This is a genomic window from Paenibacillus sp. 4624 (assembly GCF_050435065.1).
Lineage (GTDB): Bacteria > Bacillota > Bacilli > Paenibacillales > Paenibacillaceae > Paenibacillus > Paenibacillus amylolyticus_D.
The window spans coordinates 1-57,671 of the sequence record NZ_JBNDJR010000005.1 but is presented as its reverse complement, the minus strand read 5'-3'; the positions used below and the strand labels follow the sequence as shown (position 1 = coordinate 57,671).

Genomic DNA, 57,671 nt, shown 5'->3' with positions numbered 1-57,671 from the left:
AACGGTTTCAATCTGAAAATCTGAAGTCGTCACAAAACGTTCGCGCAAACGTTTGATATGTACATCAACCGTCCGATCATCCCCAGTGTAATCCAGCCCCCAGATCTGATCGATCAATTGCTCCCGCGTATAGACTTGTCCCGGCGTTCCGGCCAGCTTGTACAACAATTCAAATTCCTTGAGTGGCAAAGTTAACGACTCTGTTCCCAGAATAACTTTGTAACTCTGACGGTCCAGTGTGACGTCCCCAAACTGTATCATGTGCGTGGAGCCGATCTTGTAACGTTTCAGCAGAGCTTTCACACGTACAGTTAACTCCAACGGATCAAATGGTTTCGTTAAATAATCATCCGTTCCCAGTTCGAAACCTTTCACCTTTTCCCATGTCTCACCTCTAGCTGTCAACATAAGTAAGGGGAGATCTGCGTTCATTTGTCTCAATTCTCTGCACAAGGTCCAGCCGTCCATAATCGGCATCATGATATCCAGTACCACCAGATCAATGGAGCGTTCCTTGTATAGCGTGAGCGCCTGATGGCCGTCCACAGCCTCTACGGTATCAAATCCGTCATTTCGTAAAAACAAACAGACAAGCTCACGAATATTCGCGTCATCGTCTGCAACTAATATGGTAGCCATATGCTTCTCCTTCGGCAACATTATACTACTTGTTATCCATCTTATATCGCCAGTTCGTTAATTTAGTGAGTTCGCAATTTCATTCGATGCTTTTTGCTTATTCCACATCCGTCAGGGATATCGTGAACATCGTGTGTTTTTTCAACACTCCCTGAATAGGTACATCGTGTGTGCCATTTTCCCGGAAGCCAGCTTTCAAAAGCACACGAATGGAGCCTGCATTGTCAGGAACAGCCCCCGCCTCAACTTGCGTAATGTTCATCTCATGTTTGGCATATTGAAGCACACGTTTCAATGCTTCGCTCATATACCCTTTACCGTGGTGTTGCCGATCTGTTGCATAACCAATTACCCATTTTGCTGCACCATTCAGTTCGATTCGAAATAATGAGATTTCTCCCACCAGTTCATCTGTATCTTTAAGAAAAATGCCAAAAGAATGCCGTTTTCCTTCTTTTCTAAGCTCAAGCCATTTCTCAATCAGACGGATCTGTCCATCCAGAGTATAAAATGCTTCATCTCGACGACCAGCCGAAGTCCTCTCTATTTCCTCTCTATTGCCCAACTGAAACTCCTGAAGCAGTGTAGCATCTTCTAACGTCCAAGCTCTGATATAAATTCGTTGCGCCTCATATTTCATCTCAAGTTACTCCTTAGAAGTTCAGTTCAAGTCATCTGAAAACAACCTAATCCACTAGTTCATCCAATGTGTTCTCCAGCTCTTCAAGCCGAGTTGACAGCATATTCACATGCATTTGCACGTCAGCAATCTTTTTCTGTAAAACCTTTGTCTGTTCGTTCTCTGCGTCTGCTTCTGTCTCCCGGGTTTCAAAATTAATCTGAGTTTGAGTCCATTCTTGTTCATACCGCTTCAGTTTTTCAACAGCTGCAACCTGTTCTTCTTTTATTTGATCGATCTGCTGTTCCAGATACAATACTTCGGACAGGCTTGCTCCGCCTGATAAACGTTGTGAATACGTCATATACGCACCTCTTCATGCAGCTTTTTATTCAACCTTCATCTCCATCGCTTTACTCACATCGTACGCTTCTATGTTGATATCGGTTTCTGCATCCAATGCCAATTTGGCAAGCTGACTACCAATGTAAGGCCCCATGGTTAGACCGGAAGCCCCCAATCCATTGGCTGTAATCAGACCTGACCATCCCGGGACATGTCCCATAACGGGCAAAAATCCTGGGGTGAACGGGCGAAAACCTACACGAACCTCATCAAGTGTACTGTCTGCAAGCTCAGGTGCCAGCTCTAAGCCCTTGTTCAACACTTCTTGCATGCCTCCGGCAGTAGTTCGTGTATCGTAACCGTCGACATCATTTTCATGTGTGGCGCCAATGACTATTTTCTGTGCTGCAAACGCAAGTAAATACTGATCTGTAGGCGGCATGATGACAGGCCACTCTTCTGTATTTTGCTGATTAGAAGTACGCAAATGCACAATCTGACCCTTCTGATAATGGACGTTAAAATGAATCCCCAGTGGCTTCATCAACTCATTCGCCCACGCACCAGCACACACAACCACCCGATCCGCAATGTAACGCTCTGATTGCACCTGTGCGCCAGTTACTTTCTCGCCCTCATAGAGAAGTAGGGCCTCTCCCTCAATCAGACGAGCGCCATGCCGCTGTGCAGAGCGGATCAACGCATCACGCAGCGCCCGTCCATCCACACGCGCAGCACCGCTGATGTGCACGGATGAATAACCTTCTCCAAGTAAAGGAAAACGTGCAAGCGTGTCTTTTTCATCGAGACATGTGATTGTGCCAATTTCAGGTGCATCTTCCCTACGCAACTTGGCCCTCTCCGCCATTTTGTTAATCTTATTCTGATCGGTATGTATGCTGAGTGCACCTGTCTGCGCATACCCAGTATCGGTTTCCCCAGCACGTTTTAATTCGGTTATAAGCTCAGGGTAATAACGTGCACCTGCCTTGGCTAGCTGATACCAATCCTGATTCCGACGCTGAGACAACCAAGGACAGATAATACCCGCAGCCGCATCAGTGGCCTGCCCTGCATCTTTCCGATCGATAAGCAGAACTTCTGCTCCTGATTTTGCTAGATGATAAGCTGTTGATGCTCCTAATATTCCCGCTCCGACTACGATGATTTTTTTCATGCGAGTATTCCTTTCCTTCTTCCATTCATCTATATAGCGTACCCTTTTTGATATTCTGTTGGCAAGCTGAGTCACCCGGATACCGTTATCAAAAAAATATAATGTAAAATGTTAACACATTTAAAATAATTCCATTTATGTAATATAATTCTTTTTAGGTTTCTTTCATGCTCTAATCATGCTACCTGTGCACAAGACCTTTTAACGAAAAGAGGAATTATTCAACGATGCCGAAACCTAACATGGGAAACCTGCTGGTGCCCGATATGCCTCTCATGATTACTGGGCAAAACCGGTTGACCGTTAATGAATTAATGGATTGGAGCGACCATTCACGGGATTACACCATTGTACAGTGCATCGGCGGAACAGGGAGAATCGCAGCCAAAGATCTTGAGTTTTCTGTTCGGAAAGGAACAGCGCTTATCTTGTTTCCTGAAGTACCCTACCGTTATAACAATTCAAGTAACACATTACAGTTTGATTGTTTGTCGTTTAATGGCTACATTTTGCCGCGTTTCCTGCACTCCTTGCAGATCGGGGAACTGCGCACCTTCAAACCGGATGGCATACTTGGCCTCCTGTTACGTGAGATCACACTGGCGCTACAGTCCCGTCACAAGGATTATATCTGGCACGGTTCTACACTGCTCTATACTCTTTTGGTTCGTTTAACCATTGAGAGTGAACGCTACAGCAAGGTTGAGCGCTCTGAGGCTCGCCTGCGTCTGACAGAGCTTGTTGCTTTTATTAAAGAAAACTATCGACAGGATCTCTCCCTCTCCCTACTCGCGGAACAGATGAATGTGACCGAGCAACATCTGAACCGCATTTTTAAAAAAGAGTTCCATATGACTCCACTCGATTACTTGGTTCGCTATCGCTTGCTTAAGGCCAAGGAGATGCTTGTACAGCAAGAGGATATCACCGCACATGAGATCGCAAAAGCCGTCGGTTTTAACAGTGCCAGTTATTTCGGTTCCGTGTTCAAAAAATATGAAGGCATCTCACCCATCGAGCTCCGCAAGAAGTTTCACAGATAAAAGAGGTATGCGGTATGAGATACGAGATTAGAGATGCAGGAATTATATCTTCATCTCGGCCAGCGAGGATAACCGCCGTTCATGCATGGTGAATTCCAAACCGCGTGTTACCTCGTTTGGCACGATATAACAACGGATACCTGCGGCATTTGCTGCCTTTAGTCCATTGGGTGAATCTTCAAAAACAATCGCTTCATCTGCCTCCGCGCCAAGTTTCTGATCAGAAGCGTGCAGTCAAATCCGGCTGGGTCATGCTTACGGATAAAAAGTGGCAAGTGCAACCCGTGCCAGTCGGTGACTGAGCAACAACTCCAGCTCGAAGCTCTCCATCCATCGGCATGCCAAAGTATCGAATTAACTTCCATTCTTCCCCATCGGGAGAATAAAAGAAGGACAGACATCCCTCCACTTTTCGTATACGCAGGTAAGGATCTGACACAGGGACCTCTGTCGAGTTGCAATCATCGGATGATCCATCACGCGTAACGACAGATACGATCGTTGCGGCTTTACCATCATATTCAAAACACAGTTTGCACCAGTTACGTTCGTCGACCATCACCATCAAACAACCGGAATCATATTGATGCTTCATCTCTACCGTCAGCTGTGCAGTCATTTCGAAATCACCAGCCACGGGCATCGACAAGAACGGTGCGGTCGCTCGAATATGCTTGCCTGCCGGGTCTTGGAAAAAATCCGAGTCGGCTTGCGCCTCTATGATGAGTCCGCCTTGATCCGTATATGACCAGCTGTTCGGCTCATTGATCCAGCTCAGTTTCTCCCTTGCTTCCGTTGTCATTACATTCATCATTCAAACCTCCCAAGGATTGTGCTGTTAACTGTATTTTACCGTTTTATATATTCGGCAACATACAGAAAAGCCCTTCTTCTACATATTTTCGTAAGATTCAATCACTTGGGGGCGTTGCTGTGGATCATGTAAAAACAACATGATAATCATTAACAAAATATACAGTGCAAGAATAACGCCGAATAGAAGAACCGGATGATAATGATACAGCAACCCGGTCAGATACCCGGAAGGTATTGCTGTTAAGGTCATAACCGTCTGTACAGCCGAGAACATATCCGCCTTCTCATGTGTGCCCAGTCGGTTCATCAGTAATGAATCACGGTACGTTTGCAGAATGAAGTTCCCTGCAGCAAGTACAATAAGAGTAAGAAACAGCATCGCTATATTACCAGCTGGGATCAGAAGAAATAACACAGCACCCGCGGTACTGAGCACAATGGAGAAGCTAACATACTTCTCTTCCGATCTCTGCTTCAAGCGCGGAAGAATAACCAGATATAACAGCATGACGGTTACCGCTGTCACAACCGGGATAAATGAGATCACTCGATCGCCAAAGCTTAGCTGTTCCTTAAAATAGATGACCTGAAAGAAGTTCAACTGTAGAACCAGATTGGACAATACCGTAATTAAAATGATCGGAAATAACCTGCGCTTGTAGAACGACCGTCCAAACAGACGAAGACTGTTGACAAGGCTGCGAAATACATGCGTTTTGCTGTGTATGCCCATCAGTTCCTTGCCAACTTCAGTCTCTTCCGTGTAACGATTACGAATAAAAAACATCGCTGTCATCAGCAGCCCGCCCACAAAATAAATGCTTGCTAGCGTAGGCACGATACCAAAGTCCGCAATCACAGCTCCTGCAATCGGTGTAAGCACTCCCGCACCGGTAATAATCATGTTCAACATGGCGAATACCTTGGAGCGTTTGTGTTCTTCCACGTCTTCTATAATCAGACAATTGAAAGACACCGTGACAAACTTTGATGTCGCATTGAGCAGATAAGCCACGAGGAACAGCCAGAAATTTTGTGAAAATGCCCAGATCAACATCGGTACACTCCAGGCGAGTAAATCAAAGATTAGTGTCGTTCGTTTACGCCCCAGCTTGTTGGTCACTGACCCTGCGAATAGTTGAAAAATGAAGGCAAAATACAGATTCACCGAATTAATCATGCCAATCTCAATGTCAGACAAACCGGCCTCTTTCATATACAAAGGAGCATAAAACAAAACAATCGTTCCCGGAATGGCCCACACCGGCTCGAGTAAAATGGAATACCGCGGATTTCTCGGCAAATCCCGAAGCAGCTTCACTCCATATCCCTTCTTTCTCTCTGCTCTACATCATTATAGAATCAATGCGGTTTTCACCGAATTCATCGGCAGCTTCTCCCCGCTTCGGAGGTCATAACCGATGGTGCCATTGAAAGCCTGTTCATAATCCGTCAAATATTTTTTGGCGGTTACCATCTGCTCCAGCTCAGGAAGGCTTTGTGCGAATTTCAACGCCGTGCTGATCATGGAGTGTACAGCTACCGCACCAATAATACTGAGTCCATCGTTAATGACATGGGTTGATTTAAAAGTCACTTCGTAACTGTCGTCATACCCCATCGGAATAATCCGGCCGCCTTTAGCAATCATCTCTAATCCGACATGAAGCTGATTCCCTACAGCATCGACAACAATATCAAACTTTTTGTTATTGTTGATCTCGTATACTTTGTCCCGTGTTAGATCCTGTGGATAGTAGACATAATCAGCGATCCCTTCTGCGAATTGTTTGCGATAAGGATCAATCTCAGTACCCACCGTAAGTCTTGCCAGTCGTTTGCTCACCAGCTGGCACAGTGAACCAATGGCGCCTGACCCCAGCACGAGTACAGAGTCACTTGGCTTCACGCCTGCTTTCATGAATGTTTGCAACACACAACCCAAAGGTTCAATCATCATTGCCGTTTCCCAGCTCATAGAATCGGGGATCGAATAGATATATTTTTCATCTCCGACATAGTATTCGGCAAACGTTCCGTGTGTGGTCATGCCCACCTGGTAATCATCGAAATTTTCGCAGTAGACGAACAAGCCTTCACGACAATACGAGCAGTGACCGCAAGATTGAGTCGGGTCCACAAGAACCCGATCTCCTACGCGAATGCCTCTTACTTCATCCCCCACCTCGACCACAGTCCCTACTCCCTCGTGACCGATAACGGTTCCTTTGTTTGCCGGGACTTTACCTTTAACAATGTTCAGATCTGTTCCACAGATCCCCGATCCATAGATTTTCACTTTGACCTGATTCGGTCTTTCAATACTAGGCTCTTCAATCTCTTGCAGCTCCACCTGTTTCAAATCTTGATATACGAGTGCTTTCATGCGAACTCCTCCTGGTCATATAATGAATTTTTCGTGTTATTTTCCTTACAGATTGGCATATTTCAGATGTTCAAGCTTCTGCATTTCTTTCCAGTCCGACAAGATCTGAAGCAGTGCATCCTCCACCCAAATCAATTCCTCCCGCGTATGCGTATCCGAGAAAATAAAGTAACCTTTAGTGAAAATGCCGTAATGAGCCATTTTCTTCACCATAAATTCCCGGAACGGGTCCGTCTGAAAATTCTGCTCATCCAGGGATTGAATATAAAAGCTAGCATAGGTTCCCTTTAAGGCTAATTGTTCCGTGAGACCAAGCAGCACCAGTTCGGATTCCAGTCGTTTCATGATCCGCGTAGCGGGTTCACGCCAAGTGGGCCAGACTTTGGCATTTTTAATTAGCCTTTCGCAAGCAATAGCCGCCGCAAGTGCTGTCGTCTCGCTGGAATGCGCATTGCTAAATCGCACCTGTCCTGCAAGGGACATGAGGTGCTCTGGCCCCAATACCGCCGCAAGCGGAAGTCCATTGGCCATGCCCTTGGAGATGCAGAGCAAGTCCGGCCAAATATTATACTCTCCTGCAGTCGCCTGTTTGCCCATTCGTATTCCCGAAGTAACCTCGTCGAAGATAATAATGATGTCCAAGGAGCGGCATAAATCCACTACCTTCTTTAGTTCTTCCTTATTCCACTCGTTGGGGCACAAGACTATACAGGCAATGTCCTCCATAGATGAAGTCTGTTCCCGAATGTTAGTATAGGAAGGCTTGTCCACCCAAATCGTGGAACGCTCTATATCTACCGGAATCCCTCGTTCTTTGGTCTGACTGCCGTAATAACCGTATGCAGACCAGTCATGCCACCCGTGGTAAGCTGTTGCAATGACCTTGCTTTTACCACTTCCGGCACGGGCCAGCCGCACCGCTCCACTTACCGCATCTGCACCGCTCTTGGTGAAGCGCAGAGACGGATAACGTGCCTCAAATCGCTCCAGTATTAACTCTGCACACTCCAGTTCAATATCCGCTGGGAGTGAAAATCCTGTCCCTTTTTTCAACTGATGGATGACTGTAAGCTGAATTTCTCGTCTTGCGTGCCCCCAAGGAACCGTGCCCATGGCCATCTCACAATCCAGCCATTCATTACCGTCAATATCCGTGAATCGGGAATGATATGCTTCCGCACAGCAGACCGGAGTATGTCCCGGAAATAAGCGCTCTGGAGCTTTGGCCAGTGTACTGCACCCACTCGGAATCACCTTTTTGACCTTCTCTAGCCATTCCAGATTTTGTGTAAATCTTGTGGCACGATCCAGCGTGCTTTTTTCATCGCTCACTTTGAAGTACCTCCCTATGGCTTAATAGTGTGTATGACAACCTGAATCCTTAAGTTATCGCACTTTCGTGCCCGGCCAACATCCATCATAGATACGATCCATCGTGATCACGTTACCGTAGAGGTCGATAATTAGATCCTTGGCTCTGTGGGCATGTCTCATTTCGATCCAATAGCGGTTCTCCAACAATCGGGTGAAGTTGTCCACCAGAAACAGCAACCGATTTTCGCTATGAATTAACTCCTTGCCTAATACTTGGGGTAGCCAAATGGCTCCATTCGAGTTAAAGCGGTTGGAGTAGTCTCGCACGTCGGCAAGGGGAGCGATACCTGCCTCGTCAAGCTTGCTCCAGAACGTATCCGCGTCACTGCGTACCTCGGCAAGATCGATACCAACCATTGGCAGATGCTCGTATTCGCGTTGATGATGCAATTGCTCCTTTAGATGACTGAATACGAAGGGCCATACATCGGCTTCGATCTGATTTCCCCACTTTTTCCAAAATCGTGCCAGATTGTTCTTGCGGTTAAAATTGCGGTGAATGCCGCTGCTGCGTTCCCAGTGATAGGCTTGAATGTTAGGATTAATAACCGTGTCATAACCCGCTTCTCTGGCTCGCATCTGATAATCAAAATCTTCGTATCCGTTGAAAAACTTTTCATCCAGGCCGCCAATCGTCTCATATACTTCCCGTTTCATACCAAACATCGCAAACACAACAAGCTGCACGGAGAACGTCTCCTTCGGGATATCATCTGGGGATGCGTTCAGAAAAAGATGTCGTCCATACGAGTCCGCAAAGGCGATACCACAATGCTGCACACCGCCAGTCTGCGGATACAACAGTACGCCTCCGATCATACCGATCGTAATATCCGTGTCGAGTGTCTCCTTCATCATCGTTTGCCAATGAGGCTGTAATATCGTGTCGGAGTCCAGGAAAAAGATGTATTCTCCCTTAGCAATATTCAGGGCGCTGTTAATGGATACGGCGCAGCCAAGTGGAAAGTCATGCTGAAGAATGTCAATGGTCACACCTTCTCTGACTTCTTGTTTGAGTTTGTCCAAGTGCTGAAAGACAGCCGATCCCGAACCGTCGTTGATAAAAATAATTTGCGTTGAGGCAACAACCGTTCGAAGCAGCGAGTCTGTAAACAGATTCAAAATGTTATAGTCCTGATTGACCGGTACAATAATGGTGTAAAGCATATAATTCCTCCTCATGAAGTTAATATTGATGGAACCCGTTGGCCAAGATTATGAACATGTGCCTGATATAACTACTTGTTCTCTGTCGTCCTCCTCCACCCAAACTTTGTCTTAATTCGGTAATTATTTGGATCTAGTAGAAATTTATATCATTTTTTGAAAGTTTTAAATCTTAAATTCTGAACACTATTAATATTTGAATCTCTTTAAAAATCAAAAAAAACTCTCGATGGGCCCTCGCATCCAATGCGACAAACCGATCAAGAGTTTTTAGAAGTTGCTCTTCATTTATGAGATAAGCCTCTACTTGCTTAACTTTATGCCTTTGCAGGCAACCAATCGGATTCTTTGGCACCCAGATTCGTAATGAATTGCTGCAGTGCATGTGATATCCATTTGCGGGCATGAATTACTAACTGAATTTCCAATGTAAAATCAGTATGAACCAGAGGTAGTACCGTAAGCTTCTGTCTTTGGATCTCATCCATGGCAATCATACGAGGTAAAAGCGAGATGCCCGGACCAGCCATAATACTTCGTTTAATGGCCTCAGGACTTCCCAGCTCCAGTCCCACTTTGTAGGGAATAGCGTTGGTTCTAAGTACTTTCTCCAGCAGCTGCCTGTAATTGCACGAATCCTCCGGCATGATCCATTCTTCGTCCGCCAGATCACTCAATGTAACCTCGGATTTAGCTGTAAGTGGATGGTCTGAATTCACGATGAGCACCAGCGGTTCCTCGCGGATCGTAATCCATTGCAATCCTGATTCCGGTGAAGCATTAGCCAGAATAAGACCGACGTCTGCCTCCCCTTCTCTGACTTTTTGTAGAATCAGATCTTCCCGATCGGTCTGCAGCCGAATGCCGAGCTCGGGATATTGTTTACGTGTCGTTTGAATGGGCACCGGAAGATAATAAGATGCAAGCGAGTCCATCGTAGCAATGGTAAGTGATCCGCCGCCCTGTTTGGTCAGCTTCTCCTGAGAATGTTCAAATATCTCCAGAAGCTGTCCAGACAACTTAAATAGCTCTTCTCCAGCCGAAGTAAGCCGGATTTTATTGTTATTAAATCGCTCGAATAGTTTGACCTGATAAATTTTCTCCAGCTTTTGAATCTGGGTTGTCACACTTGACTGGGCGTAGCCAAGCTCTTCGGCCGCTTTGGTAAAGCTTTGCCTCAATGCCACCTCACGAAAGGTTTGAAAATAATTCAAATCCATCATTTATTCCCTCACATCATCGAAATTATTGATAACACCTATCATCTATTATAGCTAACTATGATACGTTTTCCCATGGTAAAGTGAATGAAACGGAATTCCAACATACATTTGGGGGTTATACGATGTTAACCGAACAACAGATTCAAGGTATTTATATACCTGTAATCACACCTTTCACCAAAGAACGCGAACTTGATCTTCCTTCGTTTCAAAACTACATCAAAGTTATGGTAAACAGTGGCATTCATGGCTTGGTGATTAATGGTACGACTGGAGAGTCACCTACCGTGACATGGGATGAAGTGGAACAGCTTGTGAAGGCCGCGAAGGAAACACTGAGCAGCATCAACTCCTCCGTACCCATTATGGTTGGAACCGGAACGAATGATACCGCTTCAACGGTGGCGAGAACCAAGAAAGCTGCCGCACTCGGAGCCGATGCTGTTCTTGTCGTTACGCCATACTATAACAGACCAACGGAAGAGGGCATTTACGAGCACTTCCGCATGGCTGCCAGCGTGGGCATCCCCGTGATGGTGTACGAAATCCCAGCCCGTACAGGGGTTAGAGTTTCTATAGATATGATGAAAAAAATTATGAATATCGATGGAGTTATCGGTCTTAAGGATAGCACAAATAACCTCGACCTCATGACCGAGCTGGTACGTTGCGGCTCGAAGCCCATTTTGTGTGGAGATGATACCTTCTTCTTTGATATGTTAACGAGAGGTGCAGCCGGCGGCATGATGGCATCGGCCAGTATTAATCCAGAGCGGTTTCTGGAAGTGTATAACCGTTTTGTGGCTGGTGAAAAAGAAGATGCCTACCGTCTCTATACGCAGTTGCTTCCGTTCATTAAAAATCTCTTCGAAGAGCCTGCGCCTGCCATGCTGAAACATCTGCTTGCACAGCAAGGCATTATCGCTTCTGCACAGCTGCGTCTGCCTCTCATGCCAGCATCTGAGCAGTTAAAAGCAAAGATTGCACTGTAAATTAAACACGTAGAACATAGTTAAGCGCAATGGATCGGTGCATTCCACCGGTGTTAAAAATAAATGTTGCTACTTATTAAGTAGGTGTGTCTGCATTTGTGCTGCTCTATGTGGAAATAAAACAAGCCGCAGAATAATCTGCGGCTTGTTTTGTGCCTTTTATTTACTCAAACTACGCAACAACGTATTCCAGGTTTTGTCGAAGTTCATTCCGATTGATCCGCTCATTTCGCAACAAACCCGTGATAGAACGTGTCCACGACGAGCGCAGGTGCAGCATTTCTGGCGATATTGCCACGGATCACTTGCTGCCACGTCAAGAAGAGGATCGAATACAGAACCTCTACAATCCACGTTTTGTCCACATCCGAACGAAAAAACCCTTTCTCTTGAAGGACACCAATGGCATGAAGCACCGGTTGTCTCAGTTTCTGATCGGCCCCTTCGATCTCGGCATTATAGTTGACGGTTGCATCGTGAGCCAGAAAATAAATTTTATCCCCGAGTGGAATTAGCGCCTCAATCAGCTCTGGGAAATACTTTTCAGCCTGCTCCTCGTCCAGCTTGACGTGCTGTAACGTCTCGTTAACAACATCAATTGCACGCATCGCCAAGTGAATCATCAGTTGCTCACGGCTCTCCACATATCGATGTAATGTGGCAATTCCGATGTTTGCAGCTTCAGCAATGTCATTCATCGACGCATTGGGCTTCTCTATAAGTAATTTTGTGGCTTCATCCAGAATGGCAAGCATTCGATTTTGCTTAAATGTTAACTTCTCATTTTTCATCACAAACGGCACCTCGGAACGAATAGACTATTACTTTTTATTTTGGTCATAGGTACATGACTTTGGTTCTTTTTCTGAATTAATCAAAAGTGATGATGGAAATTTGCAATTAGAGGTCAAGCTAATCCACTTTCGCACCATAGGAACGCGCAATGAGAACGGCCTGTTCGCGGTCCATGCGCACCCCTTTCAGATCTAGAGATTTCAGATCAATGCCATCCAAAATGGCCCCCCGCAAATCCGCACCCTGTAGCTTCACCTTACTCATGGATACTCTCGTGAGGTCACAATCACGCAAATCCGCTTTGCTTAAATCGGATTCAGCTAGATCCGCTTCAAAAAAACGAATACCCCGCAAATCCTGTTTTCCAAGTCGCGTATGTCTCAGATTGGTATAAGACCAATCTCCTTTGACAAGTGTAATGCCGTCCATCTGGGCACCGGAAAAATCCGATCCCGTCATCTTGCAAGCTGTAAATTTGGAAGCAAACAGGTTGGCACCCCCAAACAGGCAATTCTCAAACGCAGACTCCGTATGTATGGAACCATTCATGGATGCCCCTTTGAAATCACACTCAATGAAACGGCAATGACTTGTTTCAACTTCTTCCATGGAGGCATTCATGAACGTGCAATGTTTGAACACACAGCTAACTAGCTCGCCGTAACGCAAATCTCGTCCCTCAAAGTGAACGCCCTCATATTCCTGATCCTTATATTGATACATGGATTACACCTCATTTGGTATCGTGTTAACGTCGTAGTCATATTAAATAACAACTCATTCTACTATACCATATGAGATCACTTCATTCAGATAAGTGCTTTTGACATTCGATACATGGATACAGCAGGTTTGTTGATGACGCCCACTATGTTGTACCCCAGACGTTCATAAAGCTTGATCGCGCCTGCATTCTCCTGTTTGACGGTTAAGGATGACTTTGCGAAACCTTGCAAAACTCCCTGTTTCTCCGCATGCCGGATCAGTTCTGTTCCGATCCCAAGCCCTCTGCTTTCGGGTAAAGCGGCTATAGTGCCGATGTGAAATTCATCCTTCTCTCCTTCTTTTAGCGTGACCATCGTATAAAACTCTTTCCAGTTACGCAGATTGTATCCGATCAGCTTCCATTTGTGTATATCAAACAGCTGTGAGAACGTCGGCCATGCCAGCTTATTCATCAGTGTCGTTGGATAACAGATCAACATGCCTAGTGTTTTCCCCTCCCGAACCGCTTCATAAGCGTACTCGTGACTAAACCGATTATTTCGAGCCTTCCACAACTTTTGGAAGGTATTATCTATAACTGCTGGCTCTCGGGAACCCGCCAGCGAATACTTCATGTAATCAAGCGCCATTTCCGTTAGTTTTCCTCCGACGGCGGTTTGCGGGTTTGCTTTTTGAATAGATATTTGGCTCATGGTGATCACTCCTCATGTGTTGTTATGGTCGCTTGTTCGAATCTTTAGTTTTATACGTTATGCTTTGGCGTAATTCGGTTCGGATGTAATGCCGTCTACAAAAACGTTCACCGCTTGAATGGATACCCCAGTAAGATGTTCAACCTGGTCAATGACCTTTTGCTGCAACTCTCTGCAAACCTCGTGTACTTTATTGCCGTAATGAACAATAATTTTCACGTTAATCTCCACGCTATTGTCTACTCTGCGAATGACAATGCCGTTCTGCTGGCTACGGCCACTCCATATTTTGCTGATACTTTCAACCAATCCAGCCGACATGGAAGAAATTTCACGGGTAGCCCCTGTTATTTTACCGACCATTTTGGAGATGACTTCATCGGATATTTGAATCTGACCTAACGTTTGTTGAATCATCATATGAATCGCCTCCGTTTTTTTTGATAGATAATACTATCATTTAATTAAAATATATATCATACAAGAGTCGAATTCAACTATTTCTGTATAAAACACAAAAAAACCGCATCCATTGCGGTTTTTTTGGCATGTCTATATTAGACTTTCATTCTATACAAAAGGTTTTCATGAAAGGCTAACCCTAAACCCCTAAGTTCATTCGCCATCTGATGAGTTACAAGTACTCGTTAAACCACGCATTGACCTGTTCGAAACTATCGACTCGAAGAGAAGGTCTGCCACTTTTGAGCAGTGAATGGTTGGAACCCGGGTAGCGGATCAGCTTGGTTGTTTTTCCATATCGCTTCAACGTCGTATACAATTCCTCCGCCTGAGCTATCGGCGTTCGGTAATCCTGTTCCCCGTGCATGATAAGCAACGGAGTCTCGATGTTGTGCGCATGAGCAAGCGGCGATCGAGACCAAAGATATGCAGCATTCTCCGCGGGATTCCCCCCAATCACACCCTCCACGTAAGAAATCCCGATATCACTTGTGCCATACATGGATAACCAGTTGGAGATACAGCGTTGTGTCACAGCTGCTTTGAATCGGTTCGAGTGAGCGACAATCCAGTTGGTCATGACCCCGCCATAACTACCGCCGGCAACACCTAATCGAGATACATCCAGTATTGTATTCGTCGCCAGTGCATGATCGACAGCTTCCATCAAATCCCGATAATCTCCGCCAGCGAAGTCTCCACGACAAGCTCTGGCAAACTCCTGTCCATAACCTATGCTGCCTCGAGGATTAACCCATAATACAGCATACCCTTCTGCGAGAAGTGTCTGCATCTCATGACTGAATGTTCCGGTATACATCGCGTGAGGTCCACCATGAATCTGTAAAATCAAAGGCAACTTACGATCAGATTGCAGTTCATCTTCAATCTGAATTCCGGACGATGGCGCCTTTGCCCCCCTAATTTCAGCTGAATTCGCATCTTTCGTTAAAGCAGGTATGGCTAGCCAGCCTTGAATCCGCAAACCGTCCGATGAGGTGAATTCCACTCTTGCCGGTACGTTAACCATCCGTTGCGCCATAAATTCATCATTACGATGAGTGAGTCTAGCCATTTTACCGCTTCTCATGCCCACGGTGTACAGCTCTCCTGGATGCTTATCCGTGAGTGCAGCTACAACCAAAGTCTCTTCATCCGCAGAGATCGTATACTGATAAACGTCTATTTCTCCTGCATTTGTGATCATTTCGCAGTTTCCATCGGACTGAATTCGGTATACATCAACATTTCCGTGATGTGTACCTAGTACATATACTCCCGGTTGAGAAGATGAACGACTAATGAGTGGTGAAGGCGAAGCACTTGCTGACTTCATGTCTCCCAATGCAGCATTGCCGATGTGCATATCTAGCTCAGGTGCGAATAGCCTGGGTATCCCCCGTTTCACGGGAAGTGTAAACAGTTGATGATGACTTCCACTTCCATATTTACGATCACTTGCAATCAGAATCAGTTGTTTTCCATCGGCTGTAAAAGAAAATTGGGCGATCTGGAGACTGGAGTCCGTAACCTTGAAAGGTTCTTCAACTTCTCCTGAGCCCGCTTCAACGCTTACCATATACACGTCCGTATAATGAAGCAGATCCGGATCTGATCCCGCTTCTTGTACCTGTTTGGAAATAAAGGCAAGATTCAGGCTGTCCGGTGACCAGACGGGGCTAGTGATGCTCCATAACCCGGACGTCATCTGTTTGATAAGTCCACTCTTGATCTCGTAAAGAAACAAATGGCTGTACTGACCATCCCACCAACCCGATCCTTCGGCTTTCGGCGTAGTGCGCTCGTAAACTTTTCCGCGCAATACTCCTTCTGGTTGCCGCGCTGATTCATCTTTAGCCCCTTCCGCCGATTTATCGGTCGGTGATTGAGCTGAACTCATCTGAACTTTACTTGTAAACGCAATATACTTCCCGTCGGGAGACCAGACGTAATTCATGATTTTACGTTCAGGAGATATGAGCATGGACGGTTCTGTACCTTCCGTATGAACAGACCAAAGTCCTTTTCCAGCCTGAGTAGATCGAATAAACGTCAACTTACTGCCGTCTGGTGACCATGCTGGAGAGGAATCTTTCGTTCCATCCGTCAACGCCACATCTTCTGTCCCATCCAGCGAAATTCCCCGAATTTGTGTATTATATTCGTTCTTCGCCCGATCTATCGTCTGTTCAACGTAGGCTACTTGTCCATTTGCACTGATCACCGGCTGACTGATCCAGCGGTAGTGACAGAGATCCTCCGGCGTAATCTGGCTTTTTTTCATATCCATAACTCCCTTCCGTTATGATTTCTGAGCTGACTCTGTGCGAGGATCAAGCACATCCCGCAACCAATCGCCGAGGAAAATAACACCCAGCACAGTAAACGTAATGGCTAGTCCCGGGAACGTCGCAACCCACCAGCTCGTGGCTACATACTGTCGTCCGTCACTTAACATGCCGCCCCACGATACATCCGGTGGTTTTATTCCAAGTCCAAGGAAACTCAGCGACGCTTCCATGATGATCGTTGTGCCTACATTCATACCGCAGATGACAATAAACGATGACAATATGTTAGGCAAAATATGTTTGATAATCAGCCGTCCATTTTTGGCACCAATCGATCTGGCAGCAAATACAAAATCCCGCTCTTTCATACTAAGCACTTCACTACGAACTACACGGGTGAAAGGCACCCAATTGGTTACACCGATAACAAAGATCAATGTGGTCATACCTGGACCCACAATTGCCATCACCACTAGCATGAACAGGATCGTTGGTATCGCCATGAAAGCATCGCCCACACGCATAATAATGGCATCCAGCCACTTTCCATAGAATCCGGATATCAGACCCAGAACAGCTCCGATCAAACCGGAAACAATGACTGCACCCATACCTACAATTAAAGACACCCGTGCACCATAGACAATACGGCTCCACATATCTCTGCCCAGATTGTCGGTTCCCAGCCAGTATTCGGCCGTTCCCCCTTCAAGCCATGCAGGTGGTTTAAGACGATTCAACGGATTGACCGCTGACGGGTCATGACTCGTTAGCAGAGGTGCGGCTATTGCAATCAGGACAACAACCAATACAAGCACTGCACCGATGAATCCGGTCTTGCTGATGATTAGCTGTTGCCAGATGGATTGAATTCCGGCAATCGTACGCGAACTGTTATTGTCCGGTTCGGGAACCAGAACGTTTTTTTCATCGTTGTCTCTCATAGATCGCACCTCCTTCTAGTCATATTTGATACGTGGATCCAGCAGTCTGTAAGACACGTCCGTGAGAATATTAACAACCACTACAATGAATGCAATTACAAACACGGCTGCTTGCACAATCGCCATATCATGTGTATTTACGGCCACAACTAGCAGTTGACCCAAGCCTGGCCAGGAAAATACGGTTTCTGTAATCAAAGTACCTCCAATCAGACTGGTAAACTGTAGACTCATAATAGTCACAACCGGAATTAAACCGTTACGGAACGCGTGCTTCGCGATCACTGTCATTCGTCCCAGTCCTTTACTGCGTGCCGTGCGAATGTAATCTTGATTCAGAATCTCCAGCATGCTGGATCGGATTAGCCGTGTCATCTGTGCAGCAAGTCCCACGCCCAAAGTAAAAGCGGGTAGAATCAGATGGGATACACCTCCGCGACCCGAAACCGGCAAAACGCCCAGCACAACGGAGAATAGCAGAATCAGCATAATGCCCATCCAGAAGTTTGGCATCGCCTTGCCAATCACCGAAATACCTGAAATGAGAAGATCGGTAAATGTATTTCTTTTCACTGCCGAGATCACTCCCAGCGGGACAGCCATCAATACTGCAAATAACATGGCAGCCGCGGCAAGTTCAAAGCTTGCAGGCAATCGCTCTAACACAAGCTCAAGTGCAGGCTGCCCGTAACGGAAGGATTGACCGAAATCTCCCTGAATGGCATTGCCGAGAAACTTCATATACTGCGTGTATAAAGGCTGATCGAGGCCCAGTGCCTGCGTCAACACAGCCCTGTCCTCAGCTGTAGCGGTCTCAGGTAACATCAGAGCCACAGGATCACCTGTGACCCGAACCAGAATAAAAACAATTAATGAGACAATAAACAGCACCGGAATGACCTGCAGTAAAGATTTGAATACGTATTTTCCCACTCCCGGCTCACCTCCTCTTTCCAAAAAAGAACGGCAGGAACTTGTTCATCCAGTCCCTGCCGTTCACGACTTACTGATGCAATGACAGGTGGTATGAGCCTGATTTTACTTTGCAGCAGGTGTAATCTCGTCCGCATAGAACATCTCATCACTGCGCGGTGCAAAGTTCACTTTGTCATTGGTTCCATACACGCCTTCCATCTGATACAAATATACGGCCGGGCGCTCTTCTGCAAAAATCTGTTGCACTTGCTGATATTCTTTCTCACGAGACTCAGGATTCATGTTTACAAGTGCAGATTGCAGCAACTTCTCCACTTCCGGATTGTTGTAGTCCGATTCCCCTTTGGCTTCTTCCAGCATATAACGGTTATAGTTGTTGGAAGCGTCAAACAGGGAGTTCCCGATACCGATCATGAAAATTTCTTTAAACGATTTGGAGCTATAGCGCTCGCTGAATGCACTCGGCTCAAGTACGTCCAGATTGATTTTGAATCCGGCCTGATCCAGCATGGCTGCAACAACTTCAGCTTGTTCCTTGTACTGAGAAGAAACGGAGATGGTCATCTCAGCTGTGCCTTCAGCGTAGCCTGCCTCTTTCAGCAGCTGCTTTGCTTTTTCCAAATCATACAATGATGTTTTATACAGTGACGGGTCAGCCCCAAAGTTTCCAGGTGTTACGGATGTACGTGTAACGATTCCTGCTCCCCCGGCAATGCTGTCTACAATCCCTTGTTTGTCAATCGCCAGATCAATGGCTTCACGCACTTTTGGATCAGCTGTAATGCTGCCTTCCGTTTGACGGAAGATCAGTTGGAGAACACGCTGAATAGGTGCTTTCACAATTTTTTTGTCTGCTTCGCCTTCAATACGCGCAATATCTGTTGATGGGATGGATGACGCAACGTCAACTCCGCCGGCTAGCAATTCGGAGACACGCGTGGAAGCTTCTGGGATCACTCGGAACACCACTTCATTCCACTTCGGCTCACCGCCGAAATAGTTTTCATTTTTCACAAGCTCAATCCGGTCGTCTTTGGTCCATTTGCTGAACTTGTATGCGCCAGTACCCACCGGCTCTTTCAGGAACGTGTCCATGCCCTTGTCAGCGATATATTTGGAAGGCAGGATGCCAGCGCCCATTTTGGACAAACGATTGAGCAGCAACGGATCCGGTCCGTCCGTAATGATATCTACCGTATGCTCATCTACTGCTTTGACTTCAACAATGTTTTTGAAATAGCTATTTTGCTTCAGCGTATTATCTTTCGCGACTCTCTCCAGGGTGTACTTCACATCAGCGGACGTGAACGGGTCGCCATTGTGGAACGTTACTCCTTCACGCAGCTTGAATCTCCACGTTGTATCGTTCACTTGCTCCCATGAAGTTGCGAGCGCAGGAACTTTTTTCTGCTCACTGTCGTTTTTAATCAAATAATCAAATACGTTTACAAGTACAGCCTCACTCGCGGTATTGTTATTGTTGTGTGGATCAAAGCTTTCAATATCCGTTGCCGCCGCAATCGTTAACGTGCTACTGGCAGCTGCACTTTCGCTACCGTTTCCTTCAGAGGTTGCATTGTTCGTCGTACCTTTACTGCCTCCGCCACAAGCACTTAACACCATCACGATTGCCAGCAAAGTCATCCACAAACCTGTCCATTGTCTCTTTTTCATTGTGTTTCTTCCCCCTTGGAAGTTGTATTCCTTGCCAAAAATTCAAGTGCAATTGCTGACAACAGGCCGACGCCATAAGGCATGACCGTTTCGTCAAGATCAAATCTCGGATGATGAAGCGGATATCGTGTACGCTCCTCTTCATTTCCCGATCCTAACCGGAAAAACACACCAGGCACATGTTCGCAATAAAAAGCAAAGTCTTCCCCGCCTGTCGACGGTTTGATGTAACTCCATCCCTTCTGCGCATTCACCTCTTCACAGACATCTGTGAGCAGATCAACCATGCCAAGGTCATTTACAACGACCGGATAACCGTCACCGTAGGTGACTTCACATTCCGCTCCGAATGAACCGCAGACACCGTTAACGACTTGCTTGATCAGAGATGGCATCCGTTCACGCACTGCAGGAGATAATGTGCGGACCGTGCCAATCATCTCGACTTCGGGTGCTATAGCGGTACCCATATAACCTCCGGTGATTTTACCAATCGTGACCACTACAGGTTCAAGCGGGTCAACCATACGGCTGGCGATATTCTGTAGCGCAGTAATCACCTGAGCGGATACGGCAATCGCATCAATGCCTTCATGCGGACGAGCCGCGTGACCTCCCTGACCAACAATCTTGATGACAAGCGGATCAGCCGAAGCAAAAGCAACTCCCTGGCTCACACCCACTGTCCCCGTATCTTGACCGGGCGTCATATGCAAGCCAGCAATGGCATCTACCTTTGGATTCTCCAGCACTCCGTCCTGAATCATGGACCTTGCACCAGCAAGTCCTTCTTCCGCGGGTTGAAAGATGAACTTAATGTTGCCGGACTTGGGTCTGCCAAGCCCTGTGAGCAGTTCAGCAGCCCCCATCAGAATGGATGTATGTGCATCATGACCACAGAGATGCGCCTTGCCTTTCACCGTCGAGCGATACTCCACTGATTTTTGATCCTCAATCGGCAAAGCGTCCATATCCGCTCGAAGTGCAAAGGTAGGACCATCTGTTTCTCCGCGTAGCAGGCCGGTTACACCGGTCTTCCCAACATGACGAGTAACCTCTAGTCCAAGGCTCTCCAGATGCTCGGCTACAATGGCAGAGGTGCGATGCTCCTCATAACCAATCTCCGGATGGCGATGTAAGTCTCTGCGCCAGGCACTCATCTTCTCTTGCAGCGGCTGAGCCAGCTGTATTAGTTCAGATTGTTTCATTGGATCTCATTCCTTTCATGTTCCTCGGATTCCGACACCAAGCGGGCATAGATGGCATCAGCCGAGAATTCGATGTGCCTTTTCATCGTATCTCGTGACCTCACGCTGTCTCTTGACTTCAGTGCTTCAAGAATCTCCATATGTACTCCGTAGTTTACGGAACGAATTCGGTCATCGTAAGGCATCAGATCGAGCGCCGGGTTAATCTTCGTTCGAATTTGTCTGACGGCTGTTTCACAGTATGGATTTCGTGATGCTTTGGCTATGGTCAGATGGAATTTCACATCCAGTGCCCTGAACCATTCCCGTGTACAATCCGGCTCGATACTTTGCTCCATATAGTTATAAAGCTGTTCCAGTTCGCCTGCGGTGATCCGCTCAGCAGCCAGAAAAGCCGCCTCGGGCTCAATAATTGTCCGGTATTCAAACACCTTGAGCATCTGAGCCCAGCCTCGTTTGATCTCTTCTCTCGTCCGTTTATGCGAATTGGTCGTAAGAGGCAGGACAAAAGTTCCACCTTTGGCTCCAACTCTTTTTTCAATCAGTCCTTTATCTTCCAGTGCGGAGAGCGCTTCACGAACCGTAATGCGGCTTACATCGAACATCTCGGCTAAATCCCGTTCAGCGGGAAGCTGCTCCTCACTCATCAACTCTTTTAAAATAATGGCTTCTTCCAGCTGTTCCCGAATAAATTCACTAACCTTTTTAGTCGATACTTTTTCGAAATGAAAGGAGAATGGATTAGACATCTGAGCACTCCGATCTGTATATGGTCTAGACCTTATACCATTAATATAATTCCGACTAAACTGATATGCAATACTTTTTTGATAAAATCCAACAATTATTTTAATCCTCGGCACAGGTCACTTCTTTCCTCATCGAATTAAACTCGACCTGTAAAGAAAAAAAGACGCTCTGCATCGGTCAGAACCTCTCTGGATCAAGTGCATGTTATATTTTTTTTTTGAATGACGACCCAACTCTCCGCTTTAAAATGCGGTGTCTCCCTTTTCTATAACTCTTGGTTTGCAAAAGGTTTGAATTTCCTGGTTACAGCCAGACGTTCGCTTCCTTCAAGGTAGAACTGATCCTCTGCTCTCCACGTATGACTTGCCTTGTTCTGCCTGCGCAGATACACATAGTTGTAAGGTGATGTTGCATACGTTTTGTACCCTCTCTTCCTGCATTGCCTTAGAAACGTAACATCTTCCCCAACCGAACGATCCGTGAATCGAACCCTCTTTAACACTTTTTTTCTGAATAACAGGGTGCCACCCTGGATGAATTCCACAGGTTTATTACTCTCGCCCGGTGACCTCATCAGCAATGTTCGGGAAGCTTCCAGATAAACCAGACAGGAGTGTTTACCCACAATATCACTGCCGGTTTGCCTGAGCGCACGTACCTGTTCTTCCAGATAATAAGGAGAGTAGTAGTCGTCATCATCCATTTTCGCAACGAGTGAAAAACGGGTTCTAGTGATGCCTGCATTTAGACACTGTCCTAGTGAGATGCGTTCGGGTACCTGGTGTACGTGGACATTCGCGTATTTTTGTACCTTTTTGCGAACCTCACGCATGTTCATGCTGTCGAGATTCAGAATGATTATCAACTCCTTGACCTTGTAACGCTGGCGAAAATAATTATGCAGGATGTTATCCAAAAATTGTGGACGATTAGTGCAAACAACGATGGAAACTCCCAGAGGTGTACGATATCTAGACACAACATCCCCCTCTTTCAGCTTATTTCCTGTCATCCTATGTGTTTGATTCATACCCGGTATGGACGGCTCCCTCTATTGTGTAAAAATAACAAAAAAACCTCTGCCCGGATAAACGGGCAAAGGTTTAAGAAATCTGATTATTTTAGCATTACTCATTATCATTACTTATTGGCTAAAAAGAAAACATTGCATCACAAAAACAGAACAATCTATTCAAGCTTCTCCGTTAATTATCGAAGTAAACTGCTTTGCCCGTATGTGCCGACTCGTAAATAGCTTCCAAAATCTGCGATACCACCAGCGCCTGTTTCGGTGTTACCACCGGCTCCAAATCTTTGTCGATCGCTTCAATCCATTTGCGCATCTCCACATCTGGTGCATTTTCAGACTGTCCTTCATAGAAGTCTACACCGCCAGAGCTGAGTTCAATTTCATTGGTATACAGACGGCTGAACTTCTCGCCATTGATACGCAGTCCGTTTTTCATGTCAGCGCCTGCCTCGGTGCCACTCAGACTGCATTTAGCTTCGTCCACATCAAGCGAGTTCAGCGCCCAGCTGGATTCCAGCATGATCGTTGCCCCGTTTTGCATGACAATCATACCAAAGGCTGAATCCTCCACCGAGAACTTCTGTGGGTCCCACGGCCCCCAGGCATTCGCTGCATTTTCTCTTTGGGAGAGCTCATGATGCGTGGTGCCAAGTACCACTTTGGGCTGATAATTGTCCATCATCCATAAGGTTAGATCCAGTGCGTGTGTTCCAATGTCAATCAGCGGTCCGCCGCCTTGTTTCTCTTCATCCAGAAACACACCCCAAGTCGGTACGGCTCTTCTTCGAATCGCATGGGCTTTGGCAAAATAAATCGAGCCTAGCTCGCCCGCTTCGCACAGTTGCTTTAAATACATGCTATCCTGACGGAATCGGTTGTTGTAACCGATCGTCAATTTTTTACCTGTGCGTTCCGCTGCTTCCAACATAAGCTGAGCTTCAGCTGCAGTCTTGGCCATCGGTTTTTCACACATGACATGTTTGCCAGCCTCCAGCGCCGCAATTGAAATCTCCGCGTGGGAAATGTTAGGGGTAAGGACATGTACAATATCGAGTGACTCATCCTTCAGCAGTTCCTGATAATCCGTGTATATCTCAGCATCGCCAGAACCATATTGTTTCTTCGCCTCTGCGGCACGTTCCTCCTCAATGTCACAGAAAGCAACCAGTTCAACGTTTTCCAGCTTACTCAGACTTGGCAGATGTTTGCCATTTGCGATCCCGCCACAGCCAATAATTCCAATACGATACACTTTACTCATCATAAGTCACCCTCACTTTAGTATTGGTTGTTTCATTTTGCGAAAAGCTGATGGGGTCATCCCGAGGCGTTTTCGAAACACAGCATGTAAATAGTTGGCGTTGTTAAAGCCAGAGCCAACCGCAATCTGCTCAATGGACACGTTGCTTTCCTGTAAATTGCGACACACCGCACGCAGGCGAATATCCTCCAGCACACGGCTGAACGGCATATCAGGCTGTACCTGATAAAAAATGCGCTGCAACTGGCGGCTGCTGATGTGAAGCTTCTCGGCGACATGCTCCAGCGTCACGACAGAAGCATGATTAGCTTCCAAGTACTGTACGGCATATTCATATCGATACACTGTCATATCCCTTACAGGGGCTTCAGCTCGAATTCCGCCAGTATCGTAAGCGCGAACCGTTTTTAATAAAATGCTAATTACCAGCTGCTTAATCGAGGTATAATATCCGACCATCTTGTGGTCACATGCTTCATATGCTTCGAGAAAACAGAGCATCGCACGGTGATAATCCTGAACCGGGGTATGCGGAAGTGTTTTTAGTTTTTCAATGGTCTCTTCCGATTCCGCCACTTCCCATGGATCGACATGCTCTCGTGGTTTATGCACGATATCCACATGAAGACACAGCTCATCCATGTCCTGCTCGGCATCGGCTTCCTGATAATGAACAACCCCAGGTCCGGTCAGATACAACAGCCCTTCCGATAGTGCATGGGACTGATCATCAATAACAACCTTGCCTTTGCCTCTAGGGATCAGATGAAACTCATACTCCGCATGGTTATGAAAATCAACAATCCGCCCCGCTGGAAACGTCGTTAGATGAAATCGCAGCACACGAATCTCGTAATGCCCCCATACCACGGTAATATCAAGCCGCTCCAGGAGATCCTGCCGATCAAGCATTTTCTCATACGGATACAGACTCAAGATGCCTTCCTCCTTAACGCCTTACAGGAAGAATTTATATAAGTTGAACTAACAAATTTTACACAGTCCACTCCGATGACAGGATAACCTTCCAATCGCTGTTATCCCCAGATTTTTTTGATTCCCTTTTATAAAGGGAAAAATCCGGTGATAAAGGCGAAGCGTATGCTTCCGATGCTAGCTTTCTTTCAGAAAGCTTTTTGCTTCGCTTTTTCAGGTTTTTCCTGTCCTCTCCGTTAACGTGTAAATAAACAGTTCAACTTATATAATCCAATCTATCCTGTATGGCCGGATATCTAATTTTGCAACTCGGTCAGCGCAATTCGTCTACCTTCCTTCGCTGAGCGGTTAGCCGCTTCCATCAACCGGGTCAATTCCAGCGCCATGTTGATGTTTTCGCTGTCCTCGGTATCATTTTGAATGTGACCTACCCATTGATTGAATGCGCTTTCTACATTTTCTGCAACAGGAAGTTCGGTCCAATCCGTATACTGTCCTTCTGCTGCTTTCGTACGGATCAACAGTGTGGACTCAGGTGTTCCATACAACAACGTGCCCTCTGTACCATGGACTTCAATGGTAAACGGCGAGTGACTGTTCACAAATCCCGCTTCCACTACCCCGATAGCTCCTGACGATGTAGAGAGTGTTGCCACTGCATTATCCTCAACTTCTTTACCTGTAATATAACCAAAGTTTGCGCTCACATCGGTAATTTCCTGATTGAGAAACAATCGCGTTAAATACATCGGGTGACAGCCCAGATCAATCAGTGCTCCGCCCTGGCAGTCATGCAGATTATAGAAATGTTGCGGCAGCCAGTCTGTGATGGCTCCATCATGCGATAATCGTGCCCTCACGTATGTAACTTGACCGATTAATCCACGCTCAAGCACGTCTTGAATGGTGAGCGTATATCCAGCATATAAGCGCGGAAGAGAAACGGTCATTTTAACTCCGTTGGCCTGAACCTCTCTCAGAATAACATTAGACTCCGCTTGTGTAGCGGCAATGACTTTTTCGGTAAAAATATGTTTACCCGCTTTGGCAGCAGCCGTAACCACCTCTTCATGGAGACGTGTAGGCGCATCCACAATTACCGCATCAATGTCGTCTTGTGCCAGCATATCCGCAAGCGATTCATAAAAGGGCACGTTCAAGCGGTCAGCGGCTTCCTGCCCACGCTTCGGGTCTTCGTCCCACACAGCGGCGATCACTGTATCCTCATGTTCCTGCGCTTGCTTGATGTAGTCCCATGCATGTACATGCCACAAACTGATTTTTCCAATTCGAATGGTCACGGATGTCTTCCCCCCATAGTATATAATATTCTGACAATGTATCTATAAGGTATCACATGATTTATTTATTTTTAATCGAAACTCACGACAATTATTATATAAAATTACGACATATAATACTGCTGAAATATCGAAGTTGCACTTACCCCTCATTCTCCCAAAACATGAAAAAGCCGCTTACAGGCGGCTTCTCCTCTAACGTTTAATACTTTAAACTCCAAACTCGAAACTTCAGCTGACTCTATTCATTAATTCTGTATCACACAAGCTCGTAACCTTGTGTAACAATTTTATATCCCGCTACCGTCCGATGATTATTTTCAAGCGCACCCTTCACCCGCTCTAGCACATCACTCTCATAAGTGAAAGCACACTCGAAGCCAGTCTGTACATGCAACTCAGCCGGATCAGCACTCAAGTTGAACCAACGTGCAATCACATCTCCTGTTTCTTCTGCAATCTTTAATGTGGAAAACGCCAACGTTGAATTCTCGGCTTGCCAGTCCAGCCACTGTTTGCTCAGTGGTAATTTCAGTTGGCCATCATTCATTCCATTTACAGGCTGCGCTTCTTTTTCATACGTATAAGCCAGTGCCCCGAGCTGCACCGTCGTCCACGGGATAGGATACGTGTATGCACTTGCACAAGCACCTGATTTTGCTGCATCGCCTGCAAATGGAATAATAGCATACTCCACCGACTGAGGTCCCAAACATTGAGCCTCCGGTGTCTCGAATACGCCCCAATCTCCCAGTTCGGATGAAGCTCGGAGCAGCGTAACCGCAATTGCACTTCCTGCAGTTTCCTGCAAAATCTCATATTCATTGAGCCCTTTGTTCGCGATCATCAGCCCAGCGCTCCCATCCGTCACATGAACAAATGTTTGCTGATGCTGTGCATTACTCGGATTCACCCACTCCTTCGCCGGAATGTTTGGTCGTTTGGCGACTTCAAAGATGGAATCGGCATAATGATTGTCCGTGACCAGACCGGATGGGAAAAGCGCACGCAGACGATGATCCTTCGCCTGATTGTTAAATTCGGTCTTTACCTTAATCATGTCACTGCCTGCTTCCAGTGTATATGTTGTTGTGATCGTGAGAGGAACGGTATCCTGAACACGTTGAGCCTTACGCTCCGTGAAAGGAACCATGTAACGCTTCTCCCGTTCAAACAACTCATCTGCCCCGGCCGGAATGTTCCAACGCAGCACGCTTTCCATTACGGCACGATAAGGGGAATGCTCCACAAGACGTAGCTCCGCCTTGAGTTGTTTAGTGGATAACGCTTGCTCACCTTCAGGCTGACGGTACACATATTCGTTGCCGATATCCCCGGTATTTTCGTAGACGTTCAGTCCGTGATATTCTGTTCCCGAGCGTTTATCGAGCAGTGTGATCGTGCCATTCTGCCCCACACTCACTCGCAAATATTCATTTTCCATCATGTTCGCTTCGATCTCAACGTTAACTTCAACGCCAGCCGCCAATCTTTCTTCCTTTTCCCCGACTGGAACCAGACCATACGTCTGATAACCCAGTGCAGGAACATTCTTCGCCTGGAAAATCACCTTAACCTTACGTGCCATATATGGCTGACGGAAGCGATCTTTCGGAAGCTCGTAACCGAAATGAACACCCAGATCAAGGATTTCGGCTACGTATATATTGCCTTCTGCATCGATCACTTGATATGTCGGCAGCACGACTTCCTCCAATTTGCGCGCAAGAGCCTCGGGATTCGGACCTTCCGGGAAAAAGGATTTATCTACGATCAATTCTTTCTCTATGATACCGCTTCGCATCCACCCAGCCGTATTAAACACGGTGAACAACACCGCATCCTCGGCCCAAGCTTCGGCATTCTGTACCTCAATGCAATCCGCAATGGCTTGCGACGTCTGGGATACCAGCTTCTCGGCGAGTTGCCTGCTCTTGGCAAACCGGGTTACCATCTCCCGATGCACCTCATCTACACTACAGCCACAGATGCTGTCATGAGGATGATTCTGCATAAGCATCTTCCAGGCATGGGTAAGCAGATGATGCGGGTAATCTTTAACCCCGACTACATGGGCCATGGCCGCCAGGGGCTCTGCAACTTTTTCCAATAACGTCTGACCTTGCTGGTTTAACTGTTTCAGATACACGCGTGCAGAGGCCGTATTCACCAGTGTTCCCCATCCGTCCGTATGCTGACTGCGAAGTTCCCCTTCAATTGTTGCCAGATGATCGGGCACCTGCAGCGATACCGCCTCGACGTAGTCATCAAAGTTGGAGTGTACAAATTTCACTTCAGGGTACAGCTTCGAAGCGGTACGAAGTGCCTCAGGCAGATCCGTCTGAATAGGCTGATGATCGCATCCATTCATGAAAAGCAAATGGGGTGTTGATGCGAATTTCTCAGCATCCTGCAGATTTTTGTCCCAGTATACTCGTGCTTTCTCTGGGTCTACAGGTACTTCCATCCCGTTACAATACCAATTGGCAAACAGAATACCGAGCACTTCCGAACCGTCCGGGGAACGCCAGATCATCTCTGAGTAAGGAGATTCATAAGCTTCTGCATCTACAACAGCGTTGTTGAATCCGGTAGGTTTCACCCCGCGCCCAAAGATCGCATTCTGGATATCGGCCTGCTCTAAAATCTGCGGAGCTTGTCCCATATTGCCGAACGAATCCGGGAAATACCCGGTTTTGGAGATGATTCCAAAAGGTTTGGCGTCCCGATGCCCAATGAGCAGATTGCGCAGGTTAGCCTCACTACTCGTCAGAAACTCATCCTGGAGCACATACCATGGGCCAAATTGAATACGCCCCTCCCGAATGTAACGATCCAGCCGCTCTTGCTGGTCTGGCCGAACTTGTAAATAATCTTCCCGAATGATGGTCTGTCCGTCGAGATGAAAGTACCGATATTCCGGGTCCCGGTCGAGTGTATCCAGCAGCTTGTCCATCAGTTCAACCAGTAACACATGATGATGCTCGTATGGCATATACCATTCCCGATCCCAATGCGTGTGTGAGATCAGATGCGCTGTTTTTTGATTCGTCGTATTCGTCATATGTGTATCCTCCTATCCTTTTGTCGCTCCACCCATACTAAATCCTTTGGACATATAACGTTGGGAGAAAATATAGAGTACTACCGAAGGCATCGTGTATAACATCGAAAATGCGGCCAATCTGCCGTATTCCACCATGCCATGACTGCCGAAGAATTGGTAAATCGTGACCGATGCCGGGAGTTTCTCCGGGGTTTGAAGCAAAATGTAAGGTACAAAAAAGTTGCCCCAGCTGCCTGAAAAAGTAAAGATCGCGATGGTTGCGATGCCTGGCAGCATCAGCGGAGCAACAATGCTTCGCAAGCCTCTCCAGACCGATGCACCATCAATCCAAGCCGATTCTTCCAGATCGATCGGAACAGAATCCATGAAGTTTTTCATCATCCAGATGCCGTATGGAAGAGATGAAGCCGTCAGGAACAGCATCGTAGCAATGATGGAGTTCTGCATTTTGAAGAACAGAAACATCTGGAATACCGGCACCATCACAGCCGTAATCGGCAAAGCCGTCATAAACAGAATGGATAATAAAAAGCTTTTCTTAAACCGCATCTCGTAGCGTGACAACGGATAGGCCGCCAGCACAGACACAGCGACAACAAGTGCCGCCTGCCCTCCTGACAGAATCAGACCTACCCCGAACGAGCGCAGATTACTTTCATCCCCAAGTACATCCTTGAAATTTTGCAGTGTCCACGTTGCAGGCATCTTGATGCCTTGCTGTGCGTTCGGATCAAAGGATGCCAGAATAATCCAAAGCAACGGCAATAAAAAACATAGACCGAGGAAAACCAGAATACCGTACTGGATTTTGCGTTGAATACCGTGTTTGACCATCATAAGAACATGACACCTCCTTCATCGTTACACTTTTACTTTCATTGAACGGATGTAGAACAGGCTGGCGATAATGCCAATGAACAGTAACACAAGAGAAATGGCTGTACCGTATCCGAACTGGTAATTCACAAAAGCCTGGTTATACATAAATATAGGCAAAGTCTGCGTAGAGGTGCCCGGGCCACCGCCCGTCATCGTATAAATCAGGGTAAATACACCCAGTGTCTGCAAAGTAACCAGCATCATATTGGTAACGATGGAGCCTTTCACCATCGGAATGGTAATATGGCGAATGATCTGGAATCCGGTGGAACCGTCAATAATGGCTGCCTCTTCTACTTCCTTCGGAATATCATCCAGTGCAGACTGATAAACCATCATGGAAAAAGCCGTTCCGTGCCAGATATTGGCGATAATGACACTCACCATGGGAAAACTGAACAGCCATGAGATCGGACTTACGCCGAACCAGCCCAGAATTTGGTTTAATGAACCATTGTCACTGAAAAAGGCTACCATACAAAATGCCACGACAATCTCGGGCGTGACCCAGCCAGCAATTACGATTATGCCGATGATCCGGCGGAAAGTTACATTTTTTTCTTTCATCAGTAAGGCAAGAATAAATCCGAGCACGACCTGACCGATCACTGCCGAGAAGATCAGAAATACCAGCGTACGCCATACACTGATCCGAAAGTCAGGGTCCTGAAACATGTTAATAAAGTTTTGGAATCCTACGAATTCCAGGCTTTTGGCTGCAGCACCAGTCAATGCCATATTGGTGAAGGCAAAGCAGATTGTGAGCACAATCGGCACAATAAAAAACACCAATAACAGCGTTACGGAAGGCATCAGAAACAGAAATGAGCCCGGGGCTTTTCTTTTCATACGTCACTCTCCATTCGAACCGGAAAAAGGGGAGTTTTTCGCCCCCCCCTCCGAATCTATCGATGTTATTTTTCTTCGATATGCTCCGCTCCCACCGATCGGGAGACATTATCCTTGAACTGTTTGATGCCGTCTTCCGGTGTGAGTTTGCCGGAGGCAATGCTCTCCACAATGCTTTGCAATTGAGCGGATACTGCTGCATACTGATCATTGGCCGGACGGAAGTGAGCCACATTCAACAGCTCTTGTGCTTCCTTCGTGTAAGGGCGATTCGTGTATCCTTCCACTTCTGTTGAATCGTTGCGTGGACTGAGACTGCCCTCGGCAACGACACGCGCTGTTGCATTTTCTTTGTTCATCAGAAACTCAATAAACGTCCAGGCTGCTTCTTTATTCTTCGCCTGAGCAGGAACGGACCACGCCCAGCCTCCAGACATCGTTGTTGCACCTGGCTCCTGCCCATTCTGTGTCGGGAACGGAGCAAAACCGATTTTTTCTTCTACATTTGGAATCGGCGCAGCTCCATTTGCTGCCCACGTAGAACCTGCCCAGCTTCCATCGACTGCCATTGCCAGCTTGCCTTGAGGAAATTGCTGCTGGAACGCAATGCTTCCTGCTTGTCCGTTAAGTGCTACTTGCATAGATGGTCCTGTTTTGTCCTTGTTGAACACCTGATCAATAAACTTGAAGGAATCCAGCAATCCCGGACTGTTCACAACCCATTTCTTCGTTGCATCGTCGTAGAGCGTATCCGTTGTACCATATAACAGCATTTCCAGCGTCTGCATCGTTACGCCTTCACCGTTCGCTTTACCCACAATTAGATTCAGCGGCGTTACGCCAGGCAGCTTCTGCTTGATCGTCCGGGCAGCTTCAAGCACTTCATCCCAGCTTGCCGGTTTAAACGGAACAGTCAGTCCAGCCTGCTGGAACAGCTCTTTGTTATACCAAATGCCGCGTGTATCCGAAGTGGCTGGTATACCATATATTTTGCCGTCCTCGCCAGTTACACCGGCTTTCAGGTTATCGATAATTTTGCCGTTCCAATCCGCCCAGCCCTTCACCTGCTCGTCCAGAGACTCCAGATAACCTGCTGCCGCGTCCGATTTAATGATGGAGGTATCCTCGGCAATGACGTCAGGTGCAGTATCCGGCGATTTCATCTGTAGCACCATTTTGGAAGTGTAATCACCTTCACTAGCAAGCACAGGTGCTATGTTGATCTTGATATCGGGATGATCCTTCTCAAACTGCTCCACCAGTCCGGATTTGAAAAACTTCGTAAGGGTGTCCTCCGAACCAGAGGAACGGAACGATACGGTTACTTCTTTTTTTCCATCACTAGTCGTGCCTGTGGAAGAGCTACCACTTGAGCAGGCAGTGGTCAGAATAAGCAAAGAAGTCATAACAGCTGCCACTGGCAGTTTCATCGAAAATTTTCTCATGTCGGGGTCTCCTTTTTTTCCTATTTCTGTATGCGGAATCCGCAATAATCCATAACTAACTCGCTATATAACATGTTGGACCAGGAAAACCATGGACGGGTATACTCATGTGGATCATTTGCCGAGAAACCCTCATGTGTCAGACCTGTATCTGCATCCGTCCGCTGGATAAGCTGAAGCATGTTCATTTTTTCATTCAGATCCGCAGAAGTCAGTCCCTGCATCGATAAGGCGATATGCCATATATATCCTTCGGGTGTATGCGGACTACCAATTCCGGAAGCCGAAGAACCTTCATAAAAATAAGGGTTCTGTGCCGACAATATGAACTGGCGTGTGTTCTGGTAAATCTCGTCATCTTCCGTAACATATCCGAGATAGGGTAAAGATAAGAGACTTGGTACGTTGGCATCATCCATCAGATTGTGGTTGCCTTTCCCGTCCGTTTCATACGCATAGATTGTCCCGTATTCAGGATGCTCCACAATTCCATATTTCCGAATTCCTTCGTCAATCTGTTCCGCCAGCTTTCGAGCTGTCTCAGCCAGCACAGGTTCATCCAGTAACGCAAGTGCGATCTCCTCTACATATCGGAGAGCTACCACCGCGAACATGTTGGATGGAATCAGATATCCGTATTCACATCTGTCATCACTTGGGCGGAAACCCGACCAGGTCATGCCCGTATAGGCTGTCTCTGTGCCTTTTCCTTCTCTTCCGAGTGTATCCGTCTCGGGGGCGTCCAGACGCTGAAATGTATATGGAGAACGGGTCTCATGATGTTGCTCCACTTGCCATAGAGAGATGATCTCGTTGACGGCGTTACGGAATGTCGCATTAAACTGATCGGTTCGGCCTGTATTTTTCCACAGAAGATAACTGAGCTGAATTGGATACGCCAGTGAATCAATCTCGTACTTCCGCTCCCAGATCCAAGCATTCATATCTGTGAGATCCGATTGATGTCCATTGCCACTCTCTGTTTCGTTAAAAGCGTTTGCATAAGGGTCTAACAGAATGTATCTCAGTTGCCTTTCAACCAGCCCGGCAATCATATCCGACAGTTCCTGATCTTCGGTAGCAAGAATCAGATACGGTCTGACCTGAGCCGCAGAATCCCTGAGCCACATTGCGGGAATATCCCCGGTGATAACAAATGTCGTTCCATCGTCCTTACGCTGAATCGTCGTTGTTAATGTATTGGTAAAGCAGTTTTCAAACATCTCCACAAGCTTGGGATGGTCTGGCAAACCCGCCTTCACTTTGCCGATCATCTGCTGAATGGAAGGAGAAATGTTCTGATCTTTTCTCGTTGTGTGCATGAGTCCTCCTTAAACATCAAAAGTTTAACCGCTTTCATCATCCTAAAACGAATTAAATGTTATGTCAATATATTTAATTATATAACATCATGCTATTTAAGCTAAAAAATTTAATTAGTATGTTAACTTTTGTCATTAAAGTCAATAAGAATATATACCAAAAATGCCGTGCTCAGCCCATCACAGTTTCAAATTTCAGTCGGGATTCTTTCAGGCTTGTGTTTGTACAACAAAAAGAGACTCCGTCAACGAAGCCTCCGTTATATCTATCTATTCTTATTCTTAACCCTATTGCATCGAATTTCACAAATCTAATGCTCTTATTTCGGTTGGAAAACAGCATGCTCTCTTACCTGACTTGTCGATGTTCCCTTCACCATGGATGCAGGCAGAACAACTCGCTTAACCCCACTTTGTTCTTGAGCCTGCATATGTTGCAAAACCATTTCAAACGCCTTTTCCCCCATATCAAACTGGTTCTGCTTGAGGTGTGTAATTCGAGAATGCCTTTCGGTATGCGGACTGTCAAAACACAGGATGGACAATTCTTCGGGTACGCGCATACCCAACTGTTCTGCGGCCTCTAAAGCAAGTAGTGCAATGTCATATTCAGCTGCAAAAACCGCTGTAATCTGCGGGTATTTTTTAAAATGGGCAACGAGCTTCTCCACGTCACGATGCTTGGCTTCAGGATCGAATTCATTCGGCAAGGAAGACAGGATGGACTCCACCCACATTTCTCGATTCACAAGAATACCCTGATCGTTGTGTGCCTCTATGAAACCTTCAATTCGTTCCTCAATGGTCGTTGTATTCACTGGAGGTTGCGTAAGAAAAGCAATATGCTGATGTCCCAGATCGAACAGATACTTTGTCCCTTCTCTTGCGGCTCTGACATTGTCCGTGCTAACCGAAGAAGCAGGAATCCCTTTAAGATACCGGTCAATCATTACAAATGGGAACTTGCCAACCACCAGTTTTAAAATTTCGTCACTAAAATATTCCCCCTGTGCAGGGAAAATAATCAAACCGTCTACCCCAAGCTCCAGCAACTCACGGATACACTGTTCTTCCTGCTCGGGAATACCGAAAGAGCGTCTAAGCACAAGAAAGCTGTCATGTTTTCGTGAAGCTTCCTCCATACCGTATAATAGCTCCGTTCCATACATATCGCTGAAATTGGTAATGACCAGACCGATGAGCAGTTTACGTTCCTGCTCTTGGCCTTTGGTTGCTACAGACGCACCTTCACGTCCTAACTCATCCAAGGCGGTATCGGCCACAAATGAACCACGTCCCGGCTGTCGAACAATTAGCTGCTCATTTGCCAGCATTTCCAGTGCTTTCTTCGTTGTAATCCGGCTCACGCCGAATTCGTCACATAGTTCTTTTTCCGACGGAACGCGATCACCAATTTTATATTGTTGCTGCTGTATTCGTTCTCTCAACGACTCAAAGATCTGTTCATACATCGGCTTGGAAGCCGAGTCTTTCGCCAATACAAGCACCTCCATAAACACTTCACTTCATAAGTCTCATACCCTAATATATCATGTTATATCATTAAAGTGAAGGAAAATGAAAATTATTGTATGTGTGCATAGTTAAACCGCAAAAAACGGCAAGCCCTAATTACAGGCTTACCGTTTTTTATAATACGATGATATTATCTTAAAACCATCTTTCATTCCGATTCACTCAAAGCATTGGCAGGTTATGCTCTCTGACGGATCAGACTATGGTTCAAGACTTTCAGCGGGATTAGAGCCTGTATCGGTTGGGTCCGATTTCAGGTCACTCCCTGCCTCAGCTCCCTTCTCTGGAGCAGGTTGCCCTTCTGTTTTGTTTTCTCCTTGTTCTGCATGGACAAACAATTTTCCAGCAGCTTGAGCTTCAGCCTTGTTGCCTGCGGCATCCTGTGCCCGGATCACAATGACTCCACCTTCAAGCACAAGATTAGCAGGTGTTGTGTACGAACCTGTGTATACACCCGGTTCTGTTTCCACCAGAGCCACCTCTCCGGTACCCTCAGCGTTCAGATTCAGAGGCAATTGAATTCTGAATGAGGCTTGCAACCCCGGTTTGCTTTTGAATGAAACGTTGACACTCTCCCCTGATGTAATTCGTACATCTTCGGATGGTGTGATATCGGTAAGTTCAGGCACTTCTGTCTCAACGTATACCTTACGTGTTTCTGTCGTTTTATTTCCAGCAAGATCGGTTGCCACAATTGTGATGATGTTTTCACCCTTGTTCACCAGTACACGATGACTGAACTTTCTGTCTCTGTCGACCTGCACGGTCTGACCATTCACGGTGACTTTGTCGAGGAATTGTTCGACCACACTGCCTGTCACATGAACGACCTCGGTATTAATCCGGCTTCCTTCCGCTGGATTGACAACGTTCACTTGAGGTTTGGTCTGGTCAAGAATGATAATCACGGGAAGTGAACGTTCTGTCGTTTTACCATTAATGACGGCTTCTGCCGTAATTACATTAACACCCGCGCGCAACTTTACACCATGTGAGAATTTTCCGTTATTTACGGTTGTTGTTCCTGCAGCATCCTTGCCGTTGTAAAACTTGATCTGTGCTCCAGAAGCAGGCGATGTTCCGGATATTGTAAAGGTTGACTGATTGGTATACGTATTCGCTGGTGATGTAAGCACCGGTGCGTTTACCGGATACTTAACGACCGCACGAATCATGTAATTTCCTTCTTCAGCAGGAGATGCGCTCCATGCCCCACTCACGCGTTGCCAGCTACGCGCTGCGTAATCTCCGTCCTCGTCGGTAGCCAGACCAGGAGCAGCTGTACCCGCTAAACTCTGGATATAGACGATGTAGAAATCACCTGTCACAATAATTGGCTCAGGGAATTCCACAGAAGTCCACTGATCGTTCCGCAGTGCCGTACCATTGAACGGTCCTGCAAGCTTTTTGCCTGGTGCTCCACCAGCGCCTGATGCATCATAAACTGCGTATTGGAAAGCCGTGCCTCCAGGTACAGGCCACTCCGTATTCCAGAATCGGAACGAAGCTCCCGTGACTTGAGCTGTTTCGAGCTCCGGAGTCATTCGAACGGCCCATGCATTATCAGCTGCATTAAATGCTCTTGCATTCTCTGCTGTACCGTCGTCATAAGCAATTTCACCAGGGAAACCGATAAATGGTTTCAAAGCGATATTACTATCTACTGTACCGTTGCCCGGTACAGTCACCGTAACTTTATTGCTGTAATAGTCCGCTGCACGAACCGACAACGTGTAACTTCCCTCTAACACTTGAAGCGTAAAACTTCCGTCTGCTCCTGTACGAACCTCTGCTACTTTAGCATCCTCCACAACGAGCACAGAAGCATCCGCTATCGGTTGACCTGAGCGTTCATCCTTAACTACCCCTTTGATCTCTCCATAAGGGATCGTTTCCAGATTGAAATTGGCTTTGGCTCCGCCGCCGTCCGTGATGGTCACGGTTTTCGTTTGCGGATAATAACCGTACGCCTCCGCTTTTAACGTATACTCTCCTGCAACATGTGTGAAGCTGTACTTGCCTGTAGAAGAGTCTGTTTTCACAGAGCGTCCGGTTTCAAGCACGGTAACCGTTGCACTCGCCGGAAGACTTTGCGGCTGAACTGAACCTGTTCCCGGTTCTAGGACAGCAGGCTCCTGTTGTTTCGTCTTATTGAATTCTGCTTTGTCTGTTCGCGTGACTTTGTACCATGGATTATCATAGTCCGGTTTAGGTTTGTCACTTGAAAGCACAACGGCTTCATCCTTTGTTACCGTTGGTGCAGCAACACCCAGTACACGGAAATCATCGATAAACCAGCCCGTTCTCACCACACTGTTATCCGAGGTTAACCGGAAGCGGAATTGAACTTCGTTCCCCGTCAGTGCATTCAGTTCATAGAAGACAGGTGTCCACTGTTTTCCGTTAGTATTATGCGAGAATTTGCCGAGTTCCGTCCAGGTTGTTCCTCCATCTTTGGTTGCTTCGACATAACCGAAATCATATCCACCCTCAATCTCATACCAGTGATTAAAGGTAAGTGTCGCATCAGTAACATCCGTCAAATCAATCACCGGGGATACCAGCGAATAGTTAGAACCATTTTCATACGTGTTGTCGAGGTCGGTTGCCCACACATTAGGCGGGGATACCGCACTTAAAGGACCCGTCAACGGGATACCCCGCTCCCATTCATCCTTGGTTCCGGCATGTGTCCATCCATTATCATCGTTTCCGTCAAACGAATCGATATAAATATCTTCCGGCACCTCTACCGTGATGGAAACCTCATTCGATTTCTCACTTTCATTGCCACTGTAATCAAGTGCCGCTACGGTGTAATAATACGTAGCGTTCGACTCCGTAGCCGTATCTGTATAAGAAGTTTTCTTCACCGTGCCGACAGCCTCATAACCGGAACCAGCCGTTTCGGAACGGTAGACCACATAAGATTCAAGATCCTCGTCATCCGAACCCGTCCAGTTCAGGGTTACGTTACCTAAAATATCCGAAGTTGCGGACAATGCTGAAGGCGTTTGTGGAGCAATATCGTCCAGTTCCTGCACTGCAAAGTCATCGATATACCAGCCAGCTTTCTGAACTGTAGCATCACTGGTCAGATTAAACTGGATGAACACCTGCTGTCCGGCATAATCACGCAGATCAATGTACTGTGTTTTCCATCCACCGCTCGTTCCTGTATAACTAAGCAGTTCCTCAAATACATAGTCGTTATCTTCAGAAGCAATGTATACTTTGCCAAAATCGAGATTATTCTCGAGATCATACCAATGCTTGAATGTTAACAGTGCCCCTTCAGGACTCTCGGTCAGGTCGATCGGCGGAGCAAGCAAGTACGCGTTGCTGTTAGGCAGATACGTGCCTTGCAGATTCGTAGCGATAACTTTGTCACCTGAATAAGCAGCCTTCGGTCCGCTCACAGGTGCCCCCCATACCCAGGTGCTTCCTGTACCGCCTGTAGTAAAACCAAGCTGATCTGCTTCAAAGTCCTGCAAGTATCCGGGTTTCACACCATTAGACACAGCAATGTTATATACCTTGCTCTCGAATCCATTGTTGCCATAATCATTCACTCGAATATAATACTCCACGCCTTCTGGTTCAATCAGGAAAGCCGGAATCGTCGCAGTATACGTACCCGCTTTACTGTCTCCTTCAATCCGATTCATTGGCAGATAGACGTACTGCTTCGTGCCTTTGGTTCTGGCAAAAGCTTCGACGGAAACCACCGCTACATTATCTGTCACATGTGCCGTTAAAGGAATGTCCAGACCCGTAAACGCCGTATTTACTGGCGTGTGCTCCAGCACCGGCTCTTCCAGGTCATCTCCAGCCGTAACAACTCTTCCAGAGACAGTGCCGATGCCTTCAAGAACCGAACCAACCGCATCCAGTGCGTTAATGATTCCGTGACCATAACCGTTGTTCGGGGTAACCGGAAAATTGCTATCGGTTCGCGGTGTCGCCGTATCCATGATGATCTGTTCCAGCTGATCCACGTTAAGGGAGTGGTTCGCTTGAAGCAACAATGCAGCGAGCGCAGTCGTATGCGGACCTGCCATGGATGTGCCGTTCCATCCACCTTCATATGTACCTCCAGGCACGGCTGAACGAATGTTCACGCCAGGGGCGGATACTTCTGGTTTGATCTCATTATACGGGGATGGTCCCAGCAATGAGAATGAACCTAAATTGCCGTTAATATCGGTTGCTCCTGTAGCAAAACTCTCAGGATAGTTGGCCGGGTTCGCAACGGAACCGGGACCGCCCGGATTGCCCAAACGTACATTCCCTGCGGAGAATTCAGGAAAAATCTGAGCATCACGCCAAGCCTGAACCATCGGTCTAAACCATTCGTCGAGCCCTGCTCCTCCGCCCCATGAATTGTTTACAACGTCCGGTGCGAGTTCAGGATGCAGATTGCCCTCGGCATCCACTGGAGCAATAAGCCATTGTCCGCCATCCAGAATAATGGCATCCGTTGTTTCCGGATTAAAAATACGCACTCCGATCCACTTTGCACCAGGTGCAACGCCGATCTGATTCGTGCCGTTTGCTTCGGAACCCACCATCGTTCCCATGGTGTGAGTACCGTGTCCGTCTGCATCGGCAGGAAGAGTGGCTCCGCTATGCGGATCGTACCAGCTTAGTTCCGGATCGACGACGTTGCCCGAAGCGTCCAGACCACGCCATTTACTGCGAAGCGCAGGATGCGTGTAATCCACGCCACTGTCCAGGTTCGCAACCACGATGCCTGTGCCATCAATGCCTCGCTCCCAGACTGCAGGCGCATTGATGTAGTCTATATTCCATTCCACATTTTCAGTCTGTTTCTTCACCTTGGAATCCGCTTCTTTGGTTGCAGTTCCTTGTGAAGCTGACTCTTTCGTTGTTGGTTTCTCCTTGACCGCCGGCTCTTTAGCCGGTGATTGGACGGATTCCTTCGCTGGCGAGACACTCGCTGGCTGCTTGCTTACTTCCGCCTTATCCAGATATCGCGTTTCGTTCGGTAGAATTTTCTCTACCTCTGGCAGCAACGCAATCTGTTCCATGACTTCTTTGGTACTGGTGACCGCGAGTGAATTCACGATAAAATAACTTTTATATTCTTTGACCTTCCCCAGGTCAATTTCCTTTTCCAGATAATTTTCGATCGAATATTGTGTCCGCGAAGCCGTTTCACGAAGTGAACTCACCACAGAATTCCGTACAGACAGCTTGGTTGCCGAAGGTGTTTCTTTGGCAATCGTTGCCTTTTCCATCGCTTGTTTGGAGACAGCCTTGGTATCCACCTGTTCCTTCATTTTGACAAGATAGGTGACATATTCGCTGCCTTCAAAGGCTTTAGTCAGTTTGGCATTCACTTTAGACGTTGAAACCTCAGCCAAGCCGGACTTCATATCGATTTTAGATGAGGATGAGTTCTGTGCAGAAACCGGAAGTGCCATTGATAATGCAAGGAGAAGCGAGAGCCCCATCGAAACGGGCTTGCGTAACGGTTTTAATTTAATCAAACTTTTCCACTCCTTTTACCCGGCTTTATTATTTGGTCTAGTACAAGTACCCTTCTCTGTGAATGGATGCAATTGTTGATTTTGTAGCGGTGTAGTGAGCATCATCAGACATTCTTTACTTCACCTTACTTACTTTCTTTTCATTTCACATACGGCCTCACCTCCTTTACAGGTTTGGTTAGGGGAACATAGGGAACTGAAACATATAAAAATTGTCCATAGGTTAAATAAATGTGAAAAAATAGTTCTACATAAGTCTTTGTACTGACTGAGATCATCAATAATTAGTGTGGGTGTCATAAGAGAGTAACTGGAATGTCGATAAGCATTCGTGTGGAGGATATTCGGAAGTGTTCGTAGAACGCCTGTCATGAAGTGGTAAGTGAATCTGGGTGATTCGTACGGGTTGAATAACAGATTACATCTTCAATTACATATAAAAGTTAAATTTAGGCTTTAATTGGATTTTATTGGTATAGTATAGTTTCAAAGTGGGAACTGCACAAGTCCTTATTTGAAAAAAATAGAAAATAAGTCTATATCATGCTTTTGAGTATCTATTGTCTACACCTTCGACCTATACCTCTTTCGCATTTGCGCATAATCCACAAAAAAAAGAACCAGCTCTTACGCCGGTTCTTTTCACACTTAATCCAGATCAATTTTAAATACAACAGGTACATGGCTCTGCACACTTGTAGTGGTAATCGTTAATGAATCTTCATTCCGCTCCCAATTCGGCTGTTCCTCATATCCCAGAATCTGAACCTGCTCAATCATTCCATGAAAATGCGGAGAGCCTTCTTTCAACGATTGGATGTGCACGATTCCGTTATCCGGGTACACCATTACCGTCGCATACAGACTGCTGCCTTTTACCGTAAAGCGTATATCCTCACTTGTAAAAACCTTTGTATCCCCGTCCGTGAACTGACCTTCCTTCACCTCTGTAGGCCCTTCACCATAAGTACGCCAGAACGTGGTCTCGTAGATCGCCTCTCCGTTCACTTCCAGCCACTTCCCGATACTTAGCAGAATATTGCGATCCTCATCTGGAATCGTTCCGTCTGCGCGTGGCCCAATATTGAGCAGAAGACTACCATTTTTGCTGACAATATCCACGAGATCCCGGATAATCTCTTCAGCCGTTTTGTACTGGTTATTTTCCGTATAACACCAGGAATTTCTCGCAACTGCGGTATCCGTTTGCCAAAAATAAGGCTTCAGTTCCGCGAATTGTCCACGCTCCACATCGGGAACTGCTGTACCAAACATGAACGCATCATGCTTGTAATTGATGGCAACACTAATGCCCCATTCCTCGCCTTTATTATAGTAATACGCAGCAAACTTTTTCAGATAGGGCTTGAACGCCGCCGTATGAATCCACCAGTCAAAATAGAACACCCTCGGTTGATACTCATCTACCAGTTCACAGCATCGAATGAGCCAATCTTCCAGAAATTCATCCGAAGGCGGTGAGCCGTACAGGTCTTGAAAATCTGGCTCCGGCATGGCGGGCCAATAGAAATCCCCGCACTGCAACGGTTCCTTGATATCGGAATCAAATTCTTTACCATGAGACATGAAAAACCAGTGCTCAGCACGATGGGACGACACACAGAAGGTCAATCCCTGCTTCTCATAGGCAACTTTCATCTCACCTAACACATCACGTTTGGGGCCCATTTCATATGTGTTATAGTGAGAGATAGAACTTTTATACATCTGAAAACCGTCATGATGCTCGGCTACTGGCATAACGTATCTTGCACCTGCTTGTTTGAATAGAGTCGCCCATTCGTCTGCATCAAAGTTCTCTGCCTTAAACATTGGGATGAAATCCTTATATCCAAATTCCTTATGATCCCCATACACTTCAAGGTGGTGTTCATAAGCCTTGGACCCTTGAATGTACATATTACGGGAGTACCACTCACTGTCATAAGCAGGAACCGAATACACGCCCCAATGGATGAAAATGCCGAATTTCGCTTTTGGATACCACTCAGGAACGACGATTTCACGAAGCGAAGTCCAGTTATCCTTGAATTTTCCACTAGCAATAATGGCATCGATATGTTGCAAATATTCATGTTTGTTCATGTGCTATCCCCATCCTTTCCTGGTTGACTACAGTTGTATTGTAGTGTGGCAGGATTCCGATGCACATGCAGAACATTAACGATTAGATGGACGATAATAACCTTCAGGGAGATATGCTCATGGATCATCAAACACTGCTGACCAACTATTTGTCGAATCTGGAAGTAGATCTGTTCATGGTGAATTACAACCGCTGCGGCACGGATTGGAGAGATCTGGACTACACACCGGACTATAGCAAATTGTACTGGATTTGCGAGGGAGAGGGCTGGCTCCGTATCGGGGATCAGGAATATTACCCCAAACCAGGACAGCTTTTTTTGATGCCGGAAGGAATAAAGCAATCGTATTCAGCAATCAGTGACAAACCTTTTCTTAAATACTGGTGTCATTTTTCCGCTAAAGTCGGGGGGATCAATCTATTTCAGATTCTCCAATTCCCACACGTTGTGAACGTGGAACAGCCCGAACGATTTCAAGACATCTTTGGCAGTGTGTTAACCTATGCGAATTCCAATGAAATTTACGCCCATATGATGGCCAAGAGCAAGCTGACAGAACTGCTTTCCTATTACATCATGAACTTGGATGTGAACCAGATTACCTACTTGAACGTGCCCGTTGTTGAAAAATTATCCACCTTGCTCACCTATATTGATTCACATATTGAAGAGAACATGTCCGTTCAGGATTTGGCTAAGATGCTGCATATGCATCCGAATTATTTCATTCGTTTTTTCAAACAGCATATTGGCATGCCTCCTATTCATTATCTGACCAGTAGAAAAATAGATAAGGCCAAAGAGATGCTTCACTGCACATCTCTGACGATGACTCAAATCGCAGGCAATCTCGGATTCAGCGATTCGTATTACTTTTCCAGACAGTTCAAGAAACACACCGGATTGAATCCCACCGAATATCGCAAACAAACGACGGTAACCACTTAAATTTCAAAATATAGTTCAACTCCAAAAAAAACATTCCCACAAGTTTCAATTTTGGATTAAAATGGATTTGTGACATATTTCTGAAAAAGGAGGTTCGTATATGACGAAGAAGACACTCCTGCTCCTTGCTGCCCTGTTTGTTGTCTCCTCGTTCTCTGCTTTTGCTTCCGCGGCACCAACAGACAACGGGTATAGCGTGTTATCTGATCGGCAAACCGGGACCGTTAAACCAAGATAACGATTCATCGTTCCATGCTGGACATCAGGGTATACATAACTGACAGAATTCTAAATGTGCAAAAGCTTATACACAAACAACCTCCTGTTTTCTGTTCAGGAGGTTGTTCGTTCGCGTTACCTTGCAATGTGCACCATATACTATGTGTTGTTTGTTACTGCCAATCTCTTTTTCTGAGATAAGACTCAAACACAAATGTTCCAAAAGGGAGCAGACCCGCGAATAGGCCCATAATCCAAAGTGATATCTTCCACTTTTTGACCAAGCCTAGATGTACCAGTGCAATGAGATATAGAGGAAATAAAATACCATGAATCATCCCCAGTATGGCTACAGCTGAAGAGATATCCGCAAAATATTTGAGGGGCATGGCGATAAATACGAGTAGCAGAAGGGATATCCCCTCCCAAATACCTGCAATTCTGAAGCGACCTGTGACCGTGTTCATTCCGTGTGCTCTCACCTTTCCGCGAAATCGTTTGTGAAATATGTAACTTGTAACATGACGCGTTACAACGCTGTATTCGATTCTCACACAACGTATGTAAGCTCCTTCCCCGTATTATAAAACATCAATCCGATTCAGATTTACTTTAAATTTGAATAATTGTTGAATAGAATCGATCTGTTTCACGCTGTAAGAACGTTAATTCCATTCAGTAGGCATCAATCATAGGTCAAAACATAACATAAGAAATCAATATCATCCGTTTCGCTCACGCTCAAGTCGTTGCTCGTTCAATCAAACGGTATGCCAGTGATATCGCCTTATGTTCCTCGTTCCCCAGCACTCTCCACAAATGATAAAAAGCCTGTTTCGCTTGCTCCGCAATTGGATTATGGATCGTTGTCAGCTCGAGCACACGTGACAATTCAATATCATCAAATCCGATAATGGCGAGCTGATCTGGAACCTGTATGTTCCGTCTGCGAGCTTCACTCATGATGCCTATTGCCGCATAATCGTTGGAACACAGCACCGCTTGCGGTAGTTCGCCTCCCTCAACTATACGTCGCAAGGCTGTTTCCCCGTCTGATGAAGTGAATACGGAATATTGATATGCCTCACGCCATACGGGAAGCCCTTGGCTCGTCATGAATGTCTCATACGCTTCGCGGCGGCTTTTCGTATTCAGACTGTTACTACGGCCAAACACATTCGCAATACGTGTGTACCCTTTCGAAACGAGATGCTCCAGCGCCAGTCTATACCCTTGAGCCTGATCCATTGCAATCGAAGGAATCTCGTCGTTCCCCATACGTTGCCAGGACACTATCGGTCCATATTGCATATATGTTTTCAATTCGGCCGGATCATTCACACAAGTCACGATTAATAAACCATCCACGCGTTTACTTCGTAAATCCTCGAATGCCTGCAGCTCAATTTGTTTATCACTGCGTGACATGTATACAATCGTCTGAAATCCATAGTCCATCGCGGTATCCATAAATTGGTTGATAAAGGTCAAACTCAGTTCATCAATCATTGCAGTGACAATCCCGATCTGCTTCGTCTGCCCTGTAGACAACGAAATTGCATTTCGGTTCGGTATGTAGTCCAGCTCATTCATAATTTCGGTAATAATGCTTCTTGCTTCATCACTAACGTGCGGAGAACGGTTAATGACCCGGGATACCGTAGCCCTCGAATAACCGGAACGTTTCATAATTTCATCAAATTTGGACATCCCGATGCTCCTTTCCTGCGAATAAACGCCAAATCTAGTATGCCTCATCTGCGCTGCAAAAGTAAAACTTGACGTGTAACCCGTTACAACGTGTAAGCTTTTTTGGAGAGAAATACGGTGAACGCAACACGTTCACCATGAATTAAATGAATGGAGCGATCTATATGAGTAAATCTTCGAATCACACGTATTCATTTCCTGAAAACTTTCTGTGGGGCGGTGCCATTGCGGCAAACCAGGCTGAAGGTGCATACAATCTAGGCGGCAAAGGTTTGTCCACACAAGACGTAGCTCCCCGAGGTGTCATGGGTTCGATTACGGAAGAGCCAACGGAAGACAATATGAAACTGATCGGTATCGACATGTACCACCGTTATAAGGACGACGTGAAGCTGTTTGCTGAGATGGGTTTCAAAGTGTTCCGTACTTCTATCGCATGGTCTCGCATTTTCCCCAAAGGGGACGAGCTTGAGCCGAATGAAGAAGGCCTTCAATTTTATGATAACCTGTTTGATGAATGCCGCAAGTACGGTATTGAACCGCTGGTCACGTTATCTCACTATGAGACCCCTCTGCACCTTGCCAAAGAGTATGATGGCTGGGTTAACCGGAAAATGATCGGCTTTTATGAGCGCTATGCAACAACGGTTTTTAATCGTTACAAAAACAAAGTAAAGTACTGGCTTACCTTCAACGAGATCAACTCTATCCTTGAATTCCCGTTCATGAGCGGTGGGATCTACACACCTAAGGAAAAGCTAAGCAAGCAAGATCTGTATCAAGCGATCCATCACGAACTCGTGGCCAGTGCCTCTGCCGTGAAGCTGTGTCATGAGATCATCCCTGATGCGCAGATCGGATGTATGATTTTAAGTATGCCGACGTATCCACTAACTCCGAATCCCGATGATGTCATCAAGGTAATGGAGTATGAACACAGCAACTATTTCTTCGGTGATATGCATGTGCGTGGACGTTACCCTGGATACATGAAACGTTACTTCCGTGAAAACGGCATTGAGATTCATATGGAAGACGGCGATCAGGAGATGTTGCTTAACACTGTGGATTTCATCTCTTTCAGCTATTACATGAGCACTTGTCAGACAGCCGATCCTGCCAAACAAGTGGCTGGTGAAGGAAATCTGATCGGCGGAATCCCTAACCCGTATTTGCCTGCAAGTGAGTGGGGCTGGCAGATCGATCCGCAAGGACTGCGCTATGTGCTGAATATGTTCTATGATCGTTACCAAAAACCGCTGTTTATCGTGGAAAATGGTCTTGGCGCAGTGGACGAGTTAATCACGGGTCCGAATGGCGAGAAAACCGTTGAAGATGACTACCGTATTCAGTACTTGAATGACCATCTCGTTCAAGTCGGTGAAGCGCTGGAAGATGGAGTAGACATTATGGGATACACCTCTTGGGGTTGTATCGATGTCGTGAGCGCCTCCACTGCGCAGCTGAAAAAACGTTACGGCTTCATCTATGTAGACCGTCACGATGATGGTTCAGGTACGCTGGAGCGTTATCGCAAGAAATCCTTCCACTGGTATAAAGATGTTATTGCCAGCAATGGAAATAGCCTGAAGCGTTAAGCTTCAAGGCGTAAACCTCAGGTTTAAACTTTAAAACGTAAACTACTTAAGCCCTTCTTTCGGCAGCATAATGTCAGGAAAGTCTAACTCCAAGCTTGGCATTCTGACTGTTCTGCCGAGAAGGGTCTTTTTTCATATCCGGCTACTCTATATTAATCTCCCTAATGATTCTTGCGGGATTCCCGCCTACAATCATATTACCCGGCACATCTTTCGTAACTACCGCTCCCGAAGCAATAACCACGTTATCTCCGATGGTAACTCCTGGATTAATAATAGCCCTACCGCCAATCCATACGAAAAAACCTCTGTACTTCCGCAAAATGCTGGAAACACAAAGGTTCTATTTGATCTGCAATAAGGCAATAATCTTAGTTTAAAAAGCACCTTGAATGAATCACCGTTTTTGTTTTGGATATCGTTTTGAATATCATGTATAAGAAGCTTTGTATACTCATGCGATCGCATGAGCATGTTTTTCTTTCATGCTAATGGCGAGAACGGCAAAACCAAGTCCAACACATACAAGGATAGAGCCAACCCATCCGGTGTTCATAATGGATGAGTGATCAATAACCAGACCGCCGATATAGGTTCCCAGTGCGATCCCCGCATGGGCTATACCTGAGTTCGTGCTAATCAGAATTTCAGATGTCTCAGGTGAGGTCTTAATAATCAGGCTATTTTGTACGGGTGTAACCGTCCAACTTAGAGCACCCCAGATACTTAACAGGAGCAGAAAAGCAATCAAAGGCAGTCCCGTGCTGAGAGGAATCACAGCCATACTGATCATGAACGGAACTAACACGATAATAATGGCTTTGGCGGGATGTAGTCGATCGGACAACATTCCCCCCATGCCTCCCCCTGCTACAGCGGCGAGTCCAAACATCATATAGATTAAGGTGATTGCCGTTGAACTGGCACCGATGGTTTCCTGCAGAAACGGGGTGAAATAAGCATATAACGTTAAATGCCCGGCCAGTACGAGCAGTGTAGTGATGTGAATCGCCAGCATTTTCGGATTCCATAGCGCCTTCAACTGATTTTTCAAACTCACGGCAGGAGCAGGTTGTACACGATCCATCGCAAGGCCAATCGCCACCATGACTAGCACGGTAAGAACCGCAATCAGCATAAATACTTCGCGCCATCCAAGCGCATTACCGATAAAGATCCCAATCGGTACGCCGAGAATCAGAGATGCACTTCCTCCCATCGTTATCGTACCCACCGCACGTCCTTTGTACTCCGGTTTAACGATGCGTGAAGCAAGCGTCAAGGATAATACAAAAATTAGCGAACCTGTTGCGGCTCCAAGCATGCGCCCTGCCATTAACATATAAAAGTTCACACTAAACGCCGAGATCAGATTGCTGATCAGAAATACGAATAACGTAACCATATATACCTTTTTACGCTCAAATCGGGCTGTCATATTGAGTAGTATTGGTGCAGATACCGCATAGACCAGTGAAAAAATGGAAATTAAATATCCGGCTTTCGCCAGAGACAGATGGAGATCCGTTGCAATCAGATCCAATATGCCTCCCAATATCAGTTCAACCGTTCCGACCACAAAGGCTGCAATGGCTAAAACATATACCTTTTTGTTCATCTTATAAAATCCCCCTAACAAGTTACAACTACGATAGTAACCCAATAAAAAGAAAAGTTCAATGATTATTTCGAATTCATTTTCAGTATGTATCATCTTATTTACAAAAGAATTAAAACAAAAAAGACTATTCTTCGAAAGAATAGTCTTCTAGTAGATCAATCTCGTAAGCAAACGTTCAATTTCTTCGTCCTGCAATAGTTGATCCCCGTATTTTTTGGTGATCTGTGTCAGAGCCACATCGTGATAGAAATAATCCGTCATCGCTTTAACAATCGGTTTGGACATTGTCTTGATCGCTTTCCACGATTCATTTTCCAATCCAGCGAACAGCAGATAGGCATCATCTACAATAAGCAGCTGTGAAGGCTCTGGCGCATCAAGAAGCGGAATGAGCGAGTATTTGCGAGTCAGCGAACTTTCCATGCCTCCAACCGCAAGCACTTCTACATATACGCCTTGCTCCTCCTTTTGCTCCAGCAAATTGCGGTACGTCTCCATCCTTTCATTCCAGGCCAGAAAAAGGATCGACGAATCTGCTTCTTCAATCAACTGCTCGATGTTTGAGGCAATAGATGACTCATCCTTTAACGTCCAAATATGCTCATCCGTGAATGTTCGCTTGATTTTGTATTGTTTCAAGGAGTCGATATCCTTCTCGAAATCAAGCTTGATTTTGTGAATCACCGTTTGCAGATCCACCGCCATATATAGCTTTTTCTTGCCGTCCATCGTTGTCAGCACGATCCCTTTATCGATCATTCGATTAAGTACTTCATAAATTTTAGCCTTGGGTACATTCGAGGCGTTTACAATCGTTGTGGCATCCAGCGGCTCATCCTGTGCAAGTATCGCTTCATAGACCTGACTCTCATATTGGGTAAAACCGAATTTTTGCAGCATGTTTTGTTCAGAACGTCCCTTCGTTCTTAAGTGTGTAAAAGAATAGTTCAACTTGTATCTAGTTTAGAGACAAGTACAGCACCTGTCCAGTTTCATGGTGTCTGTTCAAATAAAATGAGCTAAGGCTGGTTATATTAAGCTTGAATTACCCATTCCCTGTTTTGGAAAGGAGCATGAACCCGAATGGAAAGTACACAAGAATTTGTGAAAAAGGTTAATGAAAATGCTGAGAAAGCACGTCACAACAAAAACAATGGCAAAGGTACGCCCGGTGATAAATTGCCAAACAAACAACATTCCACGAACAAATAAACACAAGGTTTCAAGACTTTCCATAACTTCTTACTAGAACAATCAACAGCATCTATGAGAAAAAAATATGGTGCCTCACAACGGTGAGTGCATCATATTTCCTGTCTTTCGAATCCAATGCCGTCTATCTCCATTGCCTATCCTCTGCCATTGTTTATGTCTGCTTATTTCTTGTTTACTTCGAATTGTCATAATAAATTACCATGCTTAGTTTGATACTACCTGCCCCCGAATTATCATAACCATGAGGTTGATCCGCTTTGAAACGAATTGAGTCTCCCTGTCTCAACTTGTACTCTTCTTCGCCTACACTGATCGTAAGCTCCCCTTCATACAGCGTAATGAACTCCTCAGCCCCGTCAATATGCGGTTCAGCAGTCAACGAAGCCTGTTCATCCATCTCCATCATGTACATTTCAAACCGGCGCCCCTCTTCAAAAGAAAAATGAGGATAGATTCGGATCCTTCCCTCATCTTCTCGCATGACTTTGATGTCCTCTCTCACGAGAACGGTTGTATCCGACTTCGCTTCATGAATTAATTCAGTGAATGATATTTTGAGCCCATTGGCAATCTTCCACACCGTTGCAATTGAAGGGTTGGATTCTCCTCGTTCAATCTGACCAAGCATGGTCTTGCTAATGCCTGACAGATCTGCGACCTTGTCCAGACTAAGCTTTCTTTGCTCTCTGATTTGTTTCAGGTTGTGAGCCAAAACCAAATTAATATTTTCCATCAAAAATACACCTCTCTCCTTCCACCCTATTGTGCACTATATAGCACATATTGTACAATCATAACAAACATGCGTTATAACGACCACATAGTTCATTATAACACACAACATACTCACAAGGAGAGCATATGGATATTTTATCTTTAGTAATGTACGCAATGATTTCTTCTTTTACACCCGGTCCCAACAATATCATCTCCATGACCCGTGCAAGGGAGCATGGATTCAGGAGCACGTTTCCTTTTATTCGTGGAGTCGCTGCCGGATGCCTTCTTATCATGATGTTATCCAGTTATTTCAACCTTGCTCTATATGAATATATTCCGGCCATCACCCCAGTCTTAAACGGGTTTGGATGTATTTACATGCTCTATTTAGCTTTCAAAATCATGAAGAGCACGTCTGCCGCGAGTGAGTCGGAGAACAACCGGAAGATTCATTATTCCTTTTGGTTCGGATTCAGCCTTCAACTGATCAATCCCAAGGTTATCTTATACGCGCTTACGGCGCTGTCTGTGTTTGTCCTGCCCCATACTCAGTCACATCATCAACTCTTCGGGTACTCGCTACTGCTGACTTTGATTGGAATCAGTGCGAATCTGACATGGGCTTTGGGTGGACGTTTATTTCAACGGTTCCTGTTAAAATATGAACGCCCTTTTAATATCGTCATGGGTCTTTTGTTGATCTGGACCGCGGTTTCTTTGATCAGATAAAACAAAAGCGTCCCCTCATTTACTGAGCGAACGCTAGCTTGTATAAAAATGTTAATCCTGATTTCTTCTCCACCATGAGCGAGTCGTATGAGTTACATTATTCAACGCAACCGTCTCGCCTATAACTGGTGTAACGACAGATACATTCAAGGTTCGTGCGGCGCGAGTTACCCGCTCTGCCGGTTCGTTCCAGGCATGATAGGCGAGTGTGAATGCCCCCCAATGAATCGGAATCAATACATTTCCGCCCACATCCAGATGGGCTTGCACCGTTTCTTCAGGCATCATATGAATGTTTGACCAGCGTTCGTCATATTGGCCGCATTCCATCAAGGTCAGATCAAACGGTCCATACTTGCTTCCAATCTCCTTGAAATGCGGACCGTAACCACTGTCACCACTGAAAAACACTTTCGTTTCCCGTCCAAGAATAACCCATGAGCACCATAACGTCGAATCCCGATCAAATAACCCTCTGCCTGAGAAGTGACGAGCAGGTGCACAAGCGAATGTTAAACCCTTGAAGGAGAATTCATCACCCCATTGATGCTCTGTAATCTGGCTCGCTGGCACTCCCCATTTGATTAAGCGTTTGCGTACACCAAGTGGAACGATAAAACGATCGGTTTTGCTTTTTAATTTTCGAATAGAAGAAGCGTCAAGGTGATCATAATGATCATGAGAGATTACAATCGCATCCAAAGTAGGAAAGTTTTCAGGCTTCATGGGCAGATCTTTGTTGAAACGCTTCGTTCCAACCCAAGACACGGGTGACGGTCGATCACCCAACATGGGGTCAAAGAGCAGTCTGTGACCTTCGATTTCAAGCAAAAAAGCCGAGTGTCCAAACCATGTCACCTGTGACTGTTCAGACACACCCTCTGTTGTAGCAGCTTGATAGTGTTCCATAGGTATATTCCCGGACGGTCTTCGTTCTACATGTCTGCGCATGGAATCTCTCAATATACTTGTGAGTGACTTGATGCTCATCCCGGCGGTCGTTGGAATCTGATTTTCGTATTTCGTCATATTTCACCCTTCTGTTCTCCATATTCCATGGCTAGTCTTGTAGAGAAATGCTATCTTATTTTATCTTAATTCATCGCTTGTTGATATTCAATTTTGTATGATTCATAGGAACTACGGTGCCGTTAAGCTAGAATTAAGATGCTGTTTCCACTCGTATAAGACTGGACATATATGATATAGAAAAAAACAAGAGAGAGTGTGAGCTACCATGAGCAAAAAATGGCGTAAAAGACTTGTTAAATTTCTGATATTCGATCTTTCACTGATTATTATTCTGCTAAGTTCCGGATTGATCTATCAGCAGATCAGTTCTTCACAAGATGAAAAAACATTCACACCCCCGGGCAAACTGTATGATGTACATGGAGATAAAATGCACCTGTATACAGGCGGTAAAGGCGATGTGACAGTCGTTCTTGCCTCAGGTTGGGGGACAGCTGATCCTTATGTGGACTATTATCCTTTATATGAAAAGCTTGCCCCTAGTACGAAATTTGCCGTATACGACCGCTTCGGCTATGGATACAGTGACAGAACCGATAAGAAACGGGATGTAGACACGGTAGCTGATGAATTGCATGAATTGTTGAAAGTCTCTGGGCAAAAACCTCCTTATGTGCTTGTTGCTCACTCCCTTGGCTCATTAGAGACCCTTCGATTCGCACAAAAGTATCCTGATCTGGTGAAAGGTATCGTCATGATTGACGGTGGAAGTCCTGAACATTACGCAACGGACCAGGATAACCCGGCAGACACCATTGATGGTTTCGCAACTCAATTCCGAATTAAAACTGGACTTTTCAGGCTCAGTATGCAAGTCCCGGCAGTCGTTGATGCTTCTAATGCCAATCGCAATGAGTTAAAGTTGGTACCAGAGGATATGAGAAAAGTAGATAAAACGGCGCTGCTTCTGAATTATGGCAATGCTAACACGATTGATGAGTTACGTGAAATGCAAGCCAATGCCAAAGTAGTTGTTGATCACAAACAGCCTTTACCATTCCCGCTTACGATTCTGACCGCAGATTACTTTGGTAAAGCGGAACCGGATTGGGTGAAAACACAGAGTGAATTCAAATCCTGGTCAACGTTATCCAAACAAGTTACTGTCAAAGACACGGAGCATTACATTCATCAATACCACCCGGACATTGTAGCTGATGAAATCTTGCAGATTGTTAAGAAATAATTAATCCACCGGAACAACAATAATCATCCGAAAAGATTGTTCCGGAAAGTAAACAAAAGAGCGATGTCCCCTTGCATTAGGGAACATCGCTCTTTTCAAATGATTCATTTCATTTTAGTGCATCGGACTCTTTTGTTTGTCAGCCGAGCCAACCTTCACTCTTTTTACAAATAAAGCAATAACAAACCCAACGAGGGCCAGAATAAGCGCAAAGACAAATGCATTCTGTACACCTGATGTGAATCCTGCAAGGATATTTTCCGGACTTTGCGGATTTTCCACACTGCTCAGGAACCGCGTCTGTCCGGCACTTAAAATACTTACCGCTACAGCTGTACCAATAGCACCCGACACCTGTTGAAGTGTGTTCATAATCGCAGTACCGTGAGGGTAAAACTCACGCGGCAACTGATTCAATCCGTTCGTCTGCGCAGGCATCATCACCATTGAGATTCCAATCATCATGAAAACATGTAACATGATAATCTGGATCAGAGGTGTTGTTGCTTCGATACCTGTGTACAGGAACAAGACAACCGCAACGACCGCCATCCCGATGATAACGAGCCACCTTGGACCAAACTTATCAAACAATCGTCCCATCACAGGAGACAAAAATCCATTCAGCAAACTACCTGGCAATAAAACGAGTCCGGCAGTAAGTGGCGTAACAGCCATTCCCTGCTGTAAATACATCGGCAGGATCAGCATGGATGACAGAATCATCATCATACAGATGAAGACCAGAAGCAGTCCCGTCGTAAACATCGGATATCTGAACGCTCTTAGATTCATCACTGGCTCTTTCATACTCAATTGACGGATACTGAACAAGAGCAATGCGACGATACCAATGGCCAGCGTGGCAATAACAACCGGGCTGGTCCAACCTCCGCCAGATTCACCATGTCCACCTGCGCTACTGAAGCCATATACGATACCACCAAAACCAAGTGTGGACAGGACAATCGACAACACATCAATCTTAGGCTTGGTCAACTTGGAAATGTTCGGCAGGAACAACAACCCACATACCAAGGAGATCAGGAAGAACGGCAAGGAAATCCAGAAAATCCAGTGCCAGCTCAAGTTAGCCAGAATCAGACCTGAAATACTCGGGCCACTTGCTGGTGCAAACATAATAACCAGACCAATCAAGCCCATCGCTGCTCCCCGTTTTTCAATAGGGAAGATCACCAGTATCGTATTAAACATTAACGGCAGCAACAGTGCCGTTCCCACCGCTTGTAACACGCGGGCTACGAGCAAAATTTCAAAACTGGGTGCCAGTGCGGCAACCAATGTTCCTGCAATCGAGAACACTAGCGATGTTGTAAACAGCTGTCTCGTCGTAAACCATTGCAGCAACAATCCGGAAACAGGAACCAGAACACCAAGTACTAGCAGGTATCCTGTTGTTAACCATTGAATAGTTGTAGGTCCAACCTCAAGCAGACCCATAAGTGGTGTCAAAGCGACATTCAAAGCCGTTTCACCAAACAAACCGATAAACCCGCTCAGTAGCATGGCAAACAAAATCGGGAATACCTTATATTGCTGTGTTTCTTGCTGGTCTTTTGCTGTACCAGCCTTCATGGAAGCCTCCACGATCCCATCCTCCTCAAGCTAATCCTGCGATTTCTTTTTCTCTTTCTCTTGGTACAACCTATTGATGCTGCTGGACATTCTTCGCTACAACTGACAAATAATCCGCAGCCGTCAGCATTGGCTGTTTATCTTGATTCGTCAGCGTAATGATCAAAGCGCCTTCCATCAGAGAAATAACCAGTAGCGCCGTCTCACGAGCCTTCGCTTCACCAATACCGTCCAACATGAGATGCCTTGCAATGATATCCTGCCACCCCGCAAATACATTCTGTGAAGCCGTACGCAGCTGTTGACTGATACAGGAAGTCTCTACAGCAGCCCAGAAGCTGAATGGCAAAAAACCCGTATAACTATTTGCTTCCGCTTCATTCGCTGTTTCATAAATGAATTGCCGAATGCCTTCTGCAGTCGTCTCATGGGCTGCAAAAATTTCCTCAAACCTTTGCAAGATATGGGCATTGGCTGATTGAATGCATTCGAGAGCCAGCTCTTCTTTCCCCTTAGGAAAATAATGATATAACGAACCTTTCGGTGTGTTACTCTCCTTAATGATCTGATTCAGACCGGTCGCATGATACCCTTGTGAAAAAAAAAGTCTCGCTGCTGTGCCAACAATAAGATCTCTGGCATTCGACTTTTCACTCAAAGAAAGCCACTTCCTTCAAAAAATTATAACAATCGGTCTATATAATTAAAGTCGCTCACAGGCAACATGTCAATGCTTTTATTTTAAATTTTACAGAAAAATAACCTCCTTCATTCAAAACTTACAAACAAATACGGATACTGATATAAAATTCTTCTGTAAGGTAAAAGAATATTTCACTGATGTCACGGAATATACGTACATAAGCGCAGACTTGATAATTATTGTATTTTGGTACAAAAAGGAGGAGGATTATTTGGCTGTTTTGCTTACCGGCCCAATTGATAACAGTCCTGTTAATGGCGTTAGACCTACTCAAACCGTCTCAATCAAGATTGAAAACGAGAATTCACTAACCACAGCTATAGTACTCATAGAAGGCTACGTCCTGAGTGCGACACGCTCATTGTACGTTAGTGAACAGATTTCTCTTTTGCCAAACGCAGTAGTAACACGTAATTATTATGCTAATCTGGACAGTTTTGAGTATATTATTACCGTAACTGGTTCAACCCCGGAGGACATCCTCTTGTCATTCTGGGGCAAAAATAGCGCAGGAACATTAGTCACTGCCCATAGGCTTGTAAACTCGGAATGGACCGGGAGCGATGACACGGCAGGCGTTACTGGCGTAACCGGAGCCACAGGTGCGACGGGTACCACAGGTGCGACGGGCACCACAGGTGCGACGGGTACCACAGGTGCGACGGGTACCACAGGTGCGACGGGTACCACAGGTGCGACGGGTACCACAGGTGCGACGGGCACCACAGGTGCGACGGGCACCACAGGTGCGACGGGCACCACAGGTGCGACGGGTACCACAGGTGCGACGGGCACCACAGGTGCGACGGGCACCACAGGTGCGACGGGCACCACAGGTGCGACGGGCACCACAGGTGCGACGGGTACCACAGGTGCGACGGGCACCAC

At 46.0% G+C, this 57,671-nt stretch carries 49 protein-coding genes and 2 pseudogenes (1 of these 51 running past the window's edge); 9 read left to right on the top strand and 42 right to left on the bottom strand.

Annotation, left to right across the window (positions count from 1 at the left end):
- The 4 genes from ABIE27_RS13090 to ABIE27_RS13075 all read right to left on the bottom strand — a co-directional run.
- On the bottom strand, positions 1-639 hold the 5' portion of the coding sequence (locus tag ABIE27_RS13090) for a response regulator transcription factor (protein WP_429350663.1). 39 nt of this gene lie to the left of the window's left edge; 639 of the gene's 678 nt are visible here — the first part of the coding sequence; its start codon is at positions 637-639; its stop codon lies off the left edge, out of view.
- Between the two features lie 97 nt (positions 640-736).
- Entirely contained in the window at positions 737-1,279 is a 543-nt protein-coding gene (locus tag ABIE27_RS13085) for a GNAT family N-acetyltransferase (RefSeq protein WP_123063584.1), read from the bottom strand.
- A gap of 46 nt (positions 1,280-1,325) precedes the next feature.
- Positions 1,326-1,622: a hypothetical protein gene (locus ABIE27_RS13080; RefSeq protein WP_123063585.1), complete on the bottom strand. Its 297-nt coding sequence runs from the start codon at positions 1,620-1,622 to the stop codon at positions 1,326-1,328.
- A gap of 24 nt (positions 1,623-1,646) precedes the next feature.
- Positions 1,647-2,780: an NAD(P)/FAD-dependent oxidoreductase gene (locus tag ABIE27_RS13075; RefSeq protein ID WP_123063586.1), complete on the bottom strand. Its 1,134-nt coding sequence runs from the start codon at positions 2,778-2,780 to the stop codon at positions 1,647-1,649.
- A gap of 242 nt (positions 2,781-3,022) precedes the next feature.
- On the opposite strand from ABIE27_RS13075, the gene ABIE27_RS13070 reads away from it, so the two are divergent.
- The gene (locus tag ABIE27_RS13070; protein WP_429350662.1) at positions 3,023-3,823 is read left to right on the top strand and encodes a helix-turn-helix domain-containing protein; all 801 of its coding nucleotides are present in this window, start codon (positions 3,023-3,025) and stop codon (positions 3,821-3,823) included.
- A 42-nt stretch (positions 3,824-3,865) separates the two neighbouring features.
- On the opposite strand, the gene ABIE27_RS13065 is transcribed toward ABIE27_RS13070, so the two are convergent.
- The 7 genes from ABIE27_RS13065 to ABIE27_RS13035 all read right to left on the bottom strand — a co-directional run bounded on the left by ABIE27_RS13065 (position 3,866) and on the right by ABIE27_RS13035 (position 10,786).
- Complete coding sequence (locus tag ABIE27_RS13065) at positions 3,866-4,057, bottom strand: HAD-IA family hydrolase (protein ID WP_429350820.1); 192 nt, start codon at positions 4,055-4,057, stop codon at positions 3,866-3,868.
- Complete coding sequence (locus tag ABIE27_RS13060) at positions 4,044-4,637, bottom strand: DUF1349 domain-containing protein (RefSeq protein ID WP_192895071.1); 594 nt, start codon at positions 4,635-4,637, stop codon at positions 4,044-4,046. Before ABIE27_RS13060 ends, ABIE27_RS13065 begins: the two co-directional genes overlap by 14 nt.
- A 78-nt stretch (positions 4,638-4,715) precedes the next feature.
- Positions 4,716-5,960, bottom strand: a complete 1,245-nt coding sequence (locus ABIE27_RS13055; RefSeq protein ID WP_123063589.1) for an MFS transporter — start codon at positions 5,958-5,960, stop codon at positions 4,716-4,718.
- A gap of 33 nt (positions 5,961-5,993) precedes the next feature.
- The gene (locus tag ABIE27_RS13050; protein WP_429350661.1) at positions 5,994-7,025 is read right to left on the bottom strand and encodes a zinc-dependent alcohol dehydrogenase; all 1,032 of its coding nucleotides are present in this window, start codon (positions 7,023-7,025) and stop codon (positions 5,994-5,996) included.
- 45 nt (positions 7,026-7,070) lie between these two features.
- Positions 7,071-8,357: an aminotransferase class III-fold pyridoxal phosphate-dependent enzyme gene (locus tag ABIE27_RS13045; protein WP_123063591.1), complete on the bottom strand. Its 1,287-nt coding sequence runs from the start codon at positions 8,355-8,357 to the stop codon at positions 7,071-7,073.
- 54 nt (positions 8,358-8,411) lie between these two features.
- Entirely contained in the window at positions 8,412-9,566 is a 1,155-nt protein-coding gene (locus tag ABIE27_RS13040) for a glycosyltransferase family 2 protein (protein WP_429350660.1), read from the bottom strand.
- 317 nt (positions 9,567-9,883) lie between these two features.
- Positions 9,884-10,786, bottom strand: a complete 903-nt coding sequence (locus tag ABIE27_RS13035) for a LysR family transcriptional regulator (protein WP_123063797.1) — start codon at positions 10,784-10,786, stop codon at positions 9,884-9,886.
- A 125-nt stretch (positions 10,787-10,911) separates the two neighbouring features.
- Here ABIE27_RS13035 and dapA point away from each other — a divergent pair, with 125 nt between their 5' ends.
- On the top strand, positions 10,912-11,781 hold the full coding sequence (dapA, locus tag ABIE27_RS13030; RefSeq protein WP_123063593.1) for a 4-hydroxy-tetrahydrodipicolinate synthase: 870 nt from the start codon (positions 10,912-10,914) through the stop codon (positions 11,779-11,781).
- 224 nt (positions 11,782-12,005) lie between these two features.
- Here dapA and ABIE27_RS13025 read toward each other — a convergent pair whose 3' ends face one another.
- The 22 genes from ABIE27_RS13025 to ABIE27_RS12920 all read right to left on the bottom strand — a co-directional run bounded on the left by ABIE27_RS13025 (position 12,006) and on the right by ABIE27_RS12920 (position 43,504).
- A complete protein-coding gene (locus ABIE27_RS13025) occupies positions 12,006-12,572 on the bottom strand; it encodes a TetR/AcrR family transcriptional regulator (protein ID WP_123063594.1) in 567 nt (188 codons plus the stop codon).
- Positions 12,573-12,693: 121 nt separating this feature from the next.
- The gene (locus ABIE27_RS13020) at positions 12,694-13,299 is read right to left on the bottom strand and encodes a pentapeptide repeat-containing protein (protein WP_123063595.1); all 606 of its coding nucleotides are present in this window, start codon (positions 13,297-13,299) and stop codon (positions 12,694-12,696) included.
- An 86-nt stretch (positions 13,300-13,385) separates the two neighbouring features.
- Positions 13,386-13,994, bottom strand: a complete 609-nt coding sequence (locus tag ABIE27_RS13015; protein WP_429350659.1) for a GNAT family N-acetyltransferase — start codon at positions 13,992-13,994, stop codon at positions 13,386-13,388.
- A 57-nt stretch (positions 13,995-14,051) separates the two neighbouring features.
- Positions 14,052-14,414, bottom strand: coding sequence for an Asp23/Gls24 family envelope stress response protein (locus ABIE27_RS13010; protein ID WP_123063597.1), 363 nt, complete (start codon positions 14,412-14,414; stop codon positions 14,052-14,054).
- A 214-nt stretch (positions 14,415-14,628) separates the two neighbouring features.
- Positions 14,629-16,740 carry a S9 family peptidase gene (locus tag ABIE27_RS13005; RefSeq protein ID WP_429350658.1) on the bottom strand — a complete coding sequence of 704 codons (2,112 nt, stop codon included), beginning with the start codon at positions 16,738-16,740 and terminating at the stop codon, positions 14,629-14,631.
- An 18-nt stretch (positions 16,741-16,758) separates the two neighbouring features.
- Positions 16,759-17,691 (bottom strand): ABC transporter permease, encoded by a 933-nt coding sequence (locus tag ABIE27_RS13000; RefSeq protein ID WP_123063599.1) that lies wholly within the window; start codon positions 17,689-17,691, stop codon positions 16,759-16,761.
- Between the two features lie 15 nt (positions 17,692-17,706).
- Positions 17,707-18,624, bottom strand: a complete 918-nt coding sequence (locus ABIE27_RS12995; RefSeq protein WP_123063600.1) for an ABC transporter permease — start codon at positions 18,622-18,624, stop codon at positions 17,707-17,709.
- A gap of 105 nt (positions 18,625-18,729) precedes the next feature.
- On the bottom strand, positions 18,730-20,301 hold the full coding sequence (locus tag ABIE27_RS12990; RefSeq protein ID WP_123063601.1) for an ABC transporter substrate-binding protein: 1,572 nt from the start codon (positions 20,299-20,301) through the stop codon (positions 18,730-18,732).
- Positions 20,298-21,509, bottom strand: coding sequence for a M20 metallopeptidase family protein (locus ABIE27_RS12985; RefSeq protein ID WP_123063602.1), 1,212 nt, complete (start codon positions 21,507-21,509; stop codon positions 20,298-20,300). Before ABIE27_RS12985 ends, ABIE27_RS12990 begins: the two co-directional genes overlap by 4 nt.
- Positions 21,506-22,258, bottom strand: coding sequence for a FadR/GntR family transcriptional regulator (locus ABIE27_RS12980; protein ID WP_123063603.1), 753 nt, complete (start codon positions 22,256-22,258; stop codon positions 21,506-21,508). Before ABIE27_RS12980 ends, ABIE27_RS12985 begins: the two co-directional genes overlap by 4 nt.
- 266 nt (positions 22,259-22,524) lie before the next feature.
- Positions 22,525-23,238 carry a glycosyltransferase gene (locus tag ABIE27_RS12975; RefSeq protein ID WP_429350657.1) on the bottom strand — a complete coding sequence of 238 codons (714 nt, stop codon included), beginning with the start codon at positions 23,236-23,238 and terminating at the stop codon, positions 22,525-22,527.
- Between the two features lie 226 nt (positions 23,239-23,464).
- Positions 23,465-24,550: a Gfo/Idh/MocA family protein gene (locus ABIE27_RS12970; protein ID WP_123063798.1), complete on the bottom strand. Its 1,086-nt coding sequence runs from the start codon at positions 24,548-24,550 to the stop codon at positions 23,465-23,467.
- Positions 24,551-24,562: 12 nt separating this feature from the next.
- Entirely contained in the window at positions 24,563-25,486 is a 924-nt protein-coding gene (locus ABIE27_RS12965) for an AraC family transcriptional regulator (RefSeq protein WP_240036713.1), read from the bottom strand.
- Between the two features lie 296 nt (positions 25,487-25,782).
- The gene (locus ABIE27_RS12960; protein ID WP_429350656.1) at positions 25,783-26,787 is read right to left on the bottom strand and encodes a Gfo/Idh/MocA family protein; all 1,005 of its coding nucleotides are present in this window, start codon (positions 26,785-26,787) and stop codon (positions 25,783-25,785) included.
- Between the two features lie 259 nt (positions 26,788-27,046).
- Positions 27,047-29,851, bottom strand: coding sequence for an alpha-mannosidase (locus ABIE27_RS12955; RefSeq protein WP_429350655.1), 2,805 nt, complete (start codon positions 29,849-29,851; stop codon positions 27,047-27,049).
- Positions 29,852-29,863: 12 nt separating this feature from the next.
- Positions 29,864-30,688: a carbohydrate ABC transporter permease gene (locus ABIE27_RS12950; RefSeq protein ID WP_123063799.1), complete on the bottom strand. Its 825-nt coding sequence runs from the start codon at positions 30,686-30,688 to the stop codon at positions 29,864-29,866.
- Between the two features lie 27 nt (positions 30,689-30,715).
- The gene (locus tag ABIE27_RS12945) at positions 30,716-31,582 is read right to left on the bottom strand and encodes a carbohydrate ABC transporter permease (protein WP_090924060.1); all 867 of its coding nucleotides are present in this window, start codon (positions 31,580-31,582) and stop codon (positions 30,716-30,718) included.
- Between the two features lie 65 nt (positions 31,583-31,647).
- Entirely contained in the window at positions 31,648-33,027 is a 1,380-nt protein-coding gene (locus ABIE27_RS12940; protein ID WP_123063609.1) for an extracellular solute-binding protein, read from the bottom strand.
- Between the two features lie 20 nt (positions 33,028-33,047).
- On the bottom strand, positions 33,048-34,349 hold the full coding sequence (locus tag ABIE27_RS12935; RefSeq protein WP_123063610.1) for a glycoside hydrolase family 125 protein: 1,302 nt from the start codon (positions 34,347-34,349) through the stop codon (positions 33,048-33,050).
- A gap of 320 nt (positions 34,350-34,669) precedes the next feature.
- Positions 34,670-35,857, bottom strand: coding sequence for a GntR family transcriptional regulator (locus ABIE27_RS12930; RefSeq protein WP_429350819.1), 1,188 nt, complete (start codon positions 35,855-35,857; stop codon positions 34,670-34,672).
- Positions 35,858-36,085: 228 nt separating this feature from the next.
- Positions 36,086-41,398, bottom strand: a complete 5,313-nt coding sequence (locus ABIE27_RS12925; RefSeq protein WP_429350654.1) for a S8 family serine peptidase — start codon at positions 41,396-41,398, stop codon at positions 36,086-36,088.
- 648 nt (positions 41,399-42,046) lie between these two features.
- A complete protein-coding gene (locus ABIE27_RS12920) occupies positions 42,047-43,504 on the bottom strand; it encodes an alpha-L-fucosidase (protein ID WP_429350653.1) in 1,458 nt (485 codons plus the stop codon).
- Positions 43,505-43,623: 119 nt separating this feature from the next.
- Here ABIE27_RS12920 and ABIE27_RS12915 point away from each other — a divergent pair, with 119 nt between their 5' ends.
- Both ABIE27_RS12915 and ABIE27_RS12910 read left to right on the top strand, forming a co-directional pair.
- On the top strand, positions 43,624-44,454 hold the full coding sequence (locus ABIE27_RS12915) for an AraC family transcriptional regulator (RefSeq protein WP_429350652.1): 831 nt from the start codon (positions 43,624-43,626) through the stop codon (positions 44,452-44,454).
- 100 nt (positions 44,455-44,554) lie between these two features.
- The gene (locus ABIE27_RS12910) at positions 44,555-44,692 is read left to right on the top strand and encodes a hypothetical protein (RefSeq protein ID WP_161556881.1); all 138 of its coding nucleotides are present in this window, start codon (positions 44,555-44,557) and stop codon (positions 44,690-44,692) included.
- A gap of 154 nt (positions 44,693-44,846) precedes the next feature.
- On the opposite strand, the gene ABIE27_RS12905 is transcribed toward ABIE27_RS12910, so the two are convergent.
- Positions 44,847-45,140 (bottom strand): DUF3817 domain-containing protein, encoded by a 294-nt coding sequence (locus ABIE27_RS12905; protein ID WP_123063615.1) that lies wholly within the window; start codon positions 45,138-45,140, stop codon positions 44,847-44,849.
- Between the two features lie 274 nt (positions 45,141-45,414).
- On the bottom strand, positions 45,415-46,383 hold the full coding sequence (locus ABIE27_RS12900) for a LacI family DNA-binding transcriptional regulator (protein WP_123063616.1): 969 nt from the start codon (positions 46,381-46,383) through the stop codon (positions 45,415-45,417).
- A 164-nt stretch (positions 46,384-46,547) separates the two neighbouring features.
- Between ABIE27_RS12900 and ABIE27_RS12895 the strand changes: the two genes are divergently transcribed.
- Complete coding sequence (locus ABIE27_RS12895; RefSeq protein ID WP_123063617.1) at positions 46,548-47,981, top strand: glycoside hydrolase family 1 protein; 1,434 nt, start codon at positions 46,548-46,550, stop codon at positions 47,979-47,981.
- A 142-nt stretch (positions 47,982-48,123) separates the two neighbouring features.
- On the opposite strand, the pseudogene ABIE27_RS12890 reads toward ABIE27_RS12895, so the two are convergent.
- The 3 genes and pseudogenes from ABIE27_RS12890 to ABIE27_RS12880 form a co-directional block, all read right to left on the bottom strand.
- A pseudogene (locus ABIE27_RS12890) lies at positions 48,124-48,279 on the bottom strand (DapH/DapD/GlmU-related protein); the annotation flags it as partial.
- Between the two features lie 156 nt (positions 48,280-48,435).
- Positions 48,436-49,599 carry an MFS transporter gene (locus ABIE27_RS12885; protein WP_123063618.1) on the bottom strand — a complete coding sequence of 388 codons (1,164 nt, stop codon included), beginning with the start codon at positions 49,597-49,599 and terminating at the stop codon, positions 48,436-48,438.
- A 150-nt stretch (positions 49,600-49,749) separates the two neighbouring features.
- On the bottom strand, positions 49,750-50,502 hold the full coding sequence (locus ABIE27_RS12880; RefSeq protein ID WP_123063619.1) for a TrmB family transcriptional regulator: 753 nt from the start codon (positions 50,500-50,502) through the stop codon (positions 49,750-49,752).
- Positions 50,503-50,685: 183 nt separating this feature from the next.
- Between ABIE27_RS12880 and ABIE27_RS12875 the strand changes: the two genes are divergently transcribed.
- Positions 50,686-50,814, top strand: coding sequence for a DUF4023 family protein (locus ABIE27_RS12875; RefSeq protein WP_090924048.1), 129 nt, complete (start codon positions 50,686-50,688; stop codon positions 50,812-50,814).
- A gap of 175 nt (positions 50,815-50,989) precedes the next feature.
- Here the strand turns inward: ABIE27_RS12875 and ABIE27_RS12870 are convergent, their stop codons facing one another.
- Positions 50,990-51,550 (bottom strand): helix-turn-helix domain-containing protein, encoded by a 561-nt coding sequence (locus tag ABIE27_RS12870; RefSeq protein WP_429350651.1) that lies wholly within the window; start codon positions 51,548-51,550, stop codon positions 50,990-50,992.
- A gap of 149 nt (positions 51,551-51,699) precedes the next feature.
- Here ABIE27_RS12870 and ABIE27_RS12865 point away from each other — a divergent pair, with 149 nt between their 5' ends.
- On the top strand, positions 51,700-52,266 hold the full coding sequence (locus ABIE27_RS12865; protein ID WP_345789259.1) for a LysE family transporter: 567 nt from the start codon (positions 51,700-51,702) through the stop codon (positions 52,264-52,266).
- Positions 52,267-52,317: 51 nt separating this feature from the next.
- Here the strand turns inward: ABIE27_RS12865 and ABIE27_RS12860 are convergent, their stop codons facing one another.
- Positions 52,318-53,295, bottom strand: a complete 978-nt coding sequence (locus ABIE27_RS12860) for an MBL fold metallo-hydrolase (RefSeq protein WP_429350650.1) — start codon at positions 53,293-53,295, stop codon at positions 52,318-52,320.
- Between the two features lie 208 nt (positions 53,296-53,503).
- On the opposite strand from ABIE27_RS12860, the gene ABIE27_RS12855 reads away from it, so the two are divergent.
- On the top strand, positions 53,504-54,484 hold the full coding sequence (locus tag ABIE27_RS12855; protein WP_429350649.1) for an alpha/beta fold hydrolase: 981 nt from the start codon (positions 53,504-53,506) through the stop codon (positions 54,482-54,484).
- A gap of 114 nt (positions 54,485-54,598) precedes the next feature.
- Here ABIE27_RS12855 and ABIE27_RS12850 read toward each other — a convergent pair whose 3' ends face one another.
- Complete coding sequence (locus ABIE27_RS12850) at positions 54,599-56,080, bottom strand: DHA2 family efflux MFS transporter permease subunit (RefSeq protein ID WP_123063800.1); 1,482 nt, start codon at positions 56,078-56,080, stop codon at positions 54,599-54,601.
- 70 nt (positions 56,081-56,150) lie between these two features.
- Positions 56,151-56,738 carry a TetR/AcrR family transcriptional regulator gene (locus tag ABIE27_RS12845; RefSeq protein WP_123063625.1) on the bottom strand — a complete coding sequence of 196 codons (588 nt, stop codon included), beginning with the start codon at positions 56,736-56,738 and terminating at the stop codon, positions 56,151-56,153.
- A gap of 256 nt (positions 56,739-56,994) precedes the next feature.
- Between ABIE27_RS12845 and ABIE27_RS12840 the strand changes: the two are divergent.
- A pseudogene (locus ABIE27_RS12840) lies at positions 56,995-57,671 on the top strand (collagen-like triple helix repeat-containing protein); the annotation flags it as partial.

Bases quoted from the DNA above. Each gene is read 5' to 3' on its own strand.
- ABIE27_RS12855 (WP_429350649.1), top strand. From the start codon at position 53,504: ATGAGCAAAAAATGGCGTAAAAGACTTGTTAAATTTCTGATATTCGAT.
- ABIE27_RS13070 (WP_429350662.1), top strand. From the start codon at position 3,023: ATGGGAAACCTGCTGGTGCCCGATATGCCTCTCATGATTACTGGGCAA.
- ABIE27_RS12860 (WP_429350650.1), bottom strand. From the start codon at position 53,295: ATGACGAAATACGAAAATCAGATTCCAACGACCGCCGGGATGAGCATC.
- ABIE27_RS12915 (WP_429350652.1), top strand. From the start codon at position 43,624: ATGGATCATCAAACACTGCTGACCAACTATTTGTCGAATCTGGAAGTA.
- ABIE27_RS12880 (WP_123063619.1), bottom strand. From the start codon at position 50,502: ATGCTGCAAAAATTCGGTTTTACCCAATATGAGAGTCAGGTCTATGAA.
- ABIE27_RS12955 (WP_429350655.1), bottom strand. From the start codon at position 29,851: ATGACGAATACGACGAATCAAAAAACAGCGCATCTGATCTCACACACG.
- ABIE27_RS13060 (WP_192895071.1), bottom strand. From the start codon at position 4,637: ATGATGAATGTAATGACAACGGAAGCAAGGGAGAAACTGAGCTGGATC.
- ABIE27_RS13000 (WP_123063599.1), bottom strand. From the start codon at position 17,691: ATGAGAGACAACGATGAAAAAAACGTTCTGGTTCCCGAACCGGACAAT.
- ABIE27_RS13025 (WP_123063594.1), bottom strand. From the start codon at position 12,572: ATGAAAAATGAGAAGTTAACATTTAAGCAAAATCGAATGCTTGCCATT.
- ABIE27_RS12850 (WP_123063800.1), bottom strand. From the start codon at position 56,080: ATGAAGGCTGGTACAGCAAAAGACCAGCAAGAAACACAGCAATATAAG.
- ABIE27_RS13020 (WP_123063595.1), bottom strand. From the start codon at position 13,299: ATGTATCAATATAAGGATCAGGAATATGAGGGCGTTCACTTTGAGGGA.
- ABIE27_RS12940 (WP_123063609.1), bottom strand. From the start codon at position 33,027: ATGAGAAAATTTTCGATGAAACTGCCAGTGGCAGCTGTTATGACTTCT.
- ABIE27_RS12985 (WP_123063602.1), bottom strand. From the start codon at position 21,509: ATGAAACAATCTGAACTAATACAGCTGGCTCAGCCGCTGCAAGAGAAG.
- ABIE27_RS12905 (WP_123063615.1), bottom strand. From the start codon at position 45,140: ATGAACACGGTCACAGGTCGCTTCAGAATTGCAGGTATTTGGGAGGGG.
- ABIE27_RS12970 (WP_123063798.1), bottom strand. From the start codon at position 24,550: ATGAGTAAAGTGTATCGTATTGGAATTATTGGCTGTGGCGGGATCGCA.
- ABIE27_RS13080 (WP_123063585.1), bottom strand. From the start codon at position 1,622: ATGACGTATTCACAACGTTTATCAGGCGGAGCAAGCCTGTCCGAAGTA.
- ABIE27_RS13035 (WP_123063797.1), bottom strand. From the start codon at position 10,786: ATGGATTTGAATTATTTTCAAACCTTTCGTGAGGTGGCATTGAGGCAA.
- ABIE27_RS13005 (WP_429350658.1), bottom strand. From the start codon at position 16,740: ATGAAAAAAAGCCAGATTACGCCGGAGGATCTCTGTCACTACCGCTGG.
- ABIE27_RS12945 (WP_090924060.1), bottom strand. From the start codon at position 31,582: ATGAAAAGAAAAGCCCCGGGCTCATTTCTGTTTCTGATGCCTTCCGTA.
- ABIE27_RS12920 (WP_429350653.1), bottom strand. From the start codon at position 43,504: ATGAACAAACATGAATATTTGCAACATATCGATGCCATTATTGCTAGT.
- ABIE27_RS13085 (WP_123063584.1), bottom strand. From the start codon at position 1,279: ATGAAATATGAGGCGCAACGAATTTATATCAGAGCTTGGACGTTAGAA.
- ABIE27_RS12885 (WP_123063618.1), bottom strand. From the start codon at position 49,599: ATGAACAAAAAGGTATATGTTTTAGCCATTGCAGCCTTTGTGGTCGGA.
- ABIE27_RS12910 (WP_161556881.1), top strand. From the start codon at position 44,555: ATGACGAAGAAGACACTCCTGCTCCTTGCTGCCCTGTTTGTTGTCTCC.
- dapA (WP_123063593.1), top strand. From the start codon at position 10,912: ATGTTAACCGAACAACAGATTCAAGGTATTTATATACCTGTAATCACA.
- ABIE27_RS13075 (WP_123063586.1), bottom strand. From the start codon at position 2,780: ATGAAAAAAATCATCGTAGTCGGAGCGGGAATATTAGGAGCATCAACA.
- ABIE27_RS13010 (WP_123063597.1), bottom strand. From the start codon at position 14,414: ATGATGATTCAACAAACGTTAGGTCAGATTCAAATATCCGATGAAGTC.
- ABIE27_RS12875 (WP_090924048.1), top strand. From the start codon at position 50,686: ATGGAAAGTACACAAGAATTTGTGAAAAAGGTTAATGAAAATGCTGAG.
- ABIE27_RS12865 (WP_345789259.1), top strand. From the start codon at position 51,700: ATGTACGCAATGATTTCTTCTTTTACACCCGGTCCCAACAATATCATC.
- ABIE27_RS12900 (WP_123063616.1), bottom strand. From the start codon at position 46,383: ATGTCCAAATTTGATGAAATTATGAAACGTTCCGGTTATTCGAGGGCT.
- ABIE27_RS12935 (WP_123063610.1), bottom strand. From the start codon at position 34,349: ATGCACACAACGAGAAAAGATCAGAACATTTCTCCTTCCATTCAGCAG.
- ABIE27_RS12990 (WP_123063601.1), bottom strand. From the start codon at position 20,301: ATGAAAAAGAGACAATGGACAGGTTTGTGGATGACTTTGCTGGCAATC.
- ABIE27_RS12980 (WP_123063603.1), bottom strand. From the start codon at position 22,258: ATGTCTAATCCATTCTCCTTTCATTTCGAAAAAGTATCGACTAAAAAG.
- ABIE27_RS12950 (WP_123063799.1), bottom strand. From the start codon at position 30,688: ATGGTCAAACACGGTATTCAACGCAAAATCCAGTACGGTATTCTGGTT.
- ABIE27_RS13050 (WP_429350661.1), bottom strand. From the start codon at position 7,025: ATGAAAGCACTCGTATATCAAGATTTGAAACAGGTGGAGCTGCAAGAG.
- ABIE27_RS12870 (WP_429350651.1), bottom strand. From the start codon at position 51,550: ATGGAAAATATTAATTTGGTTTTGGCTCACAACCTGAAACAAATCAGA.
- ABIE27_RS13040 (WP_429350660.1), bottom strand. From the start codon at position 9,566: ATGCTTTACACCATTATTGTACCGGTCAATCAGGACTATAACATTTTG.
- ABIE27_RS13015 (WP_429350659.1), bottom strand. From the start codon at position 13,994: ATGAGCCAAATATCTATTCAAAAAGCAAACCCGCAAACCGCCGTCGGA.
- ABIE27_RS12895 (WP_123063617.1), top strand. From the start codon at position 46,548: ATGAGTAAATCTTCGAATCACACGTATTCATTTCCTGAAAACTTTCTG.